The 57,671-nt window shown below is 43.6% G+C and carries 51 protein-coding genes, 1 tRNA gene, 1 pseudogene and 1 riboswitch (1 of these 54 running past the window's edge); of the genes and pseudogenes, 52 read left to right on the top strand and 1 reads right to left on the bottom strand.

What is annotated here, in order from left to right:
• From G5B06_RS03585 to G5B06_RS03390, 40 genes and pseudogenes are all read left to right on the top strand, one after another.
• A protein-coding gene (locus G5B06_RS03585) for a zinc ribbon domain-containing protein (RefSeq protein ID WP_114002614.1) crosses the window boundary here: on the top strand, positions 1-428 show its 3' portion. The gene continues 340 nt to the left of window position 1, outside the view; 428 of the gene's 768 nt are visible here — the last part of the coding sequence; its start codon lies beyond the left edge, outside the window; the stop codon is at positions 426-428.
• 119 nt (positions 429-547) lie between these two features.
• Positions 548-662, top strand: a riboswitch (FMN riboswitch).
• Between the two features lie 276 nt (positions 663-938).
• Entirely contained in the window at positions 939-2,066 is a 1,128-nt protein-coding gene (gene ribD, locus G5B06_RS03580) for a bifunctional diaminohydroxyphosphoribosylaminopyrimidine deaminase/5-amino-6-(5-phosphoribosylamino)uracil reductase RibD (RefSeq protein WP_173771379.1), read from the top strand.
• Positions 2,048-2,701: a riboflavin synthase gene (gene ribE / locus G5B06_RS03575; protein ID WP_004844978.1), complete on the top strand. Its 654-nt coding sequence runs from the start codon at positions 2,048-2,050 to the stop codon at positions 2,699-2,701. The genes ribD and ribE (G5B06_RS03575) overlap by 19 nt, the downstream gene beginning before the upstream one ends.
• A gap of 18 nt (positions 2,702-2,719) precedes the next feature.
• Complete coding sequence (locus tag G5B06_RS03570; protein ID WP_173771377.1) at positions 2,720-3,937, top strand: bifunctional 3,4-dihydroxy-2-butanone-4-phosphate synthase/GTP cyclohydrolase II; 1,218 nt, start codon at positions 2,720-2,722, stop codon at positions 3,935-3,937.
• Positions 3,938-3,966: 29 nt separating this feature from the next.
• Positions 3,967-4,440 carry a 6,7-dimethyl-8-ribityllumazine synthase gene (gene ribE, locus G5B06_RS03565; RefSeq protein ID WP_006427673.1) on the top strand — a complete coding sequence of 158 codons (474 nt, stop codon included), beginning with the start codon at positions 3,967-3,969 and terminating at the stop codon, positions 4,438-4,440.
• 15 nt (positions 4,441-4,455) lie between these two features.
• Positions 4,456-5,106 (top strand): HAD family hydrolase, encoded by a 651-nt coding sequence (locus tag G5B06_RS03560; protein ID WP_244094525.1) that lies wholly within the window; start codon positions 4,456-4,458, stop codon positions 5,104-5,106.
• A 104-nt stretch (positions 5,107-5,210) separates the two neighbouring features.
• Positions 5,211-6,290, top strand: coding sequence for a glycosyltransferase (locus G5B06_RS03555; RefSeq protein ID WP_118071375.1), 1,080 nt, complete (start codon positions 5,211-5,213; stop codon positions 6,288-6,290).
• A 263-nt stretch (positions 6,291-6,553) separates the two neighbouring features.
• Positions 6,554-6,871: pseudogene (locus tag G5B06_RS19750) on the top strand (collagen-like protein); the annotation flags it as partial.
• Between the two features lie 210 nt (positions 6,872-7,081).
• The gene (locus G5B06_RS03545) at positions 7,082-8,464 is read left to right on the top strand and encodes an MATE family efflux transporter (RefSeq protein WP_334297579.1); all 1,383 of its coding nucleotides are present in this window, start codon (positions 7,082-7,084) and stop codon (positions 8,462-8,464) included.
• A gap of 140 nt (positions 8,465-8,604) precedes the next feature.
• Positions 8,605-9,741 (top strand): flagellin lysine-N-methylase, encoded by a 1,137-nt coding sequence (gene fliB, locus G5B06_RS03540; protein WP_173762309.1) that lies wholly within the window; start codon positions 8,605-8,607, stop codon positions 9,739-9,741.
• A gap of 139 nt (positions 9,742-9,880) precedes the next feature.
• On the top strand, positions 9,881-10,363 hold the full coding sequence (leuD, locus tag G5B06_RS03535; RefSeq protein WP_021978214.1) for a 3-isopropylmalate dehydratase small subunit 2: 483 nt from the start codon (positions 9,881-9,883) through the stop codon (positions 10,361-10,363).
• A gap of 3 nt (positions 10,364-10,366) precedes the next feature.
• Positions 10,367-11,617 carry a 3-isopropylmalate dehydratase large subunit gene (locus G5B06_RS03530; protein WP_118071372.1) on the top strand — a complete coding sequence of 417 codons (1,251 nt, stop codon included), beginning with the start codon at positions 10,367-10,369 and terminating at the stop codon, positions 11,615-11,617.
• Between the two features lie 44 nt (positions 11,618-11,661).
• Entirely contained in the window at positions 11,662-12,153 is a 492-nt protein-coding gene (locus G5B06_RS03525; protein WP_021653000.1) for a 3-isopropylmalate dehydratase small subunit, read from the top strand.
• A 19-nt stretch (positions 12,154-12,172) separates the two neighbouring features.
• The gene (locus G5B06_RS03520) at positions 12,173-13,417 is read left to right on the top strand and encodes a 3-isopropylmalate dehydratase large subunit (RefSeq protein ID WP_021652999.1); all 1,245 of its coding nucleotides are present in this window, start codon (positions 12,173-12,175) and stop codon (positions 13,415-13,417) included.
• A 216-nt stretch (positions 13,418-13,633) separates the two neighbouring features.
• A complete protein-coding gene (locus G5B06_RS03515) occupies positions 13,634-15,073 on the top strand; it encodes a L,D-transpeptidase family protein (RefSeq protein ID WP_173771373.1) in 1,440 nt (479 codons plus the stop codon).
• Positions 15,074-15,507: 434 nt separating this feature from the next.
• Positions 15,508-16,302 carry a CoB--CoM heterodisulfide reductase iron-sulfur subunit B family protein gene (locus G5B06_RS03510; RefSeq protein WP_118515708.1) on the top strand — a complete coding sequence of 265 codons (795 nt, stop codon included), beginning with the start codon at positions 15,508-15,510 and terminating at the stop codon, positions 16,300-16,302.
• On the top strand, positions 16,299-16,688 hold the full coding sequence (locus G5B06_RS03505; protein WP_015524685.1) for a 4Fe-4S dicluster domain-containing protein: 390 nt from the start codon (positions 16,299-16,301) through the stop codon (positions 16,686-16,688). The genes G5B06_RS03510 and G5B06_RS03505 overlap by 4 nt, the downstream gene beginning before the upstream one ends.
• A 4-nt stretch (positions 16,689-16,692) precedes the next feature.
• On the top strand, positions 16,693-18,681 hold the full coding sequence (locus G5B06_RS03500) for a CoB--CoM heterodisulfide reductase iron-sulfur subunit A family protein (RefSeq protein ID WP_059085575.1): 1,989 nt from the start codon (positions 16,693-16,695) through the stop codon (positions 18,679-18,681).
• On the top strand, positions 18,672-19,115 hold the full coding sequence (locus G5B06_RS03495; protein WP_015524686.1) for a hydrogenase iron-sulfur subunit: 444 nt from the start codon (positions 18,672-18,674) through the stop codon (positions 19,113-19,115). The genes G5B06_RS03500 and G5B06_RS03495 overlap by 10 nt, the downstream gene beginning before the upstream one ends.
• On the top strand, positions 19,103-20,077 hold the full coding sequence (locus tag G5B06_RS03490; RefSeq protein WP_015524687.1) for a 4Fe-4S dicluster domain-containing protein: 975 nt from the start codon (positions 19,103-19,105) through the stop codon (positions 20,075-20,077). Before G5B06_RS03495 ends, G5B06_RS03490 begins: the two co-directional genes overlap by 13 nt.
• Before the next feature lie 3 nt (positions 20,078-20,080).
• Positions 20,081-21,118 carry a 4Fe-4S dicluster domain-containing protein gene (locus G5B06_RS03485; RefSeq protein ID WP_173771371.1) on the top strand — a complete coding sequence of 346 codons (1,038 nt, stop codon included), beginning with the start codon at positions 20,081-20,083 and terminating at the stop codon, positions 21,116-21,118.
• Complete coding sequence (locus G5B06_RS03480) at positions 21,111-21,965, top strand: FAD/NAD(P)-binding protein (protein ID WP_114002622.1); 855 nt, start codon at positions 21,111-21,113, stop codon at positions 21,963-21,965. Before G5B06_RS03485 ends, G5B06_RS03480 begins: the two co-directional genes overlap by 8 nt.
• A gap of 182 nt (positions 21,966-22,147) precedes the next feature.
• Positions 22,148-22,825, top strand: a complete 678-nt coding sequence (locus G5B06_RS03475; RefSeq protein ID WP_118071417.1) for a 2Fe-2S iron-sulfur cluster-binding protein — start codon at positions 22,148-22,150, stop codon at positions 22,823-22,825.
• 13 nt (positions 22,826-22,838) lie between these two features.
• Complete coding sequence (locus G5B06_RS03470; protein ID WP_022426050.1) at positions 22,839-24,449, top strand: FAD-dependent oxidoreductase; 1,611 nt, start codon at positions 22,839-22,841, stop codon at positions 24,447-24,449.
• 55 nt (positions 24,450-24,504) lie between these two features.
• Positions 24,505-25,347, top strand: coding sequence for a fumarate hydratase (locus tag G5B06_RS03465; RefSeq protein ID WP_021652988.1), 843 nt, complete (start codon positions 24,505-24,507; stop codon positions 25,345-25,347).
• Between the two features lies 1 nt (position 25,348).
• Positions 25,349-25,912: a Fe-S-containing hydro-lyase gene (locus G5B06_RS03460; RefSeq protein WP_022426051.1), complete on the top strand. Its 564-nt coding sequence runs from the start codon at positions 25,349-25,351 to the stop codon at positions 25,910-25,912.
• A 249-nt stretch (positions 25,913-26,161) separates the two neighbouring features.
• Positions 26,162-27,214: a Fic family protein gene (locus G5B06_RS03455; protein WP_173762306.1), complete on the top strand. Its 1,053-nt coding sequence runs from the start codon at positions 26,162-26,164 to the stop codon at positions 27,212-27,214.
• 17 nt (positions 27,215-27,231) lie between these two features.
• A complete protein-coding gene (locus G5B06_RS03450; protein WP_173762305.1) occupies positions 27,232-28,734 on the top strand; it encodes an HsdM family class I SAM-dependent methyltransferase in 1,503 nt (500 codons plus the stop codon).
• A gap of 48 nt (positions 28,735-28,782) precedes the next feature.
• Entirely contained in the window at positions 28,783-29,961 is a 1,179-nt protein-coding gene (locus G5B06_RS03445; protein ID WP_173762304.1) for a restriction endonuclease subunit S, read from the top strand.
• Between the two features lie 16 nt (positions 29,962-29,977).
• Positions 29,978-30,436, top strand: coding sequence for a DUF3990 domain-containing protein (locus tag G5B06_RS03440; protein WP_118064813.1), 459 nt, complete (start codon positions 29,978-29,980; stop codon positions 30,434-30,436).
• Positions 30,437-30,898 carry a hypothetical protein gene (locus tag G5B06_RS03435; protein ID WP_173762303.1) on the top strand — a complete coding sequence of 154 codons (462 nt, stop codon included), beginning with the start codon at positions 30,437-30,439 and terminating at the stop codon, positions 30,896-30,898. It begins immediately after the preceding gene.
• Positions 30,899-31,158: 260 nt separating this feature from the next.
• Entirely contained in the window at positions 31,159-32,076 is a 918-nt protein-coding gene (locus G5B06_RS03430; protein ID WP_173762302.1) for a DUF6602 domain-containing protein, read from the top strand.
• Between the two features lie 30 nt (positions 32,077-32,106).
• Complete coding sequence (locus G5B06_RS03425; RefSeq protein ID WP_173762301.1) at positions 32,107-34,245, top strand: histidinol phosphatase; 2,139 nt, start codon at positions 32,107-32,109, stop codon at positions 34,243-34,245.
• A complete protein-coding gene (locus tag G5B06_RS03420; RefSeq protein ID WP_173762300.1) occupies positions 34,220-34,528 on the top strand; it encodes a hypothetical protein in 309 nt (102 codons plus the stop codon). The genes G5B06_RS03425 and G5B06_RS03420 overlap by 26 nt, the downstream gene beginning before the upstream one ends.
• Positions 34,529-34,626: 98 nt before the next feature.
• A complete protein-coding gene (locus G5B06_RS03415; protein ID WP_173762299.1) occupies positions 34,627-37,974 on the top strand; it encodes a DEAD/DEAH box helicase family protein in 3,348 nt (1,115 codons plus the stop codon).
• Positions 37,975-38,516: 542 nt separating this feature from the next.
• Positions 38,517-39,911, top strand: coding sequence for a magnesium transporter (mgtE, locus tag G5B06_RS03410; RefSeq protein ID WP_173762298.1), 1,395 nt, complete (start codon positions 38,517-38,519; stop codon positions 39,909-39,911).
• A gap of 248 nt (positions 39,912-40,159) precedes the next feature.
• Positions 40,160-41,551 (top strand): alanine/glycine:cation symporter family protein, encoded by a 1,392-nt coding sequence (locus G5B06_RS03405; protein ID WP_015524707.1) that lies wholly within the window; start codon positions 40,160-40,162, stop codon positions 41,549-41,551.
• A gap of 135 nt (positions 41,552-41,686) precedes the next feature.
• Entirely contained in the window at positions 41,687-42,289 is a 603-nt protein-coding gene (gene thrH, locus G5B06_RS03400; protein WP_173762297.1) for a bifunctional phosphoserine phosphatase/homoserine phosphotransferase ThrH, read from the top strand.
• Between the two features lie 16 nt (positions 42,290-42,305).
• Positions 42,306-43,154: an alpha/beta hydrolase gene (locus G5B06_RS03395; protein ID WP_173762296.1), complete on the top strand. Its 849-nt coding sequence runs from the start codon at positions 42,306-42,308 to the stop codon at positions 43,152-43,154.
• 193 nt (positions 43,155-43,347) lie between these two features.
• A complete protein-coding gene (locus tag G5B06_RS03390) occupies positions 43,348-44,454 on the top strand; it encodes a DUF362 domain-containing protein (protein WP_173762295.1) in 1,107 nt (368 codons plus the stop codon).
• A gap of 541 nt (positions 44,455-44,995) precedes the next feature.
• On the opposite strand, the gene G5B06_RS03385 is transcribed toward G5B06_RS03390, so the two are convergent.
• Positions 44,996-45,583: an AAA family ATPase gene (locus G5B06_RS03385; protein WP_021650917.1), complete on the bottom strand. Its 588-nt coding sequence runs from the start codon at positions 45,581-45,583 to the stop codon at positions 44,996-44,998.
• A 299-nt stretch (positions 45,584-45,882) separates the two neighbouring features.
• Between G5B06_RS03385 and G5B06_RS19190 the strand changes: the two genes are divergently transcribed.
• The 12 genes from G5B06_RS19190 to G5B06_RS03330 all read left to right on the top strand — a co-directional run bounded on the left by G5B06_RS19190 (position 45,883) and on the right by G5B06_RS03330 (position 57,569).
• Positions 45,883-46,014 carry a hypothetical protein gene (locus G5B06_RS19190; protein WP_256442569.1) on the top strand — a complete coding sequence of 44 codons (132 nt, stop codon included), beginning with the start codon at positions 45,883-45,885 and terminating at the stop codon, positions 46,012-46,014.
• A 39-nt stretch (positions 46,015-46,053) separates the two neighbouring features.
• Positions 46,054-46,284: a hypothetical protein gene (locus G5B06_RS03380; protein WP_173762289.1), complete on the top strand. Its 231-nt coding sequence runs from the start codon at positions 46,054-46,056 to the stop codon at positions 46,282-46,284.
• Between the two features lie 165 nt (positions 46,285-46,449).
• Positions 46,450-48,495 carry a M28 family peptidase gene (locus tag G5B06_RS03375; RefSeq protein WP_244092708.1) on the top strand — a complete coding sequence of 682 codons (2,046 nt, stop codon included), beginning with the start codon at positions 46,450-46,452 and terminating at the stop codon, positions 48,493-48,495.
• Positions 48,496-48,515: 20 nt separating this feature from the next.
• Positions 48,516-49,151 (top strand): GNAT family N-acetyltransferase, encoded by a 636-nt coding sequence (locus G5B06_RS03370; protein ID WP_118070498.1) that lies wholly within the window; start codon positions 48,516-48,518, stop codon positions 49,149-49,151.
• A gap of 11 nt (positions 49,152-49,162) precedes the next feature.
• Positions 49,163-50,839 carry an alpha-glucosidase gene (locus G5B06_RS03365; RefSeq protein ID WP_173762294.1) on the top strand — a complete coding sequence of 559 codons (1,677 nt, stop codon included), beginning with the start codon at positions 49,163-49,165 and terminating at the stop codon, positions 50,837-50,839.
• Positions 50,840-50,961: 122 nt separating this feature from the next.
• Positions 50,962-51,774 (top strand): FAD binding domain-containing protein, encoded by an 813-nt coding sequence (locus tag G5B06_RS03360; RefSeq protein WP_173762293.1) that lies wholly within the window; start codon positions 50,962-50,964, stop codon positions 51,772-51,774.
• Entirely contained in the window at positions 51,771-52,241 is a 471-nt protein-coding gene (locus G5B06_RS03355) for a (2Fe-2S)-binding protein (protein WP_173762292.1), read from the top strand. Before G5B06_RS03360 ends, G5B06_RS03355 begins: the two co-directional genes overlap by 4 nt.
• Entirely contained in the window at positions 52,238-54,532 is a 2,295-nt protein-coding gene (locus tag G5B06_RS03350) for a xanthine dehydrogenase family protein molybdopterin-binding subunit (RefSeq protein ID WP_148446410.1), read from the top strand. Before G5B06_RS03355 ends, G5B06_RS03350 begins: the two co-directional genes overlap by 4 nt.
• The gene (locus tag G5B06_RS03345) at positions 54,529-55,560 is read left to right on the top strand and encodes a DUF6077 domain-containing protein (RefSeq protein WP_148446409.1); all 1,032 of its coding nucleotides are present in this window, start codon (positions 54,529-54,531) and stop codon (positions 55,558-55,560) included. The genes G5B06_RS03350 and G5B06_RS03345 overlap by 4 nt, the downstream gene beginning before the upstream one ends.
• A 9-nt stretch (positions 55,561-55,569) precedes the next feature.
• The gene (locus G5B06_RS03340; protein ID WP_148446407.1) at positions 55,570-56,343 is read left to right on the top strand and encodes a hypothetical protein; all 774 of its coding nucleotides are present in this window, start codon (positions 55,570-55,572) and stop codon (positions 56,341-56,343) included.
• A gap of 176 nt (positions 56,344-56,519) precedes the next feature.
• Positions 56,520-56,591: transfer RNA gene (locus G5B06_RS03335), tRNA-Arg, on the top strand.
• A 57-nt stretch (positions 56,592-56,648) separates the two neighbouring features.
• Positions 56,649-57,569: an SH3 domain-containing protein gene (locus tag G5B06_RS03330; protein ID WP_244092709.1), complete on the top strand. Its 921-nt coding sequence runs from the start codon at positions 56,649-56,651 to the stop codon at positions 57,567-57,569.
• Positions 57,570-57,671: the final 102 nt, after the last annotated feature.

Here is a 57,671-nt window from a genome sequence, read left to right as displayed (position 1 = left end):
TTGATGTTTGTGTAAAGAATATGGTAAATGAAAGCTTTACCGAAGAACAGGCACGCACTTATCTGAAAGAAATGCTTCCAAAGTTAGATTACTGGAAAAGATATGATGAACTTAGTGACAATGGGCAGTTTGAAGAGTTTAAAAAGCAATTGATAAATGAAATAAATGATTTACATATAGATGGACTTCCAAGGGTAGACAGACTGAATGCACTTGTAGGTAAATATGTAAATCTGGAATATGCACTGCCAAATGGACAAAAAGTGAAATTTCTGGATGACCAGAAAACTTATCTGGGAAATCAAATGGAATCTGAATTCGGAGGGGACAGATACTTCGGTATTCTGGCAAATATGGATTTTATTATGATATGTACATATGAGAAAGACGGTGAAAATCCTGAATTGGTTATATACAAAAAAAGATGAGTATAGTATGCGGATTAGTGATTAGTTTCGTTACCGTTCACTGATAATATTCCGCATGGAATGAGTAAAATAAAAATTCCGCTTTACAAATAACAGATAAAGTATTAAAATAAATAAAAAGATATCTTCAGGGCAGGGTGTGATTCCCTACCGGCGGTAGAGCCCGCGAGCCGAAAGGCATGATCCGGTGAGATTCCGGGGCCGACAGTATAGTCTGGATGGAAGAAGATGATAGTACAGTTGATTTTTGTATGAATGAATGTAGTATCAGAGCTCTGAGATGGTGATCCATTTCAGAGCTTTTTATGTAGGAAATAATCAGACGTTCATTTATTGATCATATGTAACAGATCAATTCCCCCCCTGCAGATATTTCTGCAGGCTTTTTTTGTATTTGGCACATCGTTTTCGAAATAAATATACCACTCACTTGTCTGTGAATCCGATTGCATAGGTCTAAAAGCCTTGGCGTACCAGGCAAAGAACAGGAATAAGAAAGAAGGAATAAAAATGACGGATCAGGAATATATGCTTCGGGCGATTCAGCTGGCCCAAAAAGGAGAAGGCTGGACGAATCCCAATCCGATGGTAGGGGCAGTAATCGTAAAAGACGGAAGGATCATCGGGGAAGGCTATCATAAAAAGTATGGAGAACTTCACGCAGAACGTAATGCTATTGCTTCTCTTACAGAACCAGCAGAAGGTGCGGTGATTTATGTTACGCTGGAGCCTTGCTGTCATCATGGAAAAACACCTCCATGTACGGAAGCGATCATTGAACAGAAGATCAGAAAAGTGGTGATCGGTTCCCGAGATCCGAATCCGAAAGTGGCAGGAAAAGGTGTACAGATGTTAAGGGAAGCCGGTGTAACAGTAGTTGAAGATTTTATGAGAGAAGAATGTGATCAGCTGAATCCGGTGTTTTTCCATTATATTACTACGAAAACCCCATACGTGGTGATGAAGTATGCCATGACACTGGATGGGAAGATCGCAACGAAGACAGGAGCATCAAAATGGATCACCGGAGAAGCGGCAAGAAAAGAAGTACAGCATATGCGGCATCAGTACATGGGGATCATGGCAGGTATTGGAACTGTGCTTGCAGATGATCCGATGTTAAACGTCCGGGTAGAAGGCTGGAAAAGTCCTGTCAGGATTGTGTGCGACAGTAAGCTCAGGATCCCGCCGGACAGTCAGATCGTAAAAAGTGCGGAAAAGTACCGGACGATCGTGGCTTATGCAGATCAGAAAAATACAGAAGAAAAAATAAAAATATTACATACTATGGGAGTTGAGACCATTTACTGTCCGGATGAAAAGGATCAGATAGACCTTAAAAAGCTGATGACAGATCTTGGAAACAGGGGTATTGACAGCATCCTCCTGGAGGGAGGCGGTACGTTAAATGACAGTGCCCTGCGAGCCGGAATTGTAAAGGAAGTACAGGCTTTTGTGGCACCAAAGCTGTTTGGTGGTGTGGCCGGGAAGACACCGGTAGAAGGTATCGGAGTTGAATTCCCGTCTGAAGCAGTAGAACTGAAATATACAGATATCTGCCAGATCGGTGAGGACATCCGGATAAGATGTCAGGTGTGTGAGAAAAAACAGGAGGAATCATGTTTACAGGAATCGTAGAAGAGAAAGGAAAAGTCCGTTATATACAGCTGACAGGAGAATCAGGGATCCTGGCAGTGAAAGCCCGGAAAGTCCTGGAAGGGACAAGGATCGGTGACAGTATTGCTGTGAATGGTGTGTGTCTGACAGTTACGTCGATCCAGCCGGACGGATTTACTGCCGATGTGATGGCAGAGACGATCAGAAGAAGCAGTCTTGGCAGTTGTAAAGCTGGAAGCCAGGTAAACCTGGAACGTGCAATGGCTGCAGATGGCAGGTTCGGGGGACACATAGTAAGCGGTCATATTGATGGGACTGGAGTGATACGTTCCATGCTCCGGGAAGAAAATGCCATCTGGGTATCAATTGAGACATCGCCACAGATCTTGCATCTGATCGTGGAAAAAGGATCCGTTTGTATTGATGGGATCAGCCTGACAGTTGCAAGGGTTGATGAAGCTGGTTTTCAGGTGTCGGTCATTCCACATACAGGAGAAGAAACCACCCTTTTGGAAAAGGTGCCGGGGGATCTGGTTAATCTGGAAAATGATGTGATCGGAAAATATGTAGAAAAATTGCTTGGCATCAGAAAAAACGAAGAAGAGAAAAAAGAATCCGGAATTACGATGGAGTTTCTTGAAGAATTCGGGTTTTAGAACAGGAGGATATACAGTATGTCACAAAATTATCAGTACAACACAATTGAAGAGGCACTTAGGGATCTTAAGGAAGGAAAAATAATTCTGGTCACAGATGATCCGGACAGAGAAAATGAGGGAGATCTGATATGTGCGGCAGAGTTTGCGACCCGGGAAAATATTAATTTCATGGCGACTTATGCAAAGGGTCTTATCTGTACACCGATGAGTGCAGAAATTGCGGCGAGATTGAACTTTCCGCCGATGGTTGCTGAGAACACGGACAATCACAGTACAGCATTTACCGTGGCAGTGGATCACGCAGATACAACCACCGGTATCTCTGCGGCAGAACGCTCCTATACCATTATGAAGTGTGTGGATGATCAGTCAAAACCGGAGGATTTCAGAAGACCGGGACATGTATTTCCGCTTATTTCCAGAAAAGGCGGGGTTCTGGTACGAAATGGCCATACGGAGGCAACAACAGATCTTATGAGACTTGCCGGACTGAAAGAATGCGGCGTGTGCTGTGAAGTTATGAAAGAAGATGGCACTATGATGCGTACATCACAGCTATGGGAAATGGCAAAAGAGTATAACCTTACATTTATTACGATCCGTGATCTGCAGGATTATATAAGAATACATGAAAAGCATGTAAAGGAGGAAGCAGCTGCAAACCTCCCAACGCAGTACGGTGATTTTAAAATGTATGGCTATATCAATGACATTACAGGAGAGCATCATCTGGCACTGGTAAAAGGTGATCTAGGAGATGGTGAGGATGTGCTTTGCCGTGTACATTCGGAGTGTCTGACAGGAGATGCATTCGGATCGCTCAGATGTGACTGCGGCCTGCAGCTGCAGACAGCGATGCGCCAGGTAGAGGCAGAAGGCAGAGGGATCATTCTGTATATGAGACAGGAAGGCAGAGGAATCGGACTGATCAACAAGATCAAAGCTTATGCGCTTCAGGAACAGGGATACGATACCGTGGAGGCTAATGTGAAGTTAGGGTTTGCACCGGATCTCAGAGAGTACTGGGTCGGGGCACAGATACTGTCAGACCTTGGTGTGAAATCATTAAGATTACTGACCAATAACCCGGATAAAGTCTATGGGCTTGGTGAATTCGGGCTGAAGATCAATGAGAGAGTACCTCTGGAGATTCCGGTACAAAAATATGACCGGAAATATATGAAGACGAAACAGGAAAAGATGGGTCATATTTTTAAAGAAATAAATTTATAAAAAACAGCAAATAGCAGGAGGAAGAAAAAATGAGACAGATCAATTTAGTAGAAGGAAAAGTAGTAGCACCGGAGGGAATGAAGGTTGGTATCGTGGCAGCGAGATTCAATGAGATCATTGTGAATAAATTATTGGGAGGAGCAGTCGACGGACTGGTAAGACATGGTGTAGAAGAAGAGAATATTACTGCAGCATGGGTACCGGGAGCATTTGAGATTCCGCTTACAGCACAGAAAATGGCACAGTCAGGAAAATATGATGCAGTTATCTGCGTGGGAGCTGTCATCCGTGGAGATACTTCACATTATGATCTGGTGTGCAATGAATCTGCCAAAGGGATCGCACAGGTTGAACTTGCAACAGGGATCCCTGTCTTATTCGGAGTGATCACGACTGAGAATATCGAGCAGGCTATTGCGCGTGCAGGAAGCAAAGCCGGGAATAAAGGCTATGACTGTGCGTTATCTGCGATCGAGATGGTTAATCTGATGAAGCAGCTCTAAAAGACAGGAAAATAAATGATGACAAAAACGATCATATTCGATTATGATGGAACGATCCATCATACCCTTGGAATCTATGAACCGGCATTTCGTGAAACCTATCAGTGGCTGACAGAGCAGAAGGCTGCAGAAGAACGGGAGATAAGCTCATCGGAAATTGCCGGCTGGCTGGGATTTAACAGTAAGGAGATGTGGAATACATTTTTGCCGGAGCTGGATCAGAGCTATAAAGAGCAGGCAAGCAGGATGGTAGGAGACCTGATGGTCAGACAGATCAGGAAACATAAGGCTGTGTGGTATCCGGGAGCAGAGGAGATGCTTACAGCCTTGAAGAACCGGGGATATCATCTTGTGATCTTAAGCAACTGTAAAGCTTCCTATCGTGAGGCGCACTGGAAGGAATTTGGGATGGAACGATGGTTCGATCATTTTTATGACTGCGAATCGTATGGATTCCGTCCAAAGACAGAGATTGTGCAGGAAATCATTCGGGAATATACAGGTCCTTATCTGGTGGTCGGAGACAGGAGGCAGGATCTGGAATGTGCCAGAGCCTGCAAAAGCCCATTTATAGGATGCCTGTATGGATATGGTGAGAGAGGGGAGCTGAACGGGGCAGATCATCTTGCAGAACATATAGAGGATATACCACAGTTGGTGAGATGAGGATGAGCTCAGCTTTATCCGAAAGCAGAAGCTGTACACTGACAGAAGGTATAGAACTGATGGGAATGGCATAAATATTATAAAAATCCGAAGGATCCTGAAATATGATTTCCCTCAGTCTCTGTATGATCGTAAAAAATGAAGAAGCAGTTCTTGAGAGAATCTTGAAGCCGGTTTCTCAGGTGATGGATGCGATCCTGATCGCAGATACCGGTTCTTCAGACAGAACAAAAGAGATTGCGGAGCAGTATACGTCGCTGGTGTATGATTTTCCCTGGTGTGACGATTTTTCTGCTCCGCGTAATTTTCTTCTGGAAAAAGTCCGCACCGATTACTGGATGTGGATGGATGCGGATGATGTCCTGAATGAAGAAAATCTGGAAAAACTGAAGAGTCTTAAAGAAGCTCTGGATCCCGGAACAGATGTTGTAATGATGGAATATGCGGCAGGGTTTGACCAGAGCGGGAGAACAACATTTTCTTATTTTCGGGAGCGGATAATGAAAACATCCAGAAATTTCAGATGGAATGGGGCAGTTCATGAAACTGTGATTCCGGAGGGAAACATCATCTATTCAGATGTGGTGATCCGGCACCGGAAATGTGGAAAAGGTGATCCGGACCGTAATCTCCGCATTTATGAAAAAATGCTGGCAGGAGGAGAAAAGCTGGAACCCAGACATCAGCTTTATTATGGGAGAGAACTGTATTATCATCAGCGATATCCGGAGGCAGAGGCTGTGTTGGTGGAGTTCCTGAAAAATCCGTCCGGATGGCTGGAAAATAAGATCGATGCCTGTTTTGTACTTGGACAGTGCTACCGGAAAATGGGAGAGAAAAAGTCCGCACTGGAAGCTTTTTTGTACAGTCTGACTATGGATGTGCCGAGGGCGGAAATCTGCTGTGAGGTCGGTAAGATCTTTCTGGAAAGAGAGCTGCCCAGACAGGCTGCCTACTGGTACGGGCAGGCGCTTACTGTGCCTTCAGATAAGAAAAAGGGTGGATTTTTTATGGCTGAGTATCATGGGTTTGTGCCATATATGCAGCTTTGCGTTTGTTATGATAAAATGGGATGTCCGGAGCAGGCATTCTTTTTTCATAAGAAAGCAATGGAGCTGAAGCCGGAAGATTCGGGAGTATTGTATGACCAGAAATATTTCCGGGAAAAATATGGTCTGGCATAAAAAGAAAGACATATTTATTATATTTTCCTGGCAGGGTACAGGCTTGCGGGGATCCTATGCACAGGTAAAAGCTGTTGTCATATACTGTAGGGAAAGTTATTTTCCTATGAGGTGATCGAAGAATGCTGTTCAGGCATCGAAAACGTAAGGAAATGGAAATGCAGCAGGACAGTCATGAGGATTTGTCCTGTATGTCCTGTTATGGAAATCATAGTTCCTGTGGATGTGACAGATGTGGAACAAGAGGCTGCCCAGGCCCTGTGGGACCTACAGGACCAACCGGCCCCAGAGGCTGTCCGGGAGTCCCTGGTCCTATGGGCCCTCAGGGGCCGCAGGGGGAACCGGGAATACAGGGATATACGGGAGCAACGGGTCCGGCAGGAGTAACAGGTCCGACGGGAGCAACAGGAGCAACGGGTCCGGCGGGAGTCATCGGTCCGGTGGGAGCAACAGGTCCGGCTGGTGCAATCGGAGCCACTGGCCCAGCGGGAGCAATCGGCCCAACAGGAGCCACTGGTCCAGCAGGAGCAGCGGGAGCCACCGGTCCTGCTGGAACAGTAACTCCGGCAGCTGCTGTGGGAAATGCAACAAGCGTAGATGATATTGTGGAGGATTTTAATGCACTTCTTGCAAACCTTCGTGATGCAGGACTCCTGGAAAGATAGTGAAATGATAAACACACGTTACTGTGCGGCTGCGTATTTTATGCAGCCGCTGCATATTCTCCATGAAAATATTTCATTGTAGCTTTTCGACGAAAGGTGCTATAATATTTTTATGTAAGTATGATTATGGGGGATGAAATCGTGAAAAAAAACAAGTATGAGATCGATATGTGCAATGGGTCGATCATGGACAAGCTGATCTCGTTTTCACTGCCGCTGATGCTGTCCGGTATCCTGCAGCTGATGTTCAATGCAGTGGATATCGTGGTAGTGGGACGTTTCAGCGGAAGTGAGGCACTGGCGGCAGTAGGCTCCACTACCGCACTGATCAATGTGTTTACCAACCTTTTTATCGGGATCTCTCTTGGTGCCAATGTGCTGGCAGCCAGATTTTATGCTGCCGGTAAGGATGAAGAAATGTCAGAAACAGTACATACATCGATCTTACTGGCTCTGGTCAGCGGGGTCATCATGGCATTTCTGGGAGTGCTCTTTGCCAGGATCTGCCTGGAACTGATGGATACACCGGACGATGTGATCGATCTTTCTACTCTTTATATGCGTATTTATTTCCTGGGAATGCCGTTTTTTATGCTGTATAACTATGGTGCGGCGATCCTGCGTGCTGTGGGAGATACCAAGCGGCCGCTGGTCTTTCTGATCATTTCCGGCTGTGCCAATGCGCTTTTGAATCTGTTTTTCGTGATCGTGTGTCATTTAAGCGTGGCCGGTGTGGGAATCGGAACGGTGATCTCTCAGCTGATCTCCTGCATTCTTGTCCTTCGGTGTCTGTATCAGACAGAGGGAAGCTATCAGCTGCGTTTTTCAAAACTGTCCATAAAGGGAGAGTACCTGAAGCAGATCTTCCAGGTGGGACTGCCTGCCGGGATCCAGAGTACAGTGATCAATTTTTCCAATGTACTTCTTCAGTCTTCTGTAAACTCCTTTGGTTCCATTGCTATGGCAGGATATACAGCAGCCAATAATATTTTTGGATTTCTGTATGTGTCCGTGAATTCGGTTACCCAGGCATGTATGAGTTTTACCAGCCAGAATTACGGTGTTCGGAAACCGAAACGTATGGACCGGGTGCTGGTGGATTGTCTGATCCTGTCCTTTGTGGTGTCCTTTGCCATGGGATGTGGAGCATATTTCTTTGGCCCGCAGCTTCTGAAAATCTATACGGAAGATCCGGAGGTTATCCAGTGCGGAATGGAGATCCTTGCCTATACCACAGTTACTTATTTCCTCTGCGGACAGATGGATCTGTTTCCGGGAGCACTGCGTGGAATGGGACGCTCCGGTGTGCCGATGATCCTGTCTATTATCGGAACGGTCGGCCTTCGAATTGTGTGGATCTTCGGAATTTTCCCGGCTCACAGATCACTGAAAGTACTGTTTATTTCTTATCCGGCATCATGGATCCTTACGATCATCATGCAGGTGACCTGTTTCTGGTTTGTAAGGCGGAAGGTGCACAGACAACTTTTGGGAGAGAATGCAGAATAAAAACGAATACACAGAATATCAGAGAAAGCGGATAGAATTCCGCTTTTCTGTGTTTATGGGGAAAAATAAAACATGTCAGCTCATGTCCATTTTGCAAACAGGAGACATTGGAGCTGAAAAATAAAGAATATGGAGGAAACATGGAATTATTAAAACCTGATTATTACGACGAATTTACCTGTATTGCAGACAAATGCACCATCAGCTGCTGCAGGGAATGGAAGATCAACATAGATGATGAAACCTACAGAAACTGGAAAACCATCCAGCCGCCGTCAGAGGTGCCCGGACACAGAAGCTGCCTGCAGGCCTATACCATGAAAAAGGACGGCAGCCGGATCATGAAGATGACGGAAGAGCACGACTGTCCTTTCCTGGCAAAGAACAGACTGTGCTATCTGGTAAGTGCTTATGGGGATTCGATGCTTTCAGAGACCTGCCAGATTTTTCCAAGGGAGATCCATGAATTTCAGGATCATAAGGAAGCGACCATGATGCCCTGTTGCCCGGCTGTCCTGGACATCTGGAAGGAGAAGAAAAGAATCGCTTTTCCGGAAACTCCAAAAGAAAAGGAACAGCCGCTTTTTCTTGTGCGCCGGAAGGTTATGGATCTTATAATGGATACTGAAAAAACACCGGAGGAAACCCTTCTTGAAAGTTTTTATGTTCTGAAGGAACTTCACCGGAACACGCCGCTTACCACAGAGCTTGTGGAAGATTATTTTTCAGAGAAGACAATTCACCAGCTGGAAAGAGCTATCAGCGAGATAGACCTGCCTGTTCTGGATACTATGGACGAATGCAATGAACTTTTGCAGGACCTGGCTGTAAATTACCGGAAAGAGGGACTTTACCGGAAGTATCTGGAGCCGGTGACGGAGTTGGCGGAGGAATTATCGGAAGAGTATGAGGAAGAGGAAATGACGGAAGCCTGGGAGGATTTTTACCGGGAACTTCGTGCATATGAAAATCTTCTCCGAAGCTTTCTTACCAACGAAGTATATTCGGATCTTCTGACATCAGAAGGAGATCTGGAAGATGCCCTGGTTCATATGCAGTGGATCGGTATGGAATATGCCACCATTCGCCAGGCTGTTTTTCTCCGGTGGCAGAAAGAGGGACGGGGATCTCTTCCCTACGAAACACTCCGGGATTATATGGTAGTGATCTCCAGAATGACCGGATATGAGGAAGACGATATCCGGGAATATCTTGAGAACAGTTTTGAAGAGCTTCTGTGGGAGTGGGGATATTTTGCGCTGATCACAGGGAAATGACTTTATAACCTAAAGTTATATTAAGTATTAAAAATATACATTTTAATTATATGACGTTTTGTGTTAGAATATAGGACGAAAAGGGTAACAGAGGAATGTTGACCCGGAAATGGATAACAATCAGAAAGGAACTTGTTTTATGGATAAGGGAACAATTTTTAAATTTCATAATGACCTCGATACCGATCAGATCATTGCATCCCAGTACCTGCTTCTGCCGAATCTGGATGAGATGAAGAGTCACACATTTGAGTCACTGGATCCGGATTTTTCCAAGAAGGTGAAACCGGGAGATTTTGTAGTGGGAGGAGAGAACTTCGGATGCGGATCTTCCAGAGAACAGGCACCGGGCGTTCTTAAGGCACTTGGAGTAAAGGCAGTCATTGCGAAATCTTTTGCCCGTATTTTCTTCCGCAATGCCATCAATATCGGACTTCCGGCAATTGTCTGTAAGGACCTCCCGGATGATGTGAAGACCGGAGATACCATGGAGCTTCATATGTCCGAGGGAACAGCGGTTGCCAACGGAAAGACTTATTCCTGCACAAAACTGCCGGAATACATGCAGAATATACTGAATCAGGGAGGACTTATCGCTTCTCTGAACCGTGAGGAGGAATAAGAGATGGGAATGACGATCGCAGAAAAAATCATCGCGGCAGCAGCCGGTGTGGACAGCGTAAAACCTGGAGATATCTATACGGTCCAGCTGGATCATCTGATGAGCAATGACGGAACCACACATCTGACTGTTGACATGTACAACAACAAATTAAAAAATCCACATATCGCAGATACAAAGAAACTGGTATTTATCGTAGACCACAATGTACCGTCTGACAGCCCGAAAACAGCAGCATCCCAGAAAAAAATGAGAGATTTTGCAAGAGAGAACAACATTGATTTCTGGGAAGGAAAAGGCGTGTGTCATCAGATCATGATCGAGAATTATGTCCGTCCGGGACAGCTGATCTTTGGTGCAGACAGCCATACCTGTTCTTATGGAGCACTTGGCGCTTTCGGTACCGGTGTAGGATGTACAGACTTTCTTTATGGAATGGTAACCGGAACTTCCTGGGTTATGGTACCGGAAACTGTGAAATTCAACCTGACAGGGAAACTTCCTGAGGGTGTTTATGCAAGAGATCTAATCCTTACCATTATCGGAGAGATCGGAGCAAACGGATGTAATTATCAGGCAATGGAGTTTACCGGCGAAGGCGCCAAAACATTAAGCATCAGCGACCGTATGGCTCTCTGCAACATGGCTGTTGAGGCCGGTGCGAAGACTGGAATCTTTGAGGCAGATGACAAGGCTCTGGAATATCTGAAAGAGCATGGCCGTGAACCAAAAGCTGTATATCACAGCGATCCGGATGCTGTTTACGCAAGAGAGTACACCTTCGATCTTTCCAAAGTACGCCCGGTTGTAGCGAAACCGGACTTCGTTGACAATGTAGTTCCGGCTGAGGAAACCTGCGGCATCAAGATCAACGAGGCATTTCTTGGCTCCTGTAACAACGGCCGTATTGAAGACCTCCGTGTAGGCGCAGAGGTGATCAAGGGTAAAAAAGTTGCAGAAGGCGTTCGTTTCCTGGTCGTTCCTGCAAGCCAGACCATCTACCGCCAGGCATTAAAAGAAGGCCTGATCGATATCTTCATGGAAGCAGGCGCTATTGTGATGAACCCGAACTGCAGTGTATGCTGGGGAAGCTGCCAGGGTGTGATCGGTGAGAACGAGGTTCTTATCAGCACCGGAACACGTAACTTCAAGGGACGTGCCGGACATCCGAGCTCCAAGGTTTATCTGGGATCTGCGGCAACGGTTACCGCATCTGCCATTGCAGGTGAGATCGCAACTGCAGACAGAGTATAAAAACCTCAGAAAAGATATTCAGGAATAAACAGGAGAATATACATATGGAAGCATTTACAGGAAAAGTGTGGGTACTGGGCGATGATATTGACACCGATATCATCATTCCGACCGAGTATCTGGCGCTGAAAACCATTGACGATATGAAACAGTACGGATTCAGTCCCCTTCGCCCGGAGCTGGCAGGACAGATCCAGAAAGGTGACATTATTGTAGCAGGAAAGAACTTCGGCTGCGGTTCCTCCAGAGAGCAGGCACCGGAGATCATTAAAGCACTGGGCGTACAGTGTGTTATTGCGAAATCTTTTGCCCGGATCTTTTTCCGCAACTCCATCAACAACGGCCTTCTTCTTATCGAACAGCCGGATCTTCACGACAATGTGAAAGAGGGAGATGAAGTTACAGTTGTGATGAACGAGCATGTAGACCATAACGGAAAACAGTACCCGATTGCTTCTCTTCCGGAGAATCTGATGGATATTATTCAGGCTGGCGGACTTGTAAAAGCCATGCGTAAACTGAACGGTCTGGACTAAGACGGAAAGGAGAGAAATAATGGGTGAGACGATCATTGAGAAAATTATCAGACATAACACAGGCAAAGCAGTAAAGCCTGGCGATATCGTGACGGTCAATGTTGACAGAGTGATGATCCATGATATCTTTATTCCGTTTGTAGCGGACAAATTCGAGGAGATGGGCTTTCAGAAACTCTGGGATCCGGACAAAGTTGTTCTGATCTATGACCATCTTGTACCTGCAAGCCAGCAGGACGACACCAGACATTTCCATGTGGGAGATGCTTTTGCAGCCAAATATGGTATGAAAAACGTGCACAGAAGTGACGGTATCTGCCACCAGTTGATGACAGAGGCCGGTTACGTAAAACCTGGCAATATCGTATTTGGTACAGATAGCCACACTACCACTTACGGATGTGTCGGTGCATTTTCTTCCGGTATCGGATATACAGAGATGGCCAGCATCCTGGGAACAGGAACCATGTGGATCAAAGTTCCGGAAACCATTAAAGTTGTGATCGACGGAGAACTTCCGGAGAATGTGATGTCCAAGGATATCATCCTCCGCCTGATTGGCGACCTTCGTGCAGATGGTGCGACTTATCGTGCACTGGAATTTTCCGGAAGCACCATTGAGAACATGTCTGTGGCAAGTCGTATGACCATGGCAAACATGGCGATCGAGGCAGGTGCAAAATGTGCACTTTTCACACCGGATGAGAAGACTGCTGCTTACTGTGAGACAGAGCTTGATGAGTTCCAGAAGAGTCTTGTAGGCGATGAGGATGCCGTTTATATGAAGACCATGACTTATAAGGCAGAGGATTTTGTACCGGTTATGGCTTGTCCGTCACAGGTGGACAAGATCCGTGATGTCAGCGAGCTTCAGGGTGAGACCATCGATCAGGTATTTATCGGTTCCTGTACAAACGGACGTCTGGAAGATCTGATGGCAGCAGCAGAAGTCCTGAAGGGCAAAAAAGTTGCAGACTTTGTAAAACTGATCGTAACTCCTGCAAGCCGCAAGATCTACCGTCAGGCCATTGAACTTGGTATTCTGGATACGCTTGCTGAGGCAGGTGCCATCATCACACATCCGGGATGCGGACTTTGCTGTGGAAGAACCGGCGGAATCCTGACAGACGGGGAGAAGGTTGTGGCAACCAACAACCGTAATTTCCTGGGACGTATGGGAACTTCCAAGGTTCAGATCTATCTGGCATCTCCGAAAACTGCAGCAGCCTGTGCGATCGCAGGTAAGATCGTAATGCCGGAATAAGCAGCAGAAGATCCGTTCGAAAATACTGCTGACAGAAACATAAAAAAGAAACGTATGAAAGGACAGATTTTCGCGAGGAGCGGCAGTCTGTCTTTTTTACCGGTTCAGGCGGATCCTGGATAAATCATTTTTACAGAAGAGGGGGATTCGTTGTATTATAATAACAGCCAATGTGACAACATAACATATAATACATAAGACTCGAGGGATAAGGGTATGGAGAAAAAATTAACCATCAGTAAAAAGACACTGAAGATCATACTTGGGATCTGTATTGCCGCAGCAATCCTGGCTGTGGCCGGGTTATTTGGCTACACATACATGGCAGATCACAACACACTGGGCCGGAAAATTTCCGTGTGGGGAGTGGAGGTTTCCAGGCTGGACGCAAAGCAGGCAGAAGAAAAAATTGCTGCGGAATTTGAAAACCGGCCGGTATCTTTTCAGGAAAATGACAAGGAGGTTTACAGCACGACGCTCAAAGATCTGGGGTACAGCCTCAATGAGGAAGATCTTCTGAATAAGCTTACAGACCTTCAGAAACAGAGAGAAGAGAACCGGAAGATTTTTCCAAAGGAAGAAAACGTAAATCTGGAATGCCAGATCGAGGAAGATGAAGAGCAGGAAAAACAGGCTCTGGATCTTTCCAATTTCGGAACGGAAGAAAGAAAATCTTCCACCGATGCATCCATTCAGTACAATGAGGAGAAAAAAGAATTCATCCTTGTGAAACAGGTACAGGGCACGGAGATTGATCCGGATAAACTGGAGACCACCGTGGACACAAATCTGAATGCGGCATTTGATACAGCTCTTCTTGGAGATACAATCACAATCCCGTTGAACAAACATGTATATATCAGCCCGGCAGTGACAGCAACAGAAGATATGGAAAATAAAGTTACAAGTCTGAACAGTCAGCTGAAAAAATACCGGAGTACTACAGTTACATACACATTTGGAAGTGAAACGGTTGTGCTGGATGCAGACACCATCAGTTCCTGGCTGAAAGTGGAAGGTGAGACCCTGACTCTGGATGAAGATGCCATCAAAACCTATATCAGCGATCTTGCCAACAAATACAATACCATTTATGTTCCCCGTACTTTCCATACCTCAACGGGAACGGACGTGACCATTGAGGGGAATGAGTATGGATACCGGATCGACCAGGACGGAGAGTACGCACAGCTTGTGGAAGATCTGAAAAGTGGTACTGCAGTTACCCGTGATCCCGTTTACAGCAAAACCGGTTATCAGAGAAACGGAACTGACGATCTTGCAGGCAGCTACATAGAAGTCAGCCTGGATGCCCAGCATCTGTGGCTTTATAAAGATGGAAACCTTGTGACAGAAACGGATATTGTCAGCGGAAAACCGGTGAAGGGCCGGGAAACATACCGTGGTGCATGGCCCATTGCCTATAAGGCAAGTCCTTTTAATCTGACCAGCGCGGAATATGGATATGATGTAAAGGTCAATTACTGGATGCCTTTTGTCTACGGACAGGGCCTTCATGATGCTTCCTGGCAGTCTTCTTTTGGGGGAAACCGGTATAAGACCAACGGAAGCCACGGATGTATCAACCTGCCAAAGGATCAGGCGGCACTGATCTATGAGACGATTGATGCGGGATACCCGATCATTATTTACTGATTGAAAAAGAAAACAGTCACCTGGTCTAAAGCCGGGTAATCTGGCCGGATGAGTCAGATAGACTGAGATTATATTAAAAAAGCTTCGGAGAAATCCGGAGCTTTTTTATGCCACAGGAAATTACAACACCGTGTCAGTAATGAGAAGAATTTTTAAAAGTGTGTTAAAAAAAACACAAGAAATTACTGGAAATGACTTGTAGAAATAAGAATATCGTGTTATGATGGTTTAAGAAATCGAGCTAATACACTTCTTAATTGCGGAGGAAGAGTGTTTTACCTCTTTTATTTGAGCACTTTTAAGAAAAAATCTCAAGTAAGTGTTAGTCAGGTTTCCTTTTTTTATGTATATATTGTTAAAAAATAAACAATATTTAGATAAAAAAGATGCATTTAAACCGTCAGATTTTAGACTAAGAAAGGATAATGAAAAGTATGAAGTACAGTTATTATCCGGGTTGCACCCTGAGAACAAAGGCCAAAGATCTGGATGAGTATGCCAGAGCCAGTGCCGCAGCCCTTGGGTTTGAGCTTGAGGAGATCGAGGACTGGCAGTGTTGTGGTGGTGTTTATCCGCTTGGCACAGACGAGATCGCAACAAAGCTTTCTTCCGTCCGTGCGTTAAACCAGGCAAAAGAAAAAGGCCAGGATCTGGTGACGATCTGTTCAGCCTGTCATCATGTGATCAAGCGTGTCAATGATGATATGAAAAATGTGGAAGATATCCGGACCAGAGCCAACAATTATATGCAGTTGGAAGCTCCCTATGAAGGAGAGACAACCGTTCTCCATTATCTGGAGGTTCTCCGGGACAGAGTCGGTTTTGATAAACTGAAAGAAAAAGTAGTAAATCCTTTTACCGGAAAGAAGATCGGAGCCTATTACGGATGTCTGCTTCTGAGACCTGGAAAGATCATGGCATTTGATGATCCGGAAAATCCAAGGATCATGGAGGATTTTATCCGTGCCCTTGGCGCTGAGCCTGTGATCTATCCTTACAGAAATGAATGCTGTGGAGGATATATATCCCTGAAAGAAAAAGAAATGTCACAGAATATGTGTGAAAAGATCGAAGAAAGTGCAGCCGGATTTGGCGCAGATATGCTGATCACTGCCTGTCCACTGTGCAAATATAATCTGAATAAAAATGCCGGAAACAGACTGCCGGTTTACTATTTTACAGAGCTTCTGGCAGAAGCCCTTGGCGTCAAAGAGGAGGTGGCAAAATGAGAGATAACCATTCTGCTGCGGAAAAAATAAAGGAGATCAGCGGGACCAATCCTCTGAAATGTATGAAGTGTGGCAAATGCTCTGCTACCTGCCCATCCTTTGACGAGATGGATATCAAGCCTCATCAGTTTGTGTCCTACGTGATCAATGAAAATATCGAAGCACTTGTAAATTCAGCATCCCTGTGGAAATGTCTTTCCTGTTTTGCCTGTGTGGAGCGCTGTCCGCGAGACGTAAAACCCGGAAAGATCATTGACGGGGCAAGACAGCTGGTTGTCCGGGAAAAAGGCGGAGACTATCTTTCACCAAATGAAATTCCGGAGCTTCTTGATCCGGAGCTTCCTCAGCAGCTGCTTGTAAGTGCGTTCAGAAGATACAGGAGGTGAGAAAGTGCAGAGAATCGGTGTATTTGTCTGTCATTGCGGAAGTAATATTGCCGCTACGGTAGACGTGAAAAAGGTTGTGGAGATCATTGCAAAAGAGCCAGGAGTTGTCCATGCAGAAGATTATCAGTATATGTGTTCTGAAGCAGGACAGTCCAGGATCCAGGAAGCCATCCGTGAAAAAAATCTCACAGGAGTGGTTGTCTGTTCCTGTTCTCCGCGTATGCATGAGGCTACATTCCGCAAAGCGGCGGAAAAGGCCGGCCTGAATCCATATATGGTGGAGATCGCAAACATTCGTGAGCATTGTTCCTGGATCCACAAGGATATGCAGGAGGCTACGGAGAAGGCAGTGATCCTTGCAAGAGCAGCAGTAGCAAAGGTAAATTTAAACGCTCCTCTTCAGCCGGGAGAAAGCCAGGTTACAAAGAGAGCCCTGATCATCGGAGGCGGTATCGCCGGAATCCAGACGGCTCTTGATATTGCCGATGCAGGCTATGAAGTTGATATTGTGGAAAAAACGCCAAGTATCGGCGGAAGAATGTCACAGCTTGACAAAACCTTCCCTACTCTGGACTGTTCCGCATGTATCCTTACCCCGAAAATGGTAGAGGCTGCAGCTCATGAAAAGATCAATATTTATACATACAGTGAAGTAGAAAAAGTTGCAGGTTTTGTAGGAGATTTTACTGTTGATATCCGCAAAAAAGCGCGAAGTGTCAACATGGACAAATGTACAGGCTGTGGAGTCTGCCAGGAAAAATGTCCTTCCAAAAAGATCCCAAATGAGTTCAACAGAGGGTTGAACAACCGGTCAGCTATTTATACTCCGTTTGCACAGGCGATTCCAAATGTTCCTGTGATCGACAGAGAGCATTGCCTGAAATTTAAGACAGGCAAATGTGGTGTCTGCTCCAAAGTATGTCAGGCAGGAGCCATTGATTACGATCAGCAGGATGAGATCGTAACACAGAAATACGGAGCAATCGTGGTGGCAACCGGATTTGATACCATCAAGCTTGACAAATATGATGAATACGCATACAGCCAGAGCAAGGATGTGATCACATCTCTGGAGCTGGAGCGTATCATGAATGCTGCAGGACCTACAAAAGGACATCTTGAGCGCCTTTCCGATGGAAAAGCACCGAAGGAGATCGTATTTATCCAGTGTGTTGGAAGCCGTTGCTCCGATGACCGTGGAAAGCCATACTGTTCCAAGATCTGCTGTATGTACACAGCTAAGCATGCCATGCTGATCCGTGATAAATATCCGGATACCAATGTGACGGTATTTTATATTGATGTCCGTACACCTGGTAAAAACTTCGATGAGTTTTACAGAAGAGCAGTTGAGCAGTATAACGTAAACTACATCAAAGGTCAGGTAGGAAAAGTAATTCCGCAGCCGGATGGAACACTTCTTGTTCAGGGCTCGGATCTTCTTGATAATAAGCAGATCTTCAAGAAAGCAGATATGGTAGTTCTTGCAACAGCCATTGAACCGAATCCGGATGTACGTAAGATCGCTACCATGCTTACTGCAAGTATTGACACCAACAATTTCCTTACAGAAGCCCATGCAAAGCTTCGTCCTGTAGAATCACCGACAGCAGGAATTTTCCTTTCCGGTGTATGCCAGGGACCAAAGGATATCCCGGAGACAGTTGCCCAGGCAGGAGCTGCGGCTGTAAAGGCCATAGGGCTTCTTGCAAAGGATAAGCTGACCACCAATCCATGTACGGCAAAATCCGACGAGCTTCTCTGTAACGGATGCTCTACCTGTGCAAATGTATGTCCTTACGGAGCGATTTCCTATGAGGAGAAACAGGTCAACGATCACGGTATCCGTGAGACAAGAAGAGTTGCGGTTGTCAATACAGCACTTTGCCAGGGCTGCGGTGCCTGCACAGTAGCCTGCCCGTCAGGAGCCATGGACCTTCAGGGCTTCTCCAACAGACAGATTATCGCGGAGGTGGATGCAATATGTCGATAGAAACAAAGGAAGAATTCAGACCAAAGATCGTGGCATTCTGCTGTAACTGGTGTAGTTACGCCGGAGCAGACCTTGCAGGAAGCAGCCGTTTGAGCTATCCGGCGGATGTAAAGATCATCCGTGTTCCATGTTCCTGCCGTGTCAATCCCATGTTCATCCTCCGTGCCTTTGAAAAAGGAGCCGATGGTGTGATCATGTGCGGATGCCATCCGGGAGACTGTCATTACAGTACCGGAAACTATTATGCAAGAAGACGTATGACCCTTCTGTTTTCAATGCTGGATTATATTGGTGTGGAAAACGGAAGAACACGTGTGGAATGGGTATCTGCCGCAGAGGGCGTGAAATTTTCACAGACTATGAATGAGTTTGTTGAGAAGATCCATTCACTTGGTAAAAACGTGAGATTGGAGGATATAAGATGCAGGAGCTGATAAAACGTGCAAAAGAACTGCTTGCAGATGGCACGGTAGTCCGGGTTCTTGGGTGGAAAGCCGGAGATCTTGCCTTTAATCCGGAACCAGCCTATTTTGAAACACCGGAATCTCTGGAGGATTTTGTCTATGATGGATTCTGCGGTGCCAATTTAAGCAAATATATGATCGAAGCTTCCAAGCTGGAAGGAAAAACCATGGTCTGTCTGAAGCCCTGCGATACATATAGCTTTAACCAGCTTTTGAAAGAGCATCGTGTAGACAGAGAAAAAGCCTATATCGTAGGTGTTGGCTGTAAAGGAAAGCTGGATATTGAAAAGATTCGCAAAATGGGGATCAAGGGTATCCGGGGAATTTCCGGAGCAGAGATTACCGGAGATGCAGAGACATTGACTGTGGATACTGTTTACGGAGAAAAAACCTGTGCATACAAAGATGCCATGCTGGAACGCTGCCATGTATGTAAAGGAAAAGAGCATAAAATTTACGATGAACTGATCGGTGAGTCAAAGGAGACAAAGGACGCTGACCGTTTCGCAGAAGTTGAGCGGATCGAGGCGATGAGTCCGGAAGAAAAATTTGCATTCTGGCAGAGCGAGCTGAGTAAATGTATCCGCTGTAATGCCTGTCGTAATGTATGTCCGGCCTGCAGCTGCCGCAAATGCGTTTTTGACAGCAACAAATTCGACAGCGCCCAGAAGGCAAATGTGGATTCCTTTGAGGAAAAAATGTTCCATGTGATCCGTGCCTTCCATGTAGCCGGAAGATGTACGGACTGTGGTGAGTGCAGCAGAGTCTGCCCGCAGGGAATTCCCCTTCATCTGTTTAACCGTAAGTTTATCAAGGATATTGATGCGTTTTACGGTGAGTATCAGGCAGGCGAGGATGCGGAGTCAAAGGGTCCGCTTACCAGCTTTACCTTTGAGGATGTAGAGCCAGGGATCGTGGCAGAAAGGGGATAATGTATGTATAAGATCGCAGTAGAAAATCTGCCGGCATTATTCCGGAAAATTGCCGCAGACCAGGAATTATATTTACCGGTAAAGGTAAGTGAGCAGGTGAACTTCAAGGCATGGAGCGAGGATGCAGAAGTTTCCCTTGAAACACTGAAAACCGTGAAATCACCGAAGGATGCTTTTTTTCCACAGAGTGAAAATCTCTATACCTGTAAAAAAGATGGGAAAAATATCAGCATTGAACCTCAGGCGCTGAAAGACCAGAATTTTGTCGTATTCGGAATGAGAGCCTGTGATGTACAGGGTGTGAAGGTTCTCGACAATGTGTTCCTTGGGGATCCGGTGGATACTTTTTACCAGGCAAGAAGAGAACATGGAACTATCGTAGCTCTTGCCTGTCATGAACCGGAGGAAAGCTGTTTCTGTAAAGTATTTGGCATTGATGCCGCAGATCCGGAAGCAGATGTTGCAGCCTGGATCATCGAGGGAGAGCTTTTCTGGAAGCCTCTCACAGAAAAGGGAAATGCTCTGACAGAAGCTGTGAAGGAGCTTTTGGCAGATGCTGATGAGACAAAGGTAGAAGAGGAGAAGAAGGCGATCCGTGATATTATCGAGCTTCTTCCATATACACATCTTTCACTGGAAGGATGGGCGCAGGAAGAATACATGGACCGTTTCAATTCTCCTGTATGGGAGAAACTGTACAAGCCTTGTCTTGCCTGCGGAACCTGTACCTTCGTATGTCCGACCTGTCAGTGCTATGACATTAAGGATTACGACACAGGGCACGGTGTTCACCGTTACCGCTGCTGGGATTCCTGCATGTACTCTGATTTTACCATGATGGCTCACGGAAACAACCGTACCAGCCAGATGCAGAGATTCCGTCAGAGATTTATGCATAAGCTTGTTTATTATCCGTTAAATAATGACGGCATGTTCTCCTGTGTTGGCTGCGGCCGCTGCGTGGAGAAATGTCCGGAATCTTTAAATATCGTAAAAGTTATCAAGGCCTTTGAAAAACAGGGAGGTGAAAAGAATGAGTGAATGTACCTGTCATAAAAATTATACACTGGATACGCTGATCCCCAAGGTTGGCGTGATCACAGATATCCGTCAGGAGACACCGGATGTAAAAACCTTCCGTGTGGAAGCTCCGGAGGGTGGAAAGCTTTTCGAGCATATGCCAGGACAGTGTGCCATGGTCTGTGCACCGGGAGTCAGTGAAGGTATGTTTTCCATTACTTCTTCTCCGACTGTAAAGGATTATCAGGAATTCAGCATCAAAAAATGCGGATCCCTTACCGATCATCTCCACAGCCTTCAGGTTGGAGATGAGATCGCAGTCCGCGGACCATACGGAAATCATTTTCCGGTGGAAGATAAGTTAAAGGGAAAAAATCTCCTGTTCATCGCAGGTGGAATCGGTCTGGCACCTCTCCGTTCCGTGATCAATTATGTGCTGGATAACCGTGAGGATTACGGAACAGTAGATATTCTCTATGGTTCCCGTTCCGCAGATGATCTGGTGCAGCTTAAGGAAATCCAGGAAGTATGGATGAAAACAGAAGGTGTAAATGTATATCTTACCATTGACCGCGAGCAGGAAGGCTGGGACGGTCATGTAGGATTTGTTCCGAATTATCTGAAGGAGATTGGTTTTGATACCAATAAGACCGCTCTGGTCTGCGGCCCGCCGATCATGATCAAATTCGTTCTGGCAGGACTGGAAGAGCTGGGCTTCTCCAGAGATCAGGTATATACCACACTGGAGCTTCGTATGAAATGCGGTGTCGGAAAATGCGGCCGCTGCAACATCGGAGACAAATACGTCTGCAAAGACGGCCCGGTATTTAGGTGTGATGAGGTTGATGAACTGCCTAATGAGTATTGATAAGCAATGAGCAGTGCACAGACGTTGATAAAAACAGATGCGTCATGCTTGCATGTAAGCAGCTGTTTTTATCGGCGGCTGTATAGGGCGAACGCCCTCAAGCGAGATGAAGCGAAGCGGAATCGAGCCTGGCACTGCGGTGTACGGTTTGAATAAGTAAAAGAAAGGACTGGTAATCTCAAATGGAAAATAATATGGTAAACGTATATTTTTTCGGTAAAAAATACAGCGTTCCCGGTGATCTGACCATTATGACAGCTATGGAATATGCCGGTTATACATTAAAAAGAGGATGCGGCTGCAGACACGGATTCTGCGGTGCCTGCGCGACCATCTACAGGATCAAGGGACAGAATGAGCTGAAAACCTGTCTCGCCTGTCAGACACAGGTGCAGGAGGGAATGTATGTGGCAAGTATCCCGTTCTTCCCTACAGACAAGAGACTTTATAATATAGAAGATCTTAAGCCGAACCAGCAGGTAATGATGGAGCTTTATCCGGAGATCTACAGCTGCATCGGATGCAATGCCTGCACAAAGGCCTGTACACAGGACTTAAATGTCATGCAGTATATTGCATATGCTCAGAGAGGCGAGCTTGAAAAATGTGCAGAGGAATCCTTTGACTGCGTAAGCTGCGGCTGCTGTTCCGTAAGATGTCCGGCAGGAATTTCCCATCCGATGGTAGGCCTTCTGGCAAGACGTCTCACCGGAAAATATATTGCGCCGAAAAGCGAGCATCTGGAGAAACGTGTGGAAGAGATCCACGAAGGTAAATTTGATGACATGATTGAGCAGATCATGCAGAAGCCGATCACAGAGATGCAGGAACTTTACAACAGCAGAGAAATCGAGAAGTAGGAGGGCGTAAAACATGTATGCACCATATCCAGAAAATATGATGGAATCCATCAAAAAGGTAGAGGCTACAAGAGCGGAGCGTATGGCAACAGAGCCAAGACGTCTGAGTGCAGATGAGAAAGATGCTCTTCTCAAAAAATTCCATCCGGATTATAACCCGGATGCATTTGCAGAGATCAAGGTAGGACCGAACAAGGGACAGAAAGCACCACTGGAACTGACAAAAATGCTCCATTCAGAAAGCCGTCTGCTCAACGAAAAAATCGATCTTACAAAAATCGATTATGATGTAGATGTACTGATCATCGGCGGTGGTGGAGCAGGATCTTCCTGTGCCATAGAGGCCCACAACGCAGGTGCCAACGTTATGATCGTTACAAAGCTCCGTATCGGTGATGCCAACACCATGATGGCAGAAGGCGGGATCCAGGCAGCAGATAAAGAAAATGATTCCCCGGTACAGCATTATCTGGACTGCTTTGGAGGCGGACATTTTGCCGCAAAACCGGAGCTTGTAAAAAGACTGGTAATGGAGGCGCCGGATGCGATCAAATGGCTCAACGACCTTGGTGTTGAGTTTGATAAAGCAGAAGACGGAACCATGGTCACTACACATGGCGGCGGTACCTCCAGAAAGAGAATGCATGCTGCAAAGGATTATTCCGGATCAGAGATCATGCGTACTATCCGTGATGAGGTCTTAAATCTTAAGATCCCGGTAGTGGAATTTACATCCGCTGTAGAACTTCTGAAGGATGAAAAAGGTCAGACTGCCGGTGCAGTCCTTCTCAACATGGAAACCGGAGACTATTCCGTTGCAAGAGCAAAAACAGTTGTAATTGCAACCGGTGGTGCAGGAAGAATGCATTATCAGGGATTCCCGACCTCCAATCACTACGGAGCAACTGCTGACGGACTCGTACTTGGATACAGAGCGGGCGCTTCCCTTCTTTACCAGGATTCTATCCAGTATCATCCAACAGGTGCGATCTATCCGTCACAGATCCTTGGTGCCCTGGTAACAGAGAAGGTTCGTTCCGTTGGTGCACAGCTTGTAAATGCAAACGGAGAAGCTTATATCCATCCGCTGGAAACCCGTGACGTAAATGCTTCCGGTGTTATCCGCGAGTGTGAGGAAGGCCGTGGCGTTGAAGTTCCAGGTGGACGAAAAGGTGTATGGCTGGATACTCCGATGATCGAGATCCTGGGCGGTGAGGGAACTATCGAAAAGAGGATCCCTGCCATGTTCCGTATGTACATGAATTACGGCATTGATATGAGAAAAGTCCCGATCGTGATTTACCCGACCCTTCATTATCAGAACGGCGGACTTGAGATCAACGGAGACGGCTTTACAAAAGAAATCCCGAACCTTCTGGTTGCAGGAGAGGCAGCAGGCGGAATCCACGGAAGAAACCGACTGATGGGCAACTCTCTTCTTGATGTAATTGTATTCGGACGAAATGCAGGTAAAAAAGCAGCTGCCAAATGCAAAGAGGTAGAGCTTGGAACTATGAATCTGGATCATATCAGAAAATATGAAGAGGAACTGAAAAATGCAGGAGTTGATACAGGAGACGTATCTCCTATGCTTCTGCCGAAATATGCCCGCCACGAACGTTAAGTTAAAAATATGTTATGATAATAAAAACATATGAGATAAGCGAAAGGAGTCTATTATGAGAGAAATCGAAGTAAGCAGACTTACAGAGGTTATCGAAAAACTCTGTATCGAAGCCAATGAACATCTCCCGGAAGATGTGAAGGATGCTATCAAAACCTGCCGTGCCTGCGAGGACGGCGAGATCGCAAAAGGTGTCCTTGATAACATTATCGAGAATTTTGATATTGCGGACAGTGAGAATGTTCCGATCTGTCAGGATACCGGAATGGCATGCGTATTCCTTGAAATTGGTCAGGATGTCCACTTTACAGGCGGAGATTTAAATGATGCCATCAATGAAGGTGTACGCCGCGGATACGATAAAGGTTACCTGAGAAAATCCGTTGTCAAGGATCCGGTACGCCGTGGAAACACAGGTGACAATACACCGGCTATGATCTATACAGAGATCGTTCCTGGAGATCAGGTGAAAGTAACTGTAGGACCAAAAGGCTTCGGAAGCGAGAATATGAGCCAGATCCGTATGTTCAAGCCATCTGCAGGCCTTCAGGGAATCAAGGATTTCATTCTTGAGGCTGTAGAAACTGCAGGTCCGAACCCATGTCCGCCTATGGTAGTTGGTGTTGGTATCGGAGGAACTTTTGACAAATGTGCACTTCTTGCAAAGAAAGCGCTGATGCGTCCTCTGAATACAGAGAACCCGGATCCTTACTATGCAGATCTTGAGAAAGAGATGCTGGAGAAGATCAACAAGCTTGGTATCGGACCTCAGGGCTTTGGCGGAAAGACCACAGCTATCGGTCTGAACATTGAGACTATGCCTACTCATATCGCTGGTATGCCATGTGCAGTTAACATCAACTGCCATGTAACACGTCATAAAACGGAGGTGCTTTAATATGGAAAGAAGAAAGATCACACTGCCTCTGACAAGAGAGCTGGCAAGAACTCTCCATGCAGGCGACCAGGTTTTATTGACAGGAACCATCTATACATCCCGTGATGCAGGTCACAAGAGAATGTGTGAGGCCCTTGCAAAAGGAGAAAAAATTCCTTTTGACCCTACAGATGCTACCATTTACTATGTAGGTCCGACTCCGGCAAAACCAGGCGAAGTCATCGGCTCCGCAGGCCCTACAACCAGCGGCCGTATGGATGCTTATGCACCGACCATGATGTCCGTAGGTGCCAGAGGAATGATCGGAAAAGGTGCCCGCCTTCCGGAAGTCGTAGATGCAATGAAAAAATATGACGGCGTATATTTCGGAGCCATCGGCGGTGCAGGTGCACTTCTTGCAAAATGCATCAAAAAAGCAGAGCTTATCGCTTACGAAGACCTTGGAGCAGAAGCACTCCGCAAGCTTTATGTGGAAGACATGCCGCTTGTAGTTATCATTGACAGCGAGGGAAATAATCTATACGAAGAGGGGCGTGCAGAGTACCTGAAAGACCACGCAGAATAATCTTTTGCTCTACAATATGATATTGTGATATATTTCAAAAAGGAATAAAAAGGATAAAAGTCCGACAGTAAATGCTGAAGATCCGTGCAGAAGCATTTATTGTTGGACTTTTTAATTTTATCATTTCACTTTCAATTTAATCATTCTTACGAAAATGATTAAATTAAAGTTGACAATGATAAAATTGATTTATATACTTGAAGTAAATAAAATCGAAAAAAGAGTGATAAAGAAGGTGATGGAAAATATATGAGACGGTTTGATTATCAGGAAAAGTGGAAAAGTCTGTTGACTCCTGAAATTGTATCTTATCTGACACAGATACATGAATTTAAGGGAGAACAAACTCTTTTTATTGAGGCCAAAGCAGATACTCTTACACAATTAGTTGAAATCGCTAAAATTCAAAGTACGGAAAGTTCCAACAAAATAGAAGGTATTTATACATCAGACATCAGATTGCGGGAATTGGTAAAAGACAAAACAAGGCCAAGGACAAGAAATGAACAGGAAATTGCCGGATACAGAGATGTATTGAATACAATTCATGAAAGCCATGACCATATCCCACCAAAGTCTGCGATTATTTTACAGCTTCACAGAGATTTGTATAAATTTGAAAGCTACAATATTGGAGGAAAATATAAAACTGCAGATAATGTCATTGAGGAAGAAGATTCTCAGGGAATAAAAAAAATACGGTTTAAACCAGTACCGGCCCGGGAAACACCGGAAGCAATGGAAGAACTATGCGGAGCATTTGAAGAGGCAATGGCAACAGGAGAAATAGATCCGCTTCTTTTGATTCCAATGTTTATTCTGGATTTCCTATGCATACATCCGTTTAATGATGGCAATGGAAGAATGAGCCGTTTACTTACACTGTTACTTTTGTACAGATCTGGCTATATTGTGGGAAAATATATCAGTATCGAGAGAATGATAGAAAATTCAAAGGAATTATACTATGAATGTTTAAGGGAAAGTTCTGAGAACTGGTATGAGAATAAGAATGATTATACACCATTTGTAAAATATATGCTTGGTGTTATCGTAGGAGCATACAGAGAGTTTTCTTCAAGAATAAAATTGCTGATAACGCAGAATATATCAAAACCGGAGCGAATAGAAGAGATTATAAAAAACACTCTGGGAACAATTACAAAAAAGGAAATTGCAGAAAAGTGTCCGGATATTAGTGTGGTAACGATACAGAGAACACTGGCAGAATTACTGACAGCAGAAAAAATTTTAAAAATCGGCGGCGGAAGGTATACGAAATATACCTGGAATAATGAGTAATAGATGGGAGATAAAAAATGATCACTGGTGAATTAAAAAACAAAATAGATGGTTTATGGGATATATTTGCGGCAGGAGGACTTGTCAATCCACTGGAAGTAATCGAACAGATTACATACCTGATGTTTATTCATGATCTGGATGATTCCGATAATATGCGTGCAAGAGAAAGTGCAATGCTTGGCTTGCCATTTCAGAGTATTTTTTTCGGAGAAGTAAAAATAGGTGAGAGAACAATTGACGGAAGTCAGCTGAAATGGTCCGTATTCCATGATTTTCCGGCAGACAGAATGTATATAATCATGCAGGAATGGGTGTTCCCGTTTATAAAAAATCTTCATAATGATAAAAACAGTGCATATTCCAAATATATGGACGATGCGATCTTTAAACTTCCGACACCACTCCTTTTATCCAAAGTGGTGGATTCTCTGGATGAAATTTACAAACTTATGAATGAAATCCAGACAGCAGATGTCAGAGGAGACGTATATGAATATCTCCTTTCTAAAATAGCCCAGTCCGGACGGAATGGACAGTTCCGTACACCAAGACATATTATCCGGATGATGGTTGAGATGATGGATCCGTCCAGTGATGAGATTATCTGTGATCCGGCATGTGGAACCTCCGGATTTCTGGTTGCAGCAGGAGAATATCTGAAAGAAAAAAGAAAAGAAGAAATTTTTTATGATAAGCAGAAAAAAGATCATTACATGAATCATATGTTCCATGGATACGATATGGACCGCACCATGCTTCGTATTGGAGCCATGAATATGATGACTCACGGAATAGAAAATCCTTATATTGAGTATCGGGATAGCTTATCTGATCAGAATGCAGATAAAGATCAGTATTCCCTTGTGCTGGCAAATCCTCCTTTTAAAGGAAGCCTGGATGCAGAGTCCGTTTCCGGAGATCTTCTTAAGGTTTGTAAGACAAAGAAAACAGAACTTTTATTTCTGGCTTTGTTTTTGAGGATTATGAAAATTGGAGGAAGATGCGCTTGTATTGTACCAGATGGTGTACTCTTTGGATCATCACGGGCGCATAAATCCATCCGTAAGGAAATTGTTGAAAATCAGAGACTGGAAGCTGTAATATCTATGCCTTCCGGTGTATTTAAACCCTATGCAGGAGTATCCACAGCAATCCTTATTTTTACAAAAACAGAACACGGCGGAACTGATCAGGTATGGTTCTACGATATGGAAGCAGACGGATTCAGCCTGGACGATAAACGTACTCCTGTCACAGAGAATGACATTCCGGATATTGTAGAGCGTTTTAAAAACCTTGATAAAGAAGCAGAACGGAAACGAACAGACCAGTCATTTATGGTACCGAAAAAAGATATTGTAGAAAATGACTATGATCTCAGTATTAATAAATATAAAGAAATCGAATACACTCCGGTGGAATATCCGCCAACATCAGAAATCATGGCCAATATCCGGGAATTGGAGCTGGAGATTGGAAAAGAAATGGATGAGTTGGAGAGGTTGTTGGGATTATAGAAGAAAGGATGGCAGATTCGAAAATTCGGGTTTGTAGGGATGATGTAGATGGCAAAAGTAATTGATATAATAGGAAAAGTTTTATCTGGTGAATGGGGAACTGACGATGAAACTGGTGACGGAATCCCAGTACTTAGAACAACCAATTTTACCAATGAGGGCGTGGTAAATTACAATGATGTAGTTACTAGAATGATTACTAAGAAAAATATTGAGGAGAAGTACTTACGCAAAGGAGATATTCTTATTGAGAAGTCTGGTGGAAGTGTTAAGTTTCCCGTAGGCAGGGTTATATATTTTGACGGTGAAGATAATACATATCTTTTTAACAATTTTACAGGATTACTTCGAGTGAAAGACCGAGAAATATGGTATCCGAGATATGTATTTTATTCGCTGTTTGCAAATTATAAGCGTGGTGGTACAAGAGCATTTGAGAATAAAACCACGGGACTCCATAATTTGAAAATTGATGATTATGTATCACGATATGAAGTTGCAGAAATTGGTTTGACAGAACAGGTTTTAATTTGTGATAAACTTGACAAATTGTATGAAATTATAAAGTTAAGAGAGCAGGAATTGCAGTTATTAGACGACCTCATCAAAGCCCGATTTGTCGAGATGTTTGGGGATCCAGTTTCTAATCCTTATGGATATGATAAGATTGCACTTTCTGATTTGGCAGATATTAAGATTGGACCTTTTGGTTCGCTACTACATAAGGAAGATTATATTGATGGTGGACATCCGTTACTAAATCCTTCGCATATTGTTGATGGTAAGGTTTCTCCAGATGATAAACTTACAATTTCTGATGAAAAATATGAAGAATTATCAGCGTATCAGTTAAAAACTGGGGATGTTGTAATGGGTAGAAGAGGTGAAATGGGTAGATGCGCAGTTGTTCCTGAAGATGGATTCTTGTGTGGAACAGGAAGCATGCTTATCAGAACTAAAGGGGAAGTTACTGCTGATTATATTCAAAAAATAATATCGTTTCCATCATTTAAGAAAACTATAGAAGATATGGCTGTAGGACAAACAATGCCCAATCTTAATGTTCCAATAGTATCTGGCTTTCAAATAATTAAGCCACCGATGGAAGTACAAGATAGATATTATGCGTTTGCAGAACAAGTCAACAAATCAAAAGTTAAAGTACAAAAAGCACTGGATGAAACACGAAAGTTATTCGATAGTCTGATGCAACAATACTTTGGCTAGAAAGGGGAGAAGCTGAATGGCGATAATGACGGTGTACCATGGTGGATATCAGGCTGTAGAGAAACCGGAAATCAGAAAAGGTCGTAATACAAAAGATTTTGGAACTGGTTTTTACTGTACGATTATAAAAGAACAGGCTCAAAGATGGGCCAGGAGATATGATACGAAAGTTGTATCTGTCTATGATGTGCGTTTAAAATCGAATCTGAAAATAAAAGAATTCAAAGATATGACAGAAGAATGGTTGGATTTTATAATTGCATGTCGGAGTGGGAAAGACCATGAATATGATATTGTAATCGGTGCAATGGCAGACGATCAGATTTATAATTTTGTTTCTGATTACATGGACGGTACGATTACCAGAGAACAGTTCTGGGTTTTGGCAAAGTTCAAGTATCCAACTCATCAGATAGCATTTTGTTCCAAAGAATCATTGAAATGCCTGAAGTATAGAGATTGTGAGGTGCTATAAATGGCAGGAGAAGGACGTGAAAGCAAAAAAGATAACGATTTATTTTACACATGCAGCCTGATCGATTACATTGCCAGGAAAACAAAGAATACACGGGCAGATGTTGTAAATAAACTTGGAAAGCAGAGACTTGATAAAATTTATGATCTGGCAGATGTATATCATTGTGACAACATTGACAGAGTCAGTGCTGATTTTATCGAAGAAGCAGGAATACAAGAAGGAGATTTTGACAATGTGGGTGATTGTAAATACAGCATTCCATCACATTGGGACATTGGAAAAGTATATAAGCGGCTGATAAAAATGGTTGCTACAGATGAAAATATTGGGATCGTAGATGCTTTAATAAAAGTATACAATTCCTTTATCAGTGCAAAGATTGATGACTACAACAGCAGTGTATATTACGAAAATCCGTCATATATATTTGAATCGTATCGGGAAAACAGAATGCTATAAATGAAATAACAGAAAGATACTGGCGTAGCTTGAGACATAAAATAAAAAGTCAGTTATCAAGGAATTTTTGATAACTGTGGTTGATGAGGATAATTATAAAATAAAATGCTATGATTGCATTTGTACGAATTTATTGTTTGTTGAAATAATTTGTTTGGAAATAGATTTTGCATAAATAAAAAGTTAAATTGCAAAAGCGTTGGATAAAAAAATATATATAATGATTAAAATAAGTATAGCAGGAATGAAGGGAAACGAATATGAGTACTTCGACACATGATTTATTTGATTTTTTTAAAAAGGCAAATAGGAATATTTCAGATGAATATATGAGAATTTGTAGAAGAGTAAATGAAGATCCAGGAACTGCAGGGGATCAGGGTGAAGAAAACTGGAAAGAACTTTTGGAATCTTGGATTCCACCTTATTTTCAAATAGTTACAAAGGGAAGGATATTAAGTGATTCAGGGGAAACAAGTCCGCAAGTGGATGTGATTGTTTTATCACCAGATTATCCCAAAAGCTTGTTGAATTGTAAGGAATACTTATCTGGAGGAGTAGTGGCTGCATTTGAATGTAAAACTACATTAAGGCGTAAACATATTGGCGAATTTATAGAGCATTCAAAGAAGATAGAAAAATTAGCTATTAATGAGAATGGAACACCAAGAAAAGATTTGCAAAGCAAAATTTATTATGGATTATTGGCACATTCACATGAATGGAAAAAAGAAAATTCGAATCCGAAAGAAAATATTGAAAAATCTATTTGGGAATATAATGAAAAATATGTTACACATCCTAGGGAAATTCCAGATATCATATGTGTTGCTGACTTAGGAGTATGGAAATCTCAAAAGATGATAGTACCAAACTATGATAACGGTAAAGGATTAAAAGGAAATTATGTTATGAGTGGGTATATAGCATCAGATAATAAAGAAGAATTTTTTACTCCTGTGGGAGCATGTGTTTTTGATTTGCTTCAAAAGATTGCGTGGAGATATCCAAGCGCAAGAGATATTGTAACTTATATGAGAAAGTTAAATATTTTTAGTAGCGGTAGTGGGTATTCAAGACCATGGGAATGGAATGTATTATCGGAAGAAACACAAAAAAATATATACAAGTTAAAAAATGGTGGATTTTGGGATGAATGGGGTATGGTGATATATTAAAAAAATTTATACCTGAGATGGGAGGCAATTATGAGAATTGATTTACATTGTCACACAAAGAAGGTAAAAACAGGAGATGCGTATACAAGAAATGTTACCAAAGACAAATTTTTTCAAAAGATTATTGAAGCGAGGGTTGAAATTGTTGCAATAACAAATCACAATCAATTTGATTATGAGCAGTACAAAGAATTTAAAGATATTACGGCGGGAAATTGCGACATATGGCCGGGAATAGAACTTGATATTTTAGGAAAAGCAGACCAAAAGGGAAATCGTAAAAGAGGTCATTTGATAGTAATTGCTAATCCTAAAAATGTTGAGCTGTTTAATACTCAAGTACAAAAATTGATTAAAGATGAAGATGTAAATACATTTCAAATTAGTGTAAAAAAAGTGTATGAAGTCTTTGGAAAATGTGATTGTATTTATATACCACATTTTCATAAAGAACCCAAACTTTCAGATGAAGATATTCAGGAATTAGAGGAGTTATTACCCGATTCTAGTCGGTTATTTAAAGAAACATCTGATTATCGAAGTCTTGGAGTTTTTTCCAATTTTGATTATAGTGTTATTATAGGAAGTGATGTACAGGATTGGGACAAGTATGAAACTAGTAAGTTTGCGGATATAAGATTACCAGTACAAACATTTGAGCAATTTTGTTTGTTAGCGAAAAAAGATGTACAAATAATAGATACATTGCTCAATCAAAAACGAAAAAAGGAGATTCCTGTATCGCCATATAAAAGAGTAAACTTTAAATTACCTTTCTATGAAGATATTAATATTATTTTCGGTCAGAAGGGAACGGGAAAAACAGAAATTCTTGAATCTTTGAAGAAATATTATATTGAAAATGGAATCGTAATGGAAAGTTATAAAGGTAGTGAAAAAGATGTGGATTTTTCAAAAATGTTAAAGATTAATGATGTAATAGCTACACCTGAGAAGCTTCGATTGGATAGTATGGGACAACAGTTCTTTGACATTTATAGCTGGAAAGAGGCATTACCAACATCTTTTGAAAAATATATAAGTTGGATGGAAACAAAAGATAACAATAAAAATAAAGGGAGAATGAAAATAACAGAGTGCGTGCATATAGAGAAAGGAATATATGAGCGAAAACTTGAATTAGATTATAAATATTTGAAAGAATTCACAAAATCTACATTTCAAAAAATTGATATAGGAAAATATTTGGATGAGCAAGACAGTACAACTTTAATGTTGCTATTGGAAAAATTATGTGAAAATATAAATGATGCAATAATGCAAATGTGGAACAGTGATAAAAGCATTAAGCTTACAAACTGGAGCATTGATAAGATAAAAGCAATAGCGGATAAATGTTCTGATACAATATCTAAACCTAGCAGTGTGGGGTTTTATGATTTTGCTATAGAAAGGTTTAAGTTGTTTGAAAATGTGGAAGAAATATGTAGTGCATTTTCTGCTACGGACAAGGTTGAAAAAGAATATTTGGGAAACCTTGAGGAAAAAGGTGATATATACATTCAAACACGATACAGAATGTTAGCCAAAGAATCACGTACAGATGAATTTAAACAGGGAATAACTATATTAAGAAATTGTAAACATGTAATAGAGGGGATAAAGAAAGCTATCTTAGCGGAGAATATATCGGAAGAAGTATCAAAGTTTCAAGAGTTCTATGATGATGGAATTAAAGACATAGGCGCATTTATAGGAGTGTCTAAAGAAACAGCATTAGAAAATGGAGAAATTTACAAACCGTCTAATGGAGAACGTGGAATTCTATTGATGCAAAAGTTATTGGATTCAGAAAGTGATGTATATATTTTAGATGAACCGGAATTGGGAATGGGAAATTCATATATAACATCTAATATACTTCCCAAATTAACTGATCTTGCAAAAAGGAGAAAAACAGTAATTATAGCAACACATAATGCTAATATTGCAGTTGGTACGCTTCCGTATATTAGTATATTAAGAACTCATGAGAATGGAGTATATAAAACGTATGTTGGTAATCCTTTTTATGATGAACTTAGAAATATAGATGATGAAACAGACATTAAAAACTGGACTCAAGAAAGTATGCATACTCTTGAGGGCGGTAAAAATGCATTTTATGATAGGAAGGATATTTATGAATCAGGAAAGCAAAGTGATTAATGTATATTTGGAGAAAAGAGAAAACAAAGATTATTTAGTGTTTGGCTTTGAAGAAGTTGCAGAAGTATGTCTTAATGATGACGAAAGCCAAAATAATTTGAAAAGTATATTTGTAAAGTTACTTACAGAGATTACAAAGAATCCCGTTGAATTACAGTTTTTGGAAAAACCAGAATATAAAACAGGGTTATATATAGATGTGTGTAAAGAATATATAAAAGATTTAAATAAAGAGATTACGAATGTGAGAAAAAATATGCCAGAAAAACTAAAAATGCAGTGATGACAAAATACGGAAAAACCACACGGATACAGTGGAAAACCTGGAGTTTTCCTCATAAATCACACGAAAAATTGAAAGTAAAAGAGGGAGGTTTCACAATGGTAACAAACTTTGATTATTTAAAAAATGAATCAAAATTCTCTGCATTTGCAAATGTTGCCATATCTGCGGAGAAGATCATATTGGCAGATCCGGATGCGAGTATTCTTAACAGCCGGCGGGCTATGGAATTTGCTGTGAAATGGTTGTATTCTGTGGAGAACAGTTTGCAGATTCCGTACCAGGATAACCTTCACACTTTGATGAATACAGAGGAATTCAGACAGTTAGTGGGACCGGATCTTTGGAAAAGGATGGATTATATCCGCAGATGTGGAAATAGTGTGGCACATAGCAATAAAAAACCTGGCAGAGATGCAGCGATGCTCTGTCTTGAAAATCTGTCGATTTTTTTAGATTACGTTGCATATTGTTATGGAGAACAGTATCAGGAACATCCATTTGACAAATCGATTATTGATGGCAGAATTGAGAAGGCAAAGGCATCCAGGGAAACAGCCAGAAAAGCAAAGGAAACACTTCTGAAAGAACAAGAAAAAACTGCCCAGCAGGAACTGGATCTACAAAAACTGATGGCAGAAAATACTTTTCTCAGGGAAGAACTGTCCGCACGCCACGAGAAACAGCAGCAGACATATGTTCCGAAACCTCTGGATCTGTCTGAATATGAAACTAGAAAACTTTACATAGATTCCATGCTCATTGATGCAGGATGGACACAGGGAAAAGACTGGTTAAATGAGATGACTGTGACAGGAATGCCGAATAAATCAGGGATTGGACATATTGATTATGTTCTCTATGATGATATGAATAAACCTCTGGCAATTATAGAAGCAAAACGTACCTGCAAGGATATTGCTGAGGGCAGGCAGCAGGCGAAACTTTACGCAGATCTGCTGGAAAAGAAATATGAACGGCGTCCGGTAATTTTCCTTACCAATGGTTTTGAAACCCGGATCATAGACGGACAATATCCAGAAAGAAAATGTTCAGTTATTTATTCCAAACGGGATCTGGAGAAATGGTTTAACCTTTTGAGTATGCGGACAAGCCTCCAAAATATTTCTGTAGATAAAAAGATAGCAGACCGCTATTATCAGGAAGCCGCGATAAAAGCAGTATGCCAGAGCTTTGATGAAAAGAATCGGAGAAAAGCCCTGCTTGTTATGGCCACAGGTTCCGGAAAAACCAGAACAGTAATGGCTTTGTGCAAGGTACTGGTTGATGCGGGCTGGGTAAAGAATATACTTTTTCTGGCGGACAGAAATTCACTGGTAACACAGGCGAAAAGAAGTTTTGTAAACTGGATGCAGGATTTTTCCTGTACAAATCTGGTTGAAGAAAAGAATAATTATATGTCGCGATGTGTTTTCTCCACATATCAGACCATGATAAACTGTATTGATACGATAAATGACAAAGAAGGAAAAGTTTTTACCAGTGGTCATTTTGATCTGATCATTTGTGATGAAGCGCACAGATCCATTTATAATAAATATAAAGATATTTTTACATATTTTGATGCACTGCTTGTAGGACTTACCGCAACACCGAAAGATGAGATTGACAAAAATACATATGAAGTATTTGAACTGGCAAACGGAGATCCCACTTATGGATATGATCTGGCGCAGGCGGTTAAGGATGGATATCTGGTTGATTATCTTTCGGTGGAATCCAGGGTGAAATTTATTGATCAGGGAATTGTATATGATGAACTTTCAGAAGCAGATAAAGAAATCTATGAAAATACTTTTGAAGACGAAAATGGAAAGCTTCCGGAAGCGATAAATTCGGCTGCATTGAATACCTGGATTTTTAACGAAGATACCATTAAAAAAATTCTTCATGTCCTGATGAGAGATGGGATTAAAATTGAATACGGACAGAAGATTGGAAAAACAATTATTTTTGCGAAAAATCATGATCATGCGGAAAAAATTCTTGAGATTTTTAATAAGGAATATCCGCATTTAAAGAATTATGCTATGGTGATCGATAACAGAATGAAATATGCACAGAGTGCAATTGATGAGTTTTCAGATCCGAAAAAACTACCGCAGATCGCAATTTCTGTAGATATGTTAGATACCGGAATTGATGTACCTGAAGTTCTTAATCTTGTATTCTTTAAGAAAGTTATGAGTAAAGCAAAATTCTGGCAGATGATCGGACGAGGAACAAGACTATGTCCGGGATTGTTGGATGGGGAAGATAAGAAAAAGTTTTACATTTTTGATTTTTGTGGAAATTTTGAGTTTTTCCGAATGAATAAAGGAAAAGCAAGCGCAAATCTGATGGCGTTGCAAAGTGCAGTTTTTAATCTTCAGTTTGAGATTTCGTACAAGCTTCAGGATATTAAATATCAGACAGATAAATTAACTGCGTACAGGACTGCACTTGTAAAGCACATGACTGAAAAAGTAAAAGAGCTCCCAAGAGATAGTTTTACAGTTCGCCAACATTTGAAATATGTAGAATTATATTCAGAAGAGTCGAACTATCAGATGCTTACTTATGAAGATACTTTACTTGTACGGGAAGAGGTTGCACCCTTGATTTTGCCTGAAAGTGATGAAGTAACAGCAGTACGTTTTGATGCACTTATGTATGGAATAGAACTTGCATCTCTGGTTGGAAAGAAATATACAAGTGCGCGAAAAGATCTTTTAAAAAAGGTTTCCGGAATTGCCGGAGTGGCAAATATACCGGAGATTCAGGCACAGACAGAGCTGATCGATCAGATTTTGCATACAGATTATGTGGAAAATGCAGGAATTGATGAATTTGAAAATATCAGGAAAAATCTGAGAGATCTTATGAAGTATATTCCGGATAAGAGCAGGAATAAATATATGACCAATTTTACAGACGAAATTCTTTCAACGGAATGGAAAGAAGCAGAATTGGAAAACAATGATCTGGAAAATTACAAGGTACGAGTAGAATATTATGTCCGACAGCATCAGGATAACCATGTAATAGCTAAGCTGAAAAAGAATCAGTCACTTACAGAAAAAGATGTAGCTGAACTGGAAAAAATTCTCTGGAGCGAGCTTGGTACAAAAGAGGATTATGAAGCAGAATTTGGCAGAAAGCCATTGGGAGAATTTGTCAGAGAAATGGTAGGTCTTGATATGAATGCAGCAAAGGAAGCTTTTTCAAAGTATCTTGAGGATGTAAATCTGGACAGCAGGCAGATTTATTTTGTAAATCAAATCATTGAGTATATTGTTCATAATGGAATGATGAAGGATCTTTCTGTTTTGCTGGAATCTCCGTTTACGGATCGTGGAAGCATTTCGGAAATCTTTACAGATATGGGTGTTTGGCTTGGAATAAAAAAAGTCATTGATACGATCAACGCAAATGCTGCTGCATAAACATCCTCCTCTGTGAAGCATAAAAATTTACCCGGATTTACAATAAATTTAACCATAAATCCGGTTGACAAAACCCGGCCGGGAACGTTATAATGGCCGGGTTGATAAAAAGAATTAAGAAAAAAAGGCAGGTGAACAGAATGGACAGTTGTGATTCTCATGGGCGAAGTTGTAGCTCTCAGAGTGAAAGATGGAAAGAACAGAGCGGGATGAGACTGTTCCATTCTGTTTTAAGTGTACAGAATGTCTGTGAGAATATTATGTCTGTATATCAGAAGGATATATATGACAGGATATATAGGTGACACCAGAATCTGTACGGTATTATTACATTATAATTGTAGCAGGATTATAATAGATATCTTTTTCATTCTTCTCATTCTGAGAATCTTACAGTAAGGCGATCATGTATAAATTCATTTCGCTTTATAATCAAATCCCAAGGAAACACAATCGAAAATCAAACAGCACATAGACATGCTTTAACATGTCTGTTTTTGGTGTGCGTGTTTTGTGCGAAACTATGTGAGGAGGATGAGAAAATGACAAAAAGAAATCAGGATTTTTCAAAAGATATTCTGAGTCTGATCCGAAGCAGTGTTTCTCCGGCAGTTTTAAGTGAAAGGCTGCAGGATTTCCACGAAAACGATCTGGCGGAAGTATTAAGAAAATTAAGCACTGCGGAGCGCAGCAGACTATACCGTATCCTGGAAAGCAGTATGCTGGCAGATGTTTTTGAATATCTGGAGGAAGAAGAAACTGTACAATATCTGGAAGAGATGGATGTAAAAAAAGCGGCAGCCATTCTTTCCAAAATGGAAACCGATGCCCTGGCAGATGTTTTAAAGCAGATCGATAAAGAAAAACGCAAGCTTCTGATCCAGCTTCTGGATGAACAGGTGCGGAAAGATATTGAAATGATCCGCTCCTTTGATGAGGATGAGATCGGAAGCAGAATGACAACGAACTGCATTGTGATCCGTGAAAACCTGACCGTAAAGCAGGCCATGAGTGAGCTGGTTTCCCAGGCGGCAGATAATGATAATATTTCTACGATCTTTGCAGTGACGGACAGAGGGGAGTTTTATGGAGCCCTGGATCTGAAGGATCTGATCACAGCAAGACAGGACCACCCTATGGAAGAGCTGATCGTAACTTCCTATCCATATGTGTATGGTACTGAGCAGATCGACGACTGTATGGAACGGCTGAAGGATTATTCTGAAGATTCCATTCCTGTACTGGACGATGACAATCGTTTCCTTGGAGTGATCACATCCGCAGGGATCATCGATCTGGTAGACGATGAGATGGGAGAGGATTATGCAAAGCTGGCCGGTCTGACTGCAGAGGAAGATCTGAAAGAACCTCTTTTTGAAAGCATGAAAAAAAGAATGCCCTGGCTGATCGTTCTTCTGGGCCTTGGTATGGTGGTATCTTCTGTTGTGGGAATGTTTGAAAAAGTAGTTACTTGTCTGCCGATCATCATGTGCTTCCAATCGCTGATCCTGGATATGGCAGGAAATGTTGGAACTCAGTCCCTGGCTGTAACCATCCGTGTACTGATGGATGAGACGCTGACGGGCAGACAGAAAGCAGAGCTTGTGCTGAAGGAAATGCGGATCGGTCTTTGCAACGGTGGTCTGCTCGGTATTCTGTCTTTTGTACTGATCGGATTGTATATTTTCTTATTCAAAGGAAAAACACTCGTATTTGCCTATGCGGTATCCGGCTGTATCGGATTATCCCTGCTGGTGGCCATGCTGGTATCCAGTGCAGTGGGAACCTGCATACCGCTGTTTTTCAAAAAGGTTGGTGTGGACCCGGCAGTAGCCTCAGGTCCTCTAATCACTACGGTGAATGACCTTGTAGCCGTGATAACATACTATGGAATGAGCTGGATATTCCTGATCGAGATGTTCCACCTGGCTGGCTGAGAGTAAAATGCAGCTATGCTCATAAAAACAGACAGATACCAGAAATCTGTCGAATAACAGAAAAGTTACCAATACAAAAAAATTCCGGATCGAAAGATTCGGGATTTTTCTTTACATACAAACAGAAAGCTATTATAATGAAAGACACGCTTTGCCCGTTTAAAACGTTGCAGAAATAAATACAAACAACGGGCAGAAAAAGAGAACAAAACGATCACATGGGGTGATTGGGGAAAGGAAACAGTAACATGATAGTAACAATGATCGAAAAGGTCTATACATTTCTGTGGGGAGATCTGATAAGGATCCCGCTTCCGGGAGGAAGTACGCTGGGAATCTCACTTCTGATCCTGCTTCTGATTCCGACCGGTATCTATTTTACCATCAGGACAAAGCTTCTGCCGATCCGTCTTTTTCCGGATATGGTACGAGCCCTGTCAGAAAAGAAAAGTGACAAAAATAATCTTTCAGCATTTCAGACGCTGATCGTATCTACAGCTACCCGTGTGGGAATGGGAAACCTGGTCGGTGTGGTAGCTGCGATCTCGGCAGGAGGTGCAGGAGCGGTATTCTGGATGTGGATCACGGCGCTGATCGGTTCCTCCACTGCTTTTATCGAAGCAACCCTGGCACAGCTCTATAAAGAAAAGGATCCTCTTTACGGTGGATACAGGGGCGGTCCTGCCTACTATATCCATCGCTACTGGGAAGAAAAACAGGGCAGAAAACGAAAAAAGGTTCTGCTTTCCGTTCTGTTTGCCATTTCCGGCCTGATCTGCTGGTGTGGGATCAGTCAGGTTATCAGCAATTCCGTCACGGCGTCTTTCAAAAATGCTTTTGATATTCCGCCGCTGTATACTACCATTGTGCTGGTAGTGATCGCAGCTGTGATCGTGCTTCGGAAGAATGCAACGGTTAAAGTTCTGGATCTTCTGGTGCCGGTGATGGCAGTGCTTTATTTTGTGATCACGCTGTTTATTATATTTACAAATCTCGGAAGTATGCCGGGAGTATTTAAACGGATTTTTGAAGAAGCTTTCGGATTTCGTCAGGCTGTTGCCGGCGGATTTGGCGTCGTGCTGATGAACGGAGTAAAAAGAGGTCTTTTTTCCAATGAGGCGGGAAGCGGCTCCGCTCCCTGTGCAGCAGCGGCAGCAGAATGTGACAGTCCGGTAAAAGCCGGATTTGTCCAGGCCCTGGGTGTATTTGTGGATACGATCGTGATCTGCAGCTGTACAGCTATGATCATGCTTCTGGCCCCGGAAGATCTGGTACAGGGGCTTTCCGGAATGGAACTTCTTCAGACTGCCATGCATTATCATATGGGGCAGTTTGGAGTGATCTTTATTGCTGCAACACTGTTTATGTTCAGCTTTTCCACATTCCTGGGAATCCTGTTTTATGCAAGAGGCAATGTGGCTTATCTTTTTGGTGATAACTGGGGTTCACAGACAGGATATAAGGTGCTGGCACTGGTGATGCTGTTTATCGGTGGGATCGCGGCTTACACATTTGTATGGGATCTGGGAGATGTAGGAATCGGCCTGATGACGATCTTTAATATTTTCATGCTGTATCCTCTTGGGGAAAAAGCACTGAAAGAGCTGAAAATCTATGAATCGGAAAAGAAGAAAAAATAAAACTGTTTACAGACCTTGAGAGCATATGGTAATATCAGGGTAAAGCGCTAAAAGATTAAAGAGTTCTGACAGCCGGAAGAAGTCAGACTCTGTGAAATATCAACGGTAAGTTGGATCAAGAGGAGGATATGAAAGATGTATATTACATGTCTGGACGTAGAAGGTGTACTGGTACCGGAGATCTGGATCGCATTTGCAGAGGCAAGCGGAATCCCGGAGCTCAAGAGAACAACCCGTGATGAGCCGGATTATGATAAGCTGATGAACTGGAGACTTGGAATTCTGAAAGAACATGGTCTGGGACTGAAAGAGATCCAGGAGACTATTGCAAAGATCGATCCCCTTCCGGGAGCAAAGGAATTTCTAGATGAGCTGAGATCCTTTTCCCAGGTGATACTGATCAGTGATACCTTTACACAGTTTGCAACTCCACTGATGGAGAAGCTTGGACGGCCGACACTTTTCTGTAATTCCCTGGAAGTAGCAGAGAACGGAGAGATCACAGGCTTTAAGATGCGCTGTGAGAAATCCAAGCTGACAACTGTGAAGGCGCTGCAGTCCATGGGATTTGAGACTATCGCAAGCGGAGATTCCTACAATGATCTCGGAATGATCCAGGCAAGCAAAGCAGGCTTCCTTTTCCGCAGTACAGAACAGATCCGTGCAGATCATCCGGAAGTTCCTGCTTACGAAGAGTACGATGAACTTCTTGCAGCGATCAGGGAAGCAATGAAATGAAGAAGGGAAAGTCGGAATGATCAACGAAAGAATTGTGATCGAAGAAAAAACAAAGGACTATAATGAGGCATGGATAGAGACCTATTTCTGGCAGGAGTCGGAAGAACTCTATCCGGGACAGAAGCGTCCGGTCATAGTGATCTGTCCGGGCGGAGCTTATTGCATGACTTCAGACAGAGAGGCAGAAGCCATTGCTGTCCGGTTTATGGGAATGGGCTATCACGCAGTGGTGCTTCGTTACAGTGTGGCACCTGCCAGATATCCGGTGGCTCTCCGTCAGCTGGCAAAAACAGTAGCTCTTCTCAGAGAGAACAGCGATAAGTGGCATATTGAAAAGAATAAGATCATTGTGTCCGGCTTTTCAGCAGGTGGCCATCTGGCAGCTTCTCTGGGAGTATTCTGGAATACGGAGGAGCTTGCCGGAATCACGGGAATGGAAAACGAGAGGATCCGTCCCAATGGTATGATCCTGAATTATCCGGTGATCACTTCAGGGGAAGCTGGTCATGAAGAAAGCTTTCGAAATCTTCTGGGAGATCGTTATGAGGAGCTGAAAGATCGGATGTCTCTGGAATTTCAGGTTACGGAAGATACACCCAGAACCTTTATCTGGCATACCTTTGAGGATCAGACGGTGCTGCTGGATAATACACTTCTCTTTGTTCAGGCACTCTATAAAAAGGGCATTCCAGTGGAGTATCATGTTTTTCCGCAGGGACCCCATGGGATCGGCCTGGCAAATGAGCTGACTGCCAACGAAAACGGCAGAGGGATCGCAAGAGCCTGTGAACCATGGAGTGAGCTTGCAGGAAAATGGCTGAACCGAGAATTCCCATGGTGGAACGGGGCAAAGATCGAAAGATAATACGAGACTGCTGTGTCGGATAAAATATCCTTTTTACCGGGAAACCGGTAGAGAGGGTATTTTTTATGATTGTGATGACTGCTGTATTTGTCGGCTGTTTTGTCTGGCTTATCTGATGATAAAAGCTTTGCAGGGTTTTGATGTGGATCTGGATCAACATTCACATTGCAGAAAGAAAGGAATTTTGATAATTATGGATAAAAATCAGATTTTTATTACCAGTGGTACGGAATATAAAAGAATGACAAAGGAGCTTCTGGAAAAAGCGGATCTTCAATCTCATATCGGGGACAGAAAGAAAAAGATCGGGATTAAGCCGAATCTGGTTTCTCCTTCAGAGGCTTCCTGGGGTGCAACGACTCATCCGGAAGTGGTTGCAGGAATTATCGAGTATCTGAAGGAGCATGGCTTCCGGGATATGGTGATGCTGGAGGGATCCTGGGTAGGAGATAAGACAAGGGAGGCTTTTGAGACCTGTGGCTTTGACAGGCTTGAGGAAGAGTATCAGGTGCCGTTCTGGGATATGCAGAAGGATAAGGGTATTTCTGTGGACTGCGGCGGAATGGAGCTGAATGTCTGTGAGCGGGTAAAGGAGCTTGATTTTCTAATCAATGTGCCGGTTCTGAAAGGCCATTGTCAGACAAAGATCACCTGTGCCCTTAAGAATATGAAGGGGTTGATCCCAAATAAGGAAAAGAGACGGTTTCATTCTCTGGGGCTTCATAAACCCATTGCTCATCTGAATATGGGGATACAGCAGGACTTTATTGTTGTGGATAATATCTGCGGGGATCTGGATTTTGAGGATGGCGGAAATCCTGTCGTGATGAACCGGGTGATGGCTGCCTGTGATCCGGTTCTTGTGGATGCATATGTGTGTCAGATGATGCATTATGAGGTAGCTGAGGTTCCTTATGTGAAGCTGGCAGGTGAGCTTGGCGTGGGCTGCTCAGATATTTCCAAAGCAGATGTCAGATTTCTGGAGGATGGTGCGGATCAGAGGATGCCGGTATCCAGAAAGGTTGTGGAGCTTGCGGATGCCGTGGAGGAAGTGGAATCCTGCAGTGCCTGCTACGGGTATCTGATCCCGGCATTGGAGATGCTGAAGGAAGAGGGGCTTTTTGAGAAGCTGGATGAAAAGATCTGCATCGGACAGGGGTATCGTGGTAAGACGGGAGTGCTTGGTGTGGGACACTGTACCTGTAAGTTTCAGAATTATGTGGAGGGGTGTCCGCCGTTGGAGGGGGATATATATGAGTTTTTGAAGGGGTATATTGGTGAACGGACGCCGGGGAAGTGACAGTCCTCCGGGCCGGACTCCGTCGGGGGATGCTGCTAAGGTTCCGTGAGCCGGCTAAAACCATTGCGGAAGGGCCCAGAACTCGCCTTCGGCTCAAACAGCTGGGCCCTTCCGCAATAACGCCGTCTCCCGCAACCTAACCATCATCACCCCTCCTCCGTAGCAGCTCGGAGGACTGTCACTTCCCCGGCTGACGTTTCAGCCGGAGAGGTAGAAGCGGACGCGTGGTGTCCTGTTCTTACGTTTTGATGAGTTGAGCGTCCGCAGTTGGAGGTGTGGGAAGGATACGTCTTCTTGTTGAAAGGTGTTATGCCGATGAGATCGGCACAGCCTGGCGTTTTAAACAAACGCAGAATCCATCGCCCTGTCAGTAACGTAACATGACCAAAACGTACGATTTCTAGCGGGGCCAGAGGGAAGGGGTGCAGGGGAGGGGAAACGGCCTTTCGCAACTACGAGTGCTTCCCCCCCCTGCGGTTTCACTTACGCTTCCAAAGCGTAAAAACATTTTTCAGAAAAAAATTTTCAGAAAAAAAGAATCCTAAAGACATCTCTTTACAATCTCAATAATCTGCTCCATAGAAAACCGGCTGCTGTCAATACAGAGATCATACTGTGTCATATCCAGCCATTTGCTGTCTGTAAAGTATTCATAGTAAGCCTTTCTCTCTTTATCCATTTTTTTGACCAGCTTCCGTGCGCTGGCTTCTTCTCTGCCGGTACGGCGTATCACATTCTGAACTCTTTCCTCAAAAGGTGCATGGATAAAAAGTTTAAGTGATTTATCCTTCAGGATATTGGTCGCACAGCGGCCGACAATTACGCAGTCCTCTCTCTGCGGAAGGGACAGGATGATCTTTCTCTGGAGATCATAGAGCACATCGTTCATTGGTACAAAAGAGAAATTATCTGTAAACTGCAGCTCACTGTCAACGGGAAATACCCACTGACTGGCTTTTTTCTCGTCTACCTTTGCCAGGGTGTCGAAGGGGATATTGTTTTTCTTGGCAGCCATGTCGATCAGTTCTTTATCATAAAAACCGATGTCCAGGTTTTCAGCCAGAGTCTTGCCGATAAGGCGTCCGTTGCTTCCAAACATACGATTGATGGTGATAATACGTTTTGCCATAAAGATACCTCCTTTATTTCGGACCGGAAGCAGGAATATCTGATTTCCGGTAGTTTTTCTTACTTCTTTTATAACATATTTCAGTAAAAAATACCAGAAAATAATACATAATATTTAAAATAATATTTAATATATACAAAAACGACGGTAACAGACAGAAAATATGATTAATTATCCGCATTTACATGTGAAAAATATCATACCTTTTTCACAGATCACACAAAGTCTTTACACATTTTTCTTTTAAAATATTTTTAAAACAGAGAGAACATACATAACATATTTGGAGATTAAGGAAAATGAAACGACGGCGTAAAAGGCTTATGGTGATCATCCCGGTGGCGACTGTCTGTGTGGCAGGTGCGGGAACTGTGGGATATTTTAAAGTGGCGCATACGAAGCCGGCGCAGAAAACAGCAGCGAAAACGTAATCGGCGGAGGCGAAAAAAGGGAACCTTTCCAAGACAATTGTGGGTACCGGTAATCTGGACCTGGCAGAAAATGCGTTTACAGAGCTCCTGATGGAACGCTTTGAGCAGGACGAAGATGCTTTTTCCATTGTGGATCAGTCAGAGATCATGGAAGCCATGTCCGGTGTCACCAACACCATGTCTCTGATGATCGGTGTGCTTTTTGGTCTGTATCCGGCTAACAAGGCAGCATCCAGGAAGCCTATTGATGCGCTTCGGTATTCCGGTTAAAAAGAAATTATAATAACGTGATTTGTGAGATGGATTTTTCCGTCAGAACAAATCGCGTTTTTTTTATCTGGAAATCCGCACATTGATAAGGTATAATCTATAACAGTTAGAGGAATATCTCTGCCGGGAGGACGGAACTGCCGGCAGGGAACTGCCGAGAAAGGGATGACAGTAAATTTGAACATCGTGGAGAAATGTGTTTCATGCCTGGATGTAAAAGAATCCTATGATCTGGCCAAGCGCATGGAACAGGAAAAAACAAATCCGGTTCTGGGATACCGCACCGCAGGTTCCCTGGCAGAACGGAAAACCGGAGATATGCTTTTAAAAGAAATGAAAGAAGCAGGCCTCACCGAGGTAGAGAAAGACAAGATCCGTGTGGATGCATGGGAATTTAAAAAAGCGGTGATGCGCTACCGTGACCAGGAGGGAACCGTGCATGAGATCCAGCTTGGTGCATACCAGACGGATTTTAAGACCGATGACTTTCAGAAATTTGACCTTGTATATCTTGGAAAAGGTACTGCTGACGAATATAAAAATATCGATGTAAAAGGAAAGCTGGTTCTTATCGAGATCAACCAGAGAGAAGAGTGGTGGATCAATTATCCGGTGTATCAGGCTCACTTAAAAGGCGCGGCAGCTCTCATTGCCGTACAGAGCAGAGGGTACGCACAGATCGACGATACGGCTTTGAATGCACAGGACATTGCAGGACCTTCCAGTGCTCCGGCTTTTTCCATGTCCAGAGCAGATTTTCTTAAGATCCGCCGTCTGATGGAAGAAAAAAATGAGGACGGAAAGAAGATTCCGGAGATTTCCGTGGAATTTGACGCGGACACAGAGGTGATTAAAGACCAGTATACCTATAATATTGTAGGAAAAATCCCGGGAACCAGTTCCGATTCCATGATCCTTTTAAGTGCCCATTATGATTCCTATTTTGAAGGATTTCAGGACGATAATGCGGCCGTAGCAATGATCATCAGAATTGCCCGGGCACTGATCCGCGGTGGATACAGACCTCGCCATACCATTGTAGTATGTGCGCTTGCAGCAGAAGAATGGGGGATTTCTGACACGAAATATGACTGGTCCACAGGCGCTTATCGTCAGGTGTTTGAGGCAAGACCGGAGTGGCCGGGACACGTGATCGCAGATCTGAATTTCGAGCTTCCGGCTCACGCACACAGTACCAGAGACGCAATACGATGTACCTATGAATATGCGGATTTTGTGCGTAGCTTCGTGGATACTGTGCAGATGCCGGAGGGGATTTATCCGGAGGGTATGACTACACTGTATCCCATTGAGACCTGGTCGGATGATTTTACCATGGCGATTTCCGGGATCCCGTCCATGGTCAATGATTTCAGCGGTGGTCCGTTTATGGAAAATTATTATCATTCCCAGTATGATAACCAGGATGTTTATGAGGAAGAAGTATATAAATTCCACCACGAATTTTATCTGAGGCTCCTTCTTGCTATTGACAGTCTTGCACTGCCGCCGATGGATTTCGGACGGGCACTGGCCGGTAGTATTGAGAGCTTGGATCTGGATCTGTGTATGCAGACCGGCGCCAACGGTGTTCTCCTTCTGGAAAAAACAGAAGAAGCGAAAAAAGCAGCTGCCATTCTTTCAGAGCAGGTGCGCCGCTTCAACAGCATTCCGGAAGAAAAACGTGACTGGAAAAAAGCCGATGCCATCACCGAAAAGCTTCTCGGTGTATTTCGGAAATCCCAGGATTATCTGGTGCGTCTGGACTGGGATGACAATGTGATCTTTCCCCAGCAGGCCGTACAGAACAATCTTTATGCACTGAAAGAAGCCATGGAATATCTGGAAAAAGGAGAGATTGCGCCTGCGCTGGAATCCTTTTACAGTATTGATAATAATTGTTATGCATTTCAGTTTGAACGGGAAGTTTTTTATCATTTTACAGAATATATCATGAAACAGTCTCCGGACCGTCTGATGTGGGGAAAAGGCAGGATCATCCATCATGAGAACCTTTATGATCTGGTGGAAAGCCTGAAGGAAAAGAAACCGGGTGACAGTCTGGAGGCAGAAAAACAGAGCCTGAAAGAAGCCTGGGATAGGCAGAAACATTGCTATGTGGATGATGTTGAATATCTGATCCGCGCAGCGGAAAAACTTACAAACCTGATCTGCGAGGTCAGCGATATGTTTGAAAAAGGAACAGAATAAAACCATACCTGGAGGAAAGAATGGAAAGCCATAATTTATACCGAGTGAAAGAAGAAGATCTGGACAGGTTGATCCGGATATTGACCGTATGTTTTTCGGAGGATCCTCTGTATCATGCACTGATCCCAGACAGGGATACCAGAGAACGTCTGATGCCGGAGCTTTTTACCTGTGATCTTACGGAGTTTTTTGAGACCTGTGAGATCTATGCAGACAGCAGTGAGCTGAACAGCATCCTGGTAGTATCCGACGGAACGGAGCATGAAGCAGCCTTACATAATCTGATGGTGGATTTTTTTGCCCTTCTGAAAACAGATGGCTATCTGATCAAAGAGGATCCAAGTCTTGCGACCCTGCGGAAATTCATCCAGGGAAAAGATTATCTGAATTCCAGCTGGACTTCCCAGCTTCATACAGCAGAAAGACTTCATGTGATCTATCTGGCTGTGGCGCCGAAGATGCAGCATCATGGTCTTGCTGAGAAGCTGATGGATGAGGTGATCGATTATGCGGACAGGCATAAGCTGATGATCTCTCTGGAAACCCATAATCCGGCAAATGTTTCCATGTATGAGAAATTCGGATTTAAATTATACGGCATTGTACAGAAAAAAGGATTTGATCTGAAGCAGTACTGCATGATCAAACAGGCATAGGAGGAATTACGATGGAACGAAAATGGTGGCATGACAAGGTGGTATATCAGATATACCCCAAGAGCTTTTATGATTCCAACGGAGATGGGATCGGGGATATCCCGGGAATCATCAGCAAGCTTGATTATCTGAAGGAACTGGGAGCAGATATCCTCTGGCTTTCCCCGATCTATAAATCTCCTCTTGCAGACCAGGGATATGACATTGCAGATTATTATGCGATCGATCCGCGGTTTGGGACCATGGAGGATATGGACCGGCTGATCGCAGAAGCGAAAAAAAGAGAGATGTACATCCTTATGGATCTGGTGGTAAATCACTGCTCCGATGAGCATGAGTGGTTTCAGCAGGCCATTAAGGATCCGGACGGAAAGTATGGAAATTTCTTTTATATCCGGGACAAAAAGGATGACAAGGCTCCCTGCAACTGGAGGAGCTATTTCGGTGGTCCGGTATGGGAAGAACTTCCGGGACATCCGGATAAACAGTATCTCCATGTATTCCACAAGAAGCAGCCGGATCTCAACTGGGAGAATCCGGAGGTAAGAGAGGAAGTCTACAAAAACATCCGTTGGTGGATGGAAAAGGGGCTTGGAGGATTCCGTATTGATGCTATTATCAATATCAAGAAGAAGCTTCCGTTTTCCGATTATCCTGCCGATCGTGCAGACGGGCTTTGCAGTATCGAAAGGATGCTGGAGGAGGCAGAAGGGATCGGAGAATTCCTGGGAGAGATGGCAGAAAAATGCTTTCATCCCTATGATGCTTTTACTGTAGGAGAGGTCTTCAATGAAAAGGAAGATGAGATCAAAGACTTCATCGGAGAAAACGGATACTTTTCGTCTATGTTTGATTTTGAGGAAACCTGTTACGGAAAGAGCGAGGATGGCTGGTATGCATCCAAACCGTACCTGACCCCGGAAGAGTACAAGAAGTGTATTTTCCATACTCAGAAAAAGATCGGGGATACCGGTATGATCTCCAACATTATTGAGAATCATGATGAGCCAAGAGGTGTCTGTCACTATATTTCTCCGGAAGACCGCTGTCCGGATTCCAGGAAGCTCCTGGCAGGTGTTTATTTCCTGCTGAAGGGAATTCCGTTTATTTATCAGGGGCAGGAAATAGGTATGGAGAATATGGAGTTTACTTCTATGGACCAGATCGATGACATCAGTACCATCGATGAATACCAGGTAGCGCTCCGTGCCGGATGCAGTGAAAAAGAAGCGCTTGATGCTGCTTCCGCATTTTCCAGAGACAATGCCAGAACTCCGGTACAGTGGAGCGCAGAGAAAAATGCGGGATTTACAGAAGGAGAGCCGTGGCTTGGTGTCAATCCCAATTATAAGGAAATCAATGTAGAGACCCAGTTAACGGACAGTGACTCCCTCCTTTCTTTCTACAAAAAGCTGACTGCACTGAGAAAAGCTCCGGAATATAAAGAAACGCTTGTATACGGAACATTTGCTCCATATCAGGAAGAACAGAAGAATCTGATCGCATATACAAGAAACGGTGAGAAAAATCTTCTGATCCTGGGAAATATGCAGGCACAGTCACAGAAGGTATCTTTGCCGGGAGAAGTAAAAGAGGTGCTTCTGAATAATCAGAAAGCTGTGGAGATCACAGAAAAAGAGATCATTTTGAAACCGTATCAGTTTATCGTTCTGGAGACCGCTGTCTAATGCGGCGTCAGAACAGCAGAGAAAAAAACAATAGCTATTTAGCTGACAGTCTGTTAAAATAAATGTTCGGCTGAAAAAACAGCCGTAAAGAAAGAGAATGAGAATTCAGAAGGGAATAAAGTATGCTGAAGATAAAGAATTACGTAAAGGCAGAAAGCCTTGAACAGGCATATGAACTGAACCAGAAAAGAACAGCCTGTGTGCTGGGCGGTATGGTCTGGCTGAAAATGGGAAACCGGAACATCATGACAGCCATTGACCTGTCAGGTCTTGGGCTGGATACTATTACAGAAACGGAAGACGCATTTGTGATCGGCTGCATGACACCACTTCATGCGCTGGAAACCCATAAAAAGCTGAATGCCTATACAAACGGTGCTATCCGGGAAAGTGTACGGCACATTGTGGGTGTGCAGTTTCGAAACTGTGCCACAGTGGGCGGAAGTATTTTCGGAAGATTCGGATTTTCCGATGTACTGACCATGTTTCTGGCGCTGGATACCTGGGTGGAGCTGTACAATGGCGGAACCATTCCGCTGGCACAGTTTGCATCCATAGAAAAGGATAACGATATCCTGGTAAATATCATTGTAAAAAAACAGCCGCTGAACAGTGTGTACTTAAGTCAGCGGAACAATTCCACAGATTTTCCTGTGCTCACCTGTGCGGCCGCTCTTATTGGCGGAAAAGCAAGAACTGTCATTGGGGCCAGACCCGGAAAAGCAATGATCGTGGAAGATGAAGAGGAAATCTTAAAAGATTTTGTACAGATGAATGCACAGCAGAAAAAGGATGCAGCAGCATCTTTTGCCGCATATGCGGCGGAACATGTTTCTACAGACAAGAACATGCGTGCTTCAAAAGAATACAGAAGTCTTCTTGTGAAAGTCCTTACAAGAAGAGCCTGGGAAGAGATCGGAGGGAGAGCAGAATGAATATCACTTTCTGGCTGAATGGTGTAAAACGGCAGGCAGAGGTACGTCCGGATGAACTGCTTCTGGATTTCCTGCGGAAAAACAGCTGTTACAGCGTAAAACGTGGCTGTGAGACTGCAAACTGTGGTCTCTGTACTGTGCTGATGGATGAACGTCCGGTACTGTCCTGCTCCATGCTAGCTGTCCGCGCAGACGGGAAACGGATCGTGACTCTGGAGGGAATGCAGGAGGAAGCAAAGGAATTCGGCGCTTTTATGGCAAATGAAGGAGCAGAGCAGTGCGGCTTCTGCAATCCGGGATTTATCATGAATGTATTTGCCATGTTAAAGGAACTGGAAGATCCCACAGAAGAGGATATCCTGGAGTATCTTTCCGGAAATCTGTGCCGTTGCTCGGGATTTGTGGGACAGACCAGAAGTATCCTGAAATTTCTCGACTATAAAAAAGGACAGGAGGAAGGAAAATGAAATACGTAAACAAGCCGGTGCCAAAAACAGATGCAATGTCGCTGGTAACCGGAAAACCGGTCTATACCGATGATCTTGCACCTTCTGACTGCCTGATCGTCAAGATCTTAAGAAGTCCTCATGCCAATGCTTGGGTGGAAGAGATCAAGACAGATGCTGCAAAGAAGATCGAGGGGATTGCCTGTGTTCTGACCTATGAGGATGTTTCCCACAAAAGATTTACTCTGGCCGGGCAGACAGCGCCTGAGATCAGTCCATGGGATCGTTATATCATAGATAAGCATGTGCGTTTTGTAGGGGATCCGGTTGCCATCGTAGCCGGTGAGACAGAAGAGGCAGTAGATAAAGCCCTGAAACGCATTAAGGTAAAATATCGTGTGGAGGAAGCAGTTCTGGATATCCACACAGCCAAGGATAATCCCATTCTGGTGCACCCGGAGGATGACTGGTATATGCCGATCCCGGCCGGTGGAGATAATAAGCGTAATCTCTGTTCCTCCAATGTAGAAGAAGTGGGTGATGTGGATGCCATGCTGGAAAAATGTGCGTATACAGTAGACCAGGTTTACCACACAAAGGCAAATCAGCAGACCATGATGGAGACCTTCCGTACCTACTGTTATATGGACCATTTTCAGAGACTGACGGTGGTTTCTTCCACTCAGATCCCGTTTCATATCCGAAGGATCGTAGGAAATGCGCTGAACATTCCGTCTTCTAAAGTTCGTGTGATCAAGCCTCGTATCGGAGGCGGCTTTGGTGCAAAACAGTCTTCTGTCAGTGAGGTTTTCCCGGCACTGGTAACATGGGTTACCGGGCGTCCGTCCAAGATCGTTTTTTCCAGAAAGGAATCCATGATCGCGTCTTCTCCGCGTCATGAGATGGAAGTCCATATCCGTATGGGTGCAGACGAAAACGGCATTGTAAAGGCGATCGATCTTTATACTCTTTCCAACACCGGTGCCTATGGAGAGCATGGGCCTACAACCGTAGGACTTTCCGGCCATAAATCCATTGCGCTGTATCGTCATACGGAAGCCTACCGTTTTGCCTATGACGTTGTTTACACCAATATGCAGGCAGCTGGCGCATATCGTGGCTATGGTGCCACACAGGGTATTTTTGCTGTGGAGTCCGCAGCAGATGAGCTGGCTCATAAGATGGGTATGGATCCGGTAAAATTCCGTGAGCTGAACATGCCAATGGAGGGAGAGGCACTTCCGGGATATCCGGATGTACCGATCAACGGCAGCTGTACCATGGATAAATGTCTTGCCCGTGCAAAGGAAATGATCGGATGGGATGAGAAATATCCGTTCCGTGATATGGGTAACGGCAAAGTACGGGGTGTCGGCATCGCCATGGCCATGCAGGGCTCATCTATTGCAGGGATCGATGTCGGCGGAGCAGACATTAAATTAAATGAGGATGGTTCCTATACCCTGGCACTTGGCTGTTCTGATATGGGAACCGGCTGTGATACCATTCTTGCCCAGATGGCAGCAGACTGTCTGGATACAGATATGAAAAATATCGTGGTATTCAGTGTGGATACAGATATTTCTCCTTATGATTCCGGTTCTTATGCATCTTCTACAACCTACGCTACCGGAAATGCCGTGATCCAGGCATGCGGAGAACTCAGAAAGAGAATCCACGCTTTTGGCGCACAGATGCTTGGGGTATCTGCAGAGGATTCTGATTTTGACGGAGAAAAAGTCCGCACAGAAGACGGAAAAGAGGTAACGCTGCAGCAGATCGCAGGAAAAGCAACCTGTGGAGTCTGCAGTGAGCTTCAGGTTGTAAAAGAATATTCTTCTCCGATCTCTCCGCCACCGTTTATGGTAGGTGCAGCTGAAGTGGAGATCGATAAGGAAACCGGACAGATCGATGTCGTTGATTATGTGGGCGTGATCGACTGTGGAACCCCGATCAATCCAAATCTTGCCAGAGTGCAGGCAGAAGGCGGTATCGGTCAGGGTATCGGAATGGTTCTGTATGAGGATATCCAGTATACAGATAAGGGAAAGATCCGTAACAATTCCTTTATGCAGTATAAGATCCCCAACCGTATGGATATTCCGAAGGTACGGATCGAGTTTGAAAGCAGCTACGAGAAGACAGGTCCTTTCGGTGCAAAATCCATTGGTGAGCTTGTGATCGATACACCTTGTCCGGCCATTGCCAATGCGGTTTATAATGCAACAGGTGTACGTGTCAGAGAGCTCCCGATCACTCCGGAAAAAGTTGCGATGGGAATTCTTGAGCAGGAAGCCGGAGAGAAGAAATGAATATGGTGATCAAATGTCTGCTGGCAGCTTTGTGGCTGCTGGCAGTTCCGTGGGCAGCCGGAGGGACAGTCTTTTACAAAAGTAAAAAGAAATCCATGGGCATGTATCTTCTTGCCGGGTATCTTCTGATGTTTTCCGTTGCGGAACTGATGATACTTCCGATGATGTGGGCAAAACTTTCGCTGCATATTCTGGAATACAGTTTTGCGGGAGTTATGGCTGTGGCAGCTGTGGCAGGATTTATTTTTATGTGCAGAGAAAAACGTATGTCCGGAAACGGTGAAAAAAAACACATGGAAACATCGGTATATTTCTGGATTGCGGCAGTGCTGATCATTTTTCAGCTGGCGGTTGCATCATTTCTGGCACATATGGATGCCGACGATGCTTTTTATGTGGCAACTGCCACAACGTCTGTACATACAGATACGATTTTTTCCATAAATCCATATACCGGTTATGCATATGCACATCTGCCAAGCAGATACGTTCTGTCGCCGTTTCCGGTGTTTCTTGCAGTGGTGAGTTCTCTCTGCGGATTTCATCCGGCGATTGTGGCACATATGATATTTCCGGCAGTATTTATTTTTATGGCTTATGTGGTCTTATATCAGTATGCAAAAAAATGGTTCCCTGAACAAAAGAACGCCAGGGGAATTTTTATGATATTCTGTGCAGTATTGATCTGGTTTTCGGGATATTCCATTTATAATTCAGAAAACTTTCAGATGATTCGTATCTGGCAGGGAAAAGCCTGCCTGGCTTCTGTTTTTCTTCCATTGCTTCTGTATCTGGGTTGCTGCATTATTCTGGAGAAGCAAAGGGAATATACGTGGCTTTTGCTTCTGATGGCAGATATTTCCTGTTGTCTGCTTTCTTCCATGGGGATTATTCTGGCATGTATCATGCTGGTGGTTCTTATGGTGATGGGACTGGTGCGGTTTCGAAGCCTTGAAAAAGCTGCATGTACGGCACTGTGCTGTCTGCCATCCCTGATTCTGGGAGCAATATATATTGTGATCCGATAGGAGAAGAGAATGAAAGAAATCGTTACATGGGCTGTTACCATATGGGATATGTACTGGGGCAATGGATGGGTACAATATCTGCTGGCGCTTAGTGGAATTGGTATACTGATTCTGGGAAGAAAGAAAGGGATCGCACTCAGACTGTTTTTTTATACGGTTCTTCTGCTGGGGTTGTTTTTCTGTCCTGTATCCGGACGCGTGATTATGCGTTGTATAGGAGAGAGCGTATACTGGAGAGTTCTCTGGCTTTTGCCTACAGTACCTGTAATTGCAGGCGGTTTTACAGAAGTTGTGAGCAGGTCGAAAAATGGAATTTTGCAGGCAGTTCTGACGGCGGTTCTTGTGGGGGCAGTCGTTATTTCCGGAACAGGCATGATAAAAGCTGGGAATTTTGAAAGAGTTTATAACCATCGGCAGGTTCCGGATGAAATTGCAATGATTTGCAACAAAATCAATGCTGACAGAAACAAAAGGGAAGTAAGAATTGCAGCAGATGAATATGCGGCATCTTATATCCGGGTTTATGATCCGTCACTGAAAATGGTATATGGACGAAGAGGATATGGGGCTGCGGATAAAACTATAAAAAATCTGTATAAACAGATTACTTCCGAGATTCCGGATGGAAAAACAGTATCCGATCTGGCGAATACTGCAGAATGTACCTATGTAGTTATGGTACCTCCGAATGAAAAATTTCTTCAGGATATGGAGAATGGAGGGTACCGTATTCTGGATACGGTGGATCTGTATTATATTTTTGTATGTGAGCAGTACAGATAAAGGATTTCAGGCGTGGATATCATTGCAATCTGCGCCTGAAATAACACAAAATGTATAATGAATGTACACTGTTCAAAAAAATCTTTACAATTTCAGGCTTTTGTGCTAAAATCAAAGACAGTGTAAACCTACTTTGATAATTTCATACCTGATTTAGAAGTTATGTTTTTCATTATGCACCTGTAGCTCAGTGGATAGAGCAGTGGTTTCCGGTACCATGTGCGGGGGTTCGATTCCCTTCAGGTGTGTTACCCGGGACAGTGGGAATTGTTCCGGCGTGTTGTTATGATAAGGAGGACAAGAACTTGGATGATTTCAGAGAATGGTTATCAGATAACCTTCGCTATTTTATGCTAGGCGGAGCAATTCTGGTGATCGTGCTTGTTCTGATCTTTGGCGTCCGCGCCTGTGTTGGAGGTAAGAAGGGGAATTCCAATGAAGATCAGAAAACAGCCCAAAGTAACCAGGAAAATGATCCTTCTTCTCCGGCAAATGATGGGGAGACAGACGAGAAGAAAGACGCCAGTCCCGCGACAGATACGAATGCGGAGACAACCATGGAAAAAGCCAGCACGGAAGTAACCGAGCTGATTCAAAGCTATTATAAAGCTTTTGGGGAAAAAGACATTGCAACACTTAAGACGATTGAGGACGGATTTACACCGGCCGATGAGTCACAGATTAATTCAAGGGATTATATTGATGGGTATGAAGTACAGGATGTTTATGCGAAAAAAGGATTAACGGACGATTCGTATGTCGTTTATGTGGTCTTTAATTATATCTGTACAGGTATTGAGACTCCGGTTCCGGCGCTGAGTCAGTTTTATGTAGAAACGGACAGTGACGGCAGCCTGAAGATCAAAGGTGGTGCTGATGAAGATGCAGATATCAGTGCCTATGTAAAAAAACTGGAATCTGGAAAAGATGTGCAGGATCTCATCACAAAAGTAAAAGCGGATTATGAAGCAGCGCAGGCGAGTGATTCGGCCTTGGCAGAATTTCTTCAGGGACTTGGTGATGATGCAAGTGCTTCCGCAGATGTGGGAACAGTACTTACAGTTACAGAGGACTGTAATGTTCGTGCTTCAGCAGATTCAGAGGGTGAGGTTATCGGTGGACTTTCTGCAGGAACGGAAGTTGAGAAGAAGGGGCAGGAAGGCGACTGGATACAGGTTGATTATGATGGACAGACCGGATATATATACAGTGGTCTGTTAGAGTAGTAAGGGTAATAAAAATGCAGGTTCTTTCTGGAACCTGCATTTTTTGAGTTTGCGCGCCATGGGCGCGCTCTAACGGGTGTAAGTCCCGAACATGCCCAGATA

The sequence above is a fragment of the Blautia luti genome (assembly GCF_013304735.1).
GTDB lineage: Bacteria > Bacillota > Clostridia > Lachnospirales > Lachnospiraceae > Blautia_A.
The sequence above is the reverse complement of the archived record's forward strand: the minus strand, read 5'-3'. Positions and strand labels throughout refer to the sequence as shown.

What these genes read in the sequence shown, in the direction of transcription:
- G5B06_RS03525 (WP_021653000.1), top strand. Translation starts at nt 11,662, where the DNA reads ATGGAAGCATTTACAGGAAAAGTGTGGGTACTGGGCGATGATATTGAC.
- G5B06_RS03420 (WP_173762300.1), top strand. Translation starts at nt 34,220, where the DNA reads ATGAATCAGGAAAGCAAAGTGATTAATGTATATTTGGAGAAAAGAGAA.
- G5B06_RS03430 (WP_173762302.1), top strand. Translation starts at nt 31,159, where the DNA reads ATGAGTACTTCGACACATGATTTATTTGATTTTTTTAAAAAGGCAAAT.
- G5B06_RS19190 (WP_256442569.1), top strand. Translation starts at nt 45,883, where the DNA reads ATGAAACGACGGCGTAAAAGGCTTATGGTGATCATCCCGGTGGCGACT.
- G5B06_RS03545 (WP_334297579.1), top strand. Translation starts at nt 7,082, where the DNA reads ATGGGGGATGAAATCGTGAAAAAAAACAAGTATGAGATCGATATGTGC.
- G5B06_RS03355 (WP_173762292.1), top strand. Translation starts at nt 51,771, where the DNA reads ATGAATATCACTTTCTGGCTGAATGGTGTAAAACGGCAGGCAGAGGTA.
- G5B06_RS03560 (WP_244094525.1), top strand. Translation starts at nt 4,456, where the DNA reads ATGATGACAAAAACGATCATATTCGATTATGATGGAACGATCCATCAT.
- G5B06_RS03555 (WP_118071375.1), top strand. Translation starts at nt 5,211, where the DNA reads ATGATTTCCCTCAGTCTCTGTATGATCGTAAAAAATGAAGAAGCAGTT.
- G5B06_RS03495 (WP_015524686.1), top strand. Translation starts at nt 18,672, where the DNA reads ATGTCGATAGAAACAAAGGAAGAATTCAGACCAAAGATCGTGGCATTC.
- G5B06_RS03515 (WP_173771373.1), top strand. Translation starts at nt 13,634, where the DNA reads ATGGAGAAAAAATTAACCATCAGTAAAAAGACACTGAAGATCATACTT.
- G5B06_RS03405 (WP_015524707.1), top strand. Translation starts at nt 40,160, where the DNA reads ATGATAGTAACAATGATCGAAAAGGTCTATACATTTCTGTGGGGAGAT.
- G5B06_RS03570 (WP_173771377.1), top strand. Translation starts at nt 2,720, where the DNA reads ATGTCACAAAATTATCAGTACAACACAATTGAAGAGGCACTTAGGGAT.
- ribD (WP_173771379.1), top strand. Translation starts at nt 939, where the DNA reads ATGACGGATCAGGAATATATGCTTCGGGCGATTCAGCTGGCCCAAAAA.
- ribE (WP_004844978.1), top strand. Translation starts at nt 2,048, where the DNA reads ATGTTTACAGGAATCGTAGAAGAGAAAGGAAAAGTCCGTTATATACAG.
- G5B06_RS03340 (WP_148446407.1), top strand. Translation starts at nt 55,570, where the DNA reads ATGAAAGAAATCGTTACATGGGCTGTTACCATATGGGATATGTACTGG.
- G5B06_RS03350 (WP_148446410.1), top strand. Translation starts at nt 52,238, where the DNA reads ATGAAATACGTAAACAAGCCGGTGCCAAAAACAGATGCAATGTCGCTG.
- G5B06_RS03460 (WP_022426051.1), top strand. Translation starts at nt 25,349, where the DNA reads ATGGAAAGAAGAAAGATCACACTGCCTCTGACAAGAGAGCTGGCAAGA.
- G5B06_RS03360 (WP_173762293.1), top strand. Translation starts at nt 50,962, where the DNA reads ATGCTGAAGATAAAGAATTACGTAAAGGCAGAAAGCCTTGAACAGGCA.
- G5B06_RS03465 (WP_021652988.1), top strand. Translation starts at nt 24,505, where the DNA reads ATGAGAGAAATCGAAGTAAGCAGACTTACAGAGGTTATCGAAAAACTC.
- G5B06_RS03385 (WP_021650917.1), bottom strand. Translation starts at nt 45,583, where the DNA reads ATGGCAAAACGTATTATCACCATCAATCGTATGTTTGGAAGCAACGGA.
- G5B06_RS03415 (WP_173762299.1), top strand. Translation starts at nt 34,627, where the DNA reads ATGGTAACAAACTTTGATTATTTAAAAAATGAATCAAAATTCTCTGCA.
- G5B06_RS03345 (WP_148446409.1), top strand. Translation starts at nt 54,529, where the DNA reads ATGAATATGGTGATCAAATGTCTGCTGGCAGCTTTGTGGCTGCTGGCA.
- G5B06_RS03425 (WP_173762301.1), top strand. Translation starts at nt 32,107, where the DNA reads ATGAGAATTGATTTACATTGTCACACAAAGAAGGTAAAAACAGGAGAT.
- G5B06_RS03435 (WP_173762303.1), top strand. Translation starts at nt 30,437, where the DNA reads ATGGCAGGAGAAGGACGTGAAAGCAAAAAAGATAACGATTTATTTTAC.
- G5B06_RS03365 (WP_173762294.1), top strand. Translation starts at nt 49,163, where the DNA reads ATGGAACGAAAATGGTGGCATGACAAGGTGGTATATCAGATATACCCC.
- mgtE (WP_173762298.1), top strand. Translation starts at nt 38,517, where the DNA reads ATGACAAAAAGAAATCAGGATTTTTCAAAAGATATTCTGAGTCTGATC.
- G5B06_RS03455 (WP_173762306.1), top strand. Translation starts at nt 26,162, where the DNA reads ATGAGACGGTTTGATTATCAGGAAAAGTGGAAAAGTCTGTTGACTCCT.
- G5B06_RS03480 (WP_114002622.1), top strand. Translation starts at nt 21,111, where the DNA reads ATGAGTGAATGTACCTGTCATAAAAATTATACACTGGATACGCTGATC.
- G5B06_RS03445 (WP_173762304.1), top strand. Translation starts at nt 28,783, where the DNA reads ATGGCAAAAGTAATTGATATAATAGGAAAAGTTTTATCTGGTGAATGG.
- fliB (WP_173762309.1), top strand. Translation starts at nt 8,605, where the DNA reads ATGGAATTATTAAAACCTGATTATTACGACGAATTTACCTGTATTGCA.
- leuD (WP_021978214.1), top strand. Translation starts at nt 9,881, where the DNA reads ATGGATAAGGGAACAATTTTTAAATTTCATAATGACCTCGATACCGAT.
- G5B06_RS03390 (WP_173762295.1), top strand. Translation starts at nt 43,348, where the DNA reads ATGGATAAAAATCAGATTTTTATTACCAGTGGTACGGAATATAAAAGA.
- G5B06_RS03505 (WP_015524685.1), top strand. Translation starts at nt 16,299, where the DNA reads ATGAGAGATAACCATTCTGCTGCGGAAAAAATAAAGGAGATCAGCGGG.
- G5B06_RS03370 (WP_118070498.1), top strand. Translation starts at nt 48,516, where the DNA reads ATGGAAAGCCATAATTTATACCGAGTGAAAGAAGAAGATCTGGACAGG.
- G5B06_RS03490 (WP_015524687.1), top strand. Translation starts at nt 19,103, where the DNA reads ATGCAGGAGCTGATAAAACGTGCAAAAGAACTGCTTGCAGATGGCACG.
- G5B06_RS03395 (WP_173762296.1), top strand. Translation starts at nt 42,306, where the DNA reads ATGATCAACGAAAGAATTGTGATCGAAGAAAAAACAAAGGACTATAAT.
- G5B06_RS03530 (WP_118071372.1), top strand. Translation starts at nt 10,367, where the DNA reads ATGGGAATGACGATCGCAGAAAAAATCATCGCGGCAGCAGCCGGTGTG.
- G5B06_RS03450 (WP_173762305.1), top strand. Translation starts at nt 27,232, where the DNA reads ATGATCACTGGTGAATTAAAAAACAAAATAGATGGTTTATGGGATATA.
- ribE (WP_006427673.1), top strand. Translation starts at nt 3,967, where the DNA reads ATGAGACAGATCAATTTAGTAGAAGGAAAAGTAGTAGCACCGGAGGGA.
- G5B06_RS03375 (WP_244092708.1), top strand. Translation starts at nt 46,450, where the DNA reads ATGACAGTAAATTTGAACATCGTGGAGAAATGTGTTTCATGCCTGGAT.
- G5B06_RS03470 (WP_022426050.1), top strand. Translation starts at nt 22,839, where the DNA reads ATGTATGCACCATATCCAGAAAATATGATGGAATCCATCAAAAAGGTA.
- G5B06_RS03475 (WP_118071417.1), top strand. Translation starts at nt 22,148, where the DNA reads ATGGAAAATAATATGGTAAACGTATATTTTTTCGGTAAAAAATACAGC.
- G5B06_RS03520 (WP_021652999.1), top strand. Translation starts at nt 12,173, where the DNA reads ATGGGTGAGACGATCATTGAGAAAATTATCAGACATAACACAGGCAAA.
- G5B06_RS03510 (WP_118515708.1), top strand. Translation starts at nt 15,508, where the DNA reads ATGAAGTACAGTTATTATCCGGGTTGCACCCTGAGAACAAAGGCCAAA.
- thrH (WP_173762297.1), top strand. Translation starts at nt 41,687, where the DNA reads ATGTATATTACATGTCTGGACGTAGAAGGTGTACTGGTACCGGAGATC.
- G5B06_RS03485 (WP_173771371.1), top strand. Translation starts at nt 20,081, where the DNA reads ATGTATAAGATCGCAGTAGAAAATCTGCCGGCATTATTCCGGAAAATT.
- G5B06_RS03440 (WP_118064813.1), top strand. Translation starts at nt 29,978, where the DNA reads ATGGCGATAATGACGGTGTACCATGGTGGATATCAGGCTGTAGAGAAA.